The sequence below is a fragment of the Parageobacillus sp. NEAU-HV-2 genome, assembly GCF_059115485.1.
This window is the reverse complement of the sequence record NZ_JBXUJJ010000002.1, coordinates 230,687-288,357: the sequence shown is the minus strand read 5'-3', so window position 1 is coordinate 288,357 and position 57,671 is coordinate 230,687. Positions and strand designations below refer to the sequence as shown.

At 44.5% G+C, this 57,671-nt stretch carries 55 protein-coding genes, 1 pseudogene and 2 other annotated features (2 of these 58 running past the window's edge); of the genes and pseudogenes, 6 read left to right on the top strand and 50 right to left on the bottom strand.

The window, feature by feature from the left end:
* The 16 genes and pseudogenes from pheA to AC1WMD_RS04830 all read right to left on the bottom strand — a co-directional run.
* Positions 1-259, bottom strand: the 5' portion of a protein-coding gene (pheA, locus tag AC1WMD_RS04905) for a prephenate dehydratase (protein WP_494256164.1). The gene continues 614 nt to the left of window position 1, outside the view; the window shows 259 of its 873 coding nt (coding positions 1-259); it begins with the start codon at positions 257-259; the stop codon falls past the left edge of the window.
* 20 nt (positions 260-279) lie between these two features.
* Complete coding sequence (gene thrR, locus AC1WMD_RS04900) at positions 280-723, bottom strand: transcriptional regulator ThrR (RefSeq protein ID WP_043905623.1); 444 nt, start codon at positions 721-723, stop codon at positions 280-282.
* A 25-nt stretch (positions 724-748) separates the two neighbouring features.
* Positions 749-2,035 (bottom strand): GTPase ObgE, encoded by a 1,287-nt coding sequence (gene obgE / locus AC1WMD_RS04895; protein ID WP_494256163.1) that lies wholly within the window; start codon positions 2,033-2,035, stop codon positions 749-751.
* A gap of 201 nt (positions 2,036-2,236) precedes the next feature.
* Positions 2,237-2,779 carry a sporulation initiation phosphotransferase B gene (locus AC1WMD_RS04890; RefSeq protein WP_043905625.1) on the bottom strand — a complete coding sequence of 181 codons (543 nt, stop codon included), beginning with the start codon at positions 2,777-2,779 and terminating at the stop codon, positions 2,237-2,239.
* 142 nt (positions 2,780-2,921) lie between these two features.
* Positions 2,922-3,212 carry a 50S ribosomal protein L27 gene (gene rpmA / locus AC1WMD_RS04885; protein WP_043905626.1) on the bottom strand — a complete coding sequence of 97 codons (291 nt, stop codon included), beginning with the start codon at positions 3,210-3,212 and terminating at the stop codon, positions 2,922-2,924.
* Between the two features lie 15 nt (positions 3,213-3,227).
* A complete protein-coding gene (locus AC1WMD_RS04880; RefSeq protein ID WP_043905627.1) occupies positions 3,228-3,560 on the bottom strand; it encodes a ribosomal-processing cysteine protease Prp in 333 nt (110 codons plus the stop codon).
* Between the two features lie 11 nt (positions 3,561-3,571).
* Positions 3,572-3,880: a 50S ribosomal protein L21 gene (gene rplU, locus AC1WMD_RS04875; protein ID WP_017435524.1), complete on the bottom strand. Its 309-nt coding sequence runs from the start codon at positions 3,878-3,880 to the stop codon at positions 3,572-3,574.
* A gap of 16 nt (positions 3,881-3,896) precedes the next feature.
* Positions 3,897-3,976: a sequence feature (ribosomal protein L21 leader region), on the bottom strand.
* Between the two features lie 115 nt (positions 3,977-4,091).
* On the bottom strand, positions 4,092-4,955 hold the full coding sequence (locus AC1WMD_RS04870) for a M50 family metallopeptidase (RefSeq protein ID WP_494256160.1): 864 nt from the start codon (positions 4,953-4,955) through the stop codon (positions 4,092-4,094).
* Entirely contained in the window at positions 4,948-5,712 is a 765-nt protein-coding gene (locus AC1WMD_RS04865; protein WP_494256159.1) for a peptidoglycan DD-metalloendopeptidase family protein, read from the bottom strand. The genes AC1WMD_RS04870 and AC1WMD_RS04865 overlap by 8 nt, the downstream gene beginning before the upstream one ends.
* Before the next feature lie 115 nt (positions 5,713-5,827).
* Complete coding sequence (locus AC1WMD_RS04860) at positions 5,828-7,327, bottom strand: glycoside hydrolase family 32 protein (protein ID WP_494256297.1); 1,500 nt, start codon at positions 7,325-7,327, stop codon at positions 5,828-5,830.
* A 148-nt stretch (positions 7,328-7,475) separates the two neighbouring features.
* Positions 7,476-9,662 (bottom strand): alpha-galactosidase, encoded by a 2,187-nt coding sequence (locus AC1WMD_RS04855; protein WP_494256157.1) that lies wholly within the window; start codon positions 9,660-9,662, stop codon positions 7,476-7,478.
* A 66-nt stretch (positions 9,663-9,728) separates the two neighbouring features.
* Positions 9,729-10,167, bottom strand: a pseudogene (locus tag AC1WMD_RS04850) (IS982 family transposase); the annotation flags it as partial.
* Between the two features lie 8 nt (positions 10,168-10,175).
* The gene (locus AC1WMD_RS04845; RefSeq protein WP_494256156.1) at positions 10,176-11,522 is read right to left on the bottom strand and encodes a GH1 family beta-glucosidase; all 1,347 of its coding nucleotides are present in this window, start codon (positions 11,520-11,522) and stop codon (positions 10,176-10,178) included.
* Between the two features lie 397 nt (positions 11,523-11,919).
* The gene (locus AC1WMD_RS04840; protein ID WP_494256154.1) at positions 11,920-12,747 is read right to left on the bottom strand and encodes a carbohydrate ABC transporter permease; all 828 of its coding nucleotides are present in this window, start codon (positions 12,745-12,747) and stop codon (positions 11,920-11,922) included.
* Complete coding sequence (locus tag AC1WMD_RS04835) at positions 12,747-13,628, bottom strand: carbohydrate ABC transporter permease (protein ID WP_494256153.1); 882 nt, start codon at positions 13,626-13,628, stop codon at positions 12,747-12,749. Before AC1WMD_RS04835 ends, AC1WMD_RS04840 begins: the two co-directional genes overlap by 1 nt.
* A 78-nt stretch (positions 13,629-13,706) precedes the next feature.
* Entirely contained in the window at positions 13,707-15,026 is a 1,320-nt protein-coding gene (locus AC1WMD_RS04830; protein WP_494256151.1) for an ABC transporter substrate-binding protein, read from the bottom strand.
* 642 nt (positions 15,027-15,668) lie between these two features.
* On the opposite strand from AC1WMD_RS04830, the gene AC1WMD_RS04825 reads away from it, so the two are divergent.
* Complete coding sequence (locus AC1WMD_RS04825) at positions 15,669-16,823, top strand: ISL3 family transposase (protein WP_494256150.1); 1,155 nt, start codon at positions 15,669-15,671, stop codon at positions 16,821-16,823.
* A gap of 39 nt (positions 16,824-16,862) precedes the next feature.
* On the opposite strand, the gene AC1WMD_RS04820 is transcribed toward AC1WMD_RS04825, so the two are convergent.
* The 21 genes from AC1WMD_RS04820 to AC1WMD_RS04720 all read right to left on the bottom strand — a co-directional run bounded on the left by AC1WMD_RS04820 (position 16,863) and on the right by AC1WMD_RS04720 (position 36,521).
* Entirely contained in the window at positions 16,863-17,840 is a 978-nt protein-coding gene (locus AC1WMD_RS04820) for a LacI family DNA-binding transcriptional regulator (protein WP_494256148.1), read from the bottom strand.
* A 396-nt stretch (positions 17,841-18,236) separates the two neighbouring features.
* Entirely contained in the window at positions 18,237-19,040 is an 804-nt protein-coding gene (gene minD / locus AC1WMD_RS04815) for a septum site-determining protein MinD (RefSeq protein ID WP_494256147.1), read from the bottom strand.
* 2 nt (positions 19,041-19,042) lie between these two features.
* A complete protein-coding gene (minC, locus tag AC1WMD_RS04810) occupies positions 19,043-19,738 on the bottom strand; it encodes a septum site-determining protein MinC (RefSeq protein ID WP_043905631.1) in 696 nt (231 codons plus the stop codon).
* Between the two features lie 40 nt (positions 19,739-19,778).
* Positions 19,779-20,297 (bottom strand): rod shape-determining protein MreD, encoded by a 519-nt coding sequence (mreD, locus tag AC1WMD_RS04805; protein ID WP_494256146.1) that lies wholly within the window; start codon positions 20,295-20,297, stop codon positions 19,779-19,781.
* Positions 20,294-21,160, bottom strand: coding sequence for a rod shape-determining protein MreC (gene mreC, locus AC1WMD_RS04800; RefSeq protein WP_494256145.1), 867 nt, complete (start codon positions 21,158-21,160; stop codon positions 20,294-20,296). Before mreC ends, mreD begins: the two co-directional genes overlap by 4 nt.
* 21 nt (positions 21,161-21,181) lie before the next feature.
* On the bottom strand, positions 21,182-22,204 hold the full coding sequence (locus AC1WMD_RS04795) for a rod shape-determining protein (protein WP_043905634.1): 1,023 nt from the start codon (positions 22,202-22,204) through the stop codon (positions 21,182-21,184).
* Between the two features lie 164 nt (positions 22,205-22,368).
* On the bottom strand, positions 22,369-23,049 hold the full coding sequence (gene radC / locus AC1WMD_RS04790; RefSeq protein ID WP_494256143.1) for a RadC family protein: 681 nt from the start codon (positions 23,047-23,049) through the stop codon (positions 22,369-22,371).
* 46 nt (positions 23,050-23,095) lie between these two features.
* Positions 23,096-23,656 carry a Maf family protein gene (locus tag AC1WMD_RS04785; RefSeq protein ID WP_494256142.1) on the bottom strand — a complete coding sequence of 187 codons (561 nt, stop codon included), beginning with the start codon at positions 23,654-23,656 and terminating at the stop codon, positions 23,096-23,098.
* Positions 23,657-23,769: 113 nt separating this feature from the next.
* Positions 23,770-24,723 (bottom strand): stage II sporulation protein B, encoded by a 954-nt coding sequence (locus AC1WMD_RS04780; protein ID WP_494256141.1) that lies wholly within the window; start codon positions 24,721-24,723, stop codon positions 23,770-23,772.
* A 110-nt stretch (positions 24,724-24,833) separates the two neighbouring features.
* The gene (locus tag AC1WMD_RS04775; protein WP_043905638.1) at positions 24,834-25,295 is read right to left on the bottom strand and encodes a type II secretion system protein; all 462 of its coding nucleotides are present in this window, start codon (positions 25,293-25,295) and stop codon (positions 24,834-24,836) included.
* Positions 25,296-25,299: 4 nt separating this feature from the next.
* Complete coding sequence (locus AC1WMD_RS04770; RefSeq protein ID WP_494256295.1) at positions 25,300-26,067, bottom strand: pilus assembly protein PilO; 768 nt, start codon at positions 26,065-26,067, stop codon at positions 25,300-25,302.
* A complete protein-coding gene (locus tag AC1WMD_RS04765) occupies positions 26,067-26,660 on the bottom strand; it encodes a PilN domain-containing protein (RefSeq protein ID WP_494256139.1) in 594 nt (197 codons plus the stop codon). Before AC1WMD_RS04765 ends, AC1WMD_RS04770 begins: the two co-directional genes overlap by 1 nt.
* Positions 26,650-27,597 carry a type IV pilus biogenesis protein PilM gene (gene pilM / locus AC1WMD_RS04760; RefSeq protein ID WP_043905641.1) on the bottom strand — a complete coding sequence of 316 codons (948 nt, stop codon included), beginning with the start codon at positions 27,595-27,597 and terminating at the stop codon, positions 26,650-26,652. Before pilM ends, AC1WMD_RS04765 begins: the two co-directional genes overlap by 11 nt.
* A gap of 14 nt (positions 27,598-27,611) precedes the next feature.
* Positions 27,612-28,379 carry a prepilin peptidase gene (locus tag AC1WMD_RS04755; RefSeq protein ID WP_494256137.1) on the bottom strand — a complete coding sequence of 256 codons (768 nt, stop codon included), beginning with the start codon at positions 28,377-28,379 and terminating at the stop codon, positions 27,612-27,614.
* Positions 28,380-28,404: 25 nt separating this feature from the next.
* Positions 28,405-28,935, bottom strand: coding sequence for a prepilin-type N-terminal cleavage/methylation domain-containing protein (locus AC1WMD_RS04750; RefSeq protein ID WP_494256136.1), 531 nt, complete (start codon positions 28,933-28,935; stop codon positions 28,405-28,407).
* 97 nt (positions 28,936-29,032) lie between these two features.
* Positions 29,033-30,244, bottom strand: a complete 1,212-nt coding sequence (locus AC1WMD_RS04745; protein WP_494256135.1) for a type II secretion system F family protein — start codon at positions 30,242-30,244, stop codon at positions 29,033-29,035.
* Positions 30,231-31,289, bottom strand: a complete 1,059-nt coding sequence (locus AC1WMD_RS04740; protein ID WP_494256134.1) for a type IV pilus twitching motility protein PilT — start codon at positions 31,287-31,289, stop codon at positions 30,231-30,233. Before AC1WMD_RS04740 ends, AC1WMD_RS04745 begins: the two co-directional genes overlap by 14 nt.
* A 12-nt stretch (positions 31,290-31,301) precedes the next feature.
* Complete coding sequence (locus AC1WMD_RS04735) at positions 31,302-32,969, bottom strand: GspE/PulE family protein (protein WP_494256133.1); 1,668 nt, start codon at positions 32,967-32,969, stop codon at positions 31,302-31,304.
* An 8-nt stretch (positions 32,970-32,977) separates the two neighbouring features.
* Complete coding sequence (locus AC1WMD_RS04730) at positions 32,978-34,324, bottom strand: VanW family protein (protein ID WP_043905646.1); 1,347 nt, start codon at positions 34,322-34,324, stop codon at positions 32,978-32,980.
* A 21-nt stretch (positions 34,325-34,345) separates the two neighbouring features.
* The gene (locus AC1WMD_RS04725; protein ID WP_494256131.1) at positions 34,346-35,146 is read right to left on the bottom strand and encodes a PRC-barrel domain-containing protein; all 801 of its coding nucleotides are present in this window, start codon (positions 35,144-35,146) and stop codon (positions 34,346-34,348) included.
* Complete coding sequence (locus AC1WMD_RS04720; protein WP_494256130.1) at positions 35,136-36,521, bottom strand: hypothetical protein; 1,386 nt, start codon at positions 36,519-36,521, stop codon at positions 35,136-35,138. Before AC1WMD_RS04720 ends, AC1WMD_RS04725 begins: the two co-directional genes overlap by 11 nt.
* 115 nt (positions 36,522-36,636) lie before the next feature.
* Here AC1WMD_RS04720 and AC1WMD_RS04715 point away from each other — a divergent pair, with 115 nt between their 5' ends.
* The 3 genes from AC1WMD_RS04715 to AC1WMD_RS04705 are packed head-to-tail and all read left to right on the top strand — an operon-like array spanning position 36,637 to position 39,410.
* Positions 36,637-37,242, top strand: coding sequence for a PulJ/GspJ family protein (locus AC1WMD_RS04715; RefSeq protein WP_494256128.1), 606 nt, complete (start codon positions 36,637-36,639; stop codon positions 37,240-37,242).
* Positions 37,226-37,792, top strand: a complete 567-nt coding sequence (locus AC1WMD_RS04710; RefSeq protein WP_494256127.1) for a PilW family protein — start codon at positions 37,226-37,228, stop codon at positions 37,790-37,792. The genes AC1WMD_RS04715 and AC1WMD_RS04710 overlap by 17 nt, the downstream gene beginning before the upstream one ends.
* A gap of 13 nt (positions 37,793-37,805) precedes the next feature.
* Complete coding sequence (locus AC1WMD_RS04705) at positions 37,806-39,410, top strand: hypothetical protein (protein ID WP_494256126.1); 1,605 nt, start codon at positions 37,806-37,808, stop codon at positions 39,408-39,410.
* Between the two features lie 73 nt (positions 39,411-39,483).
* Here AC1WMD_RS04705 and AC1WMD_RS04700 read toward each other — a convergent pair whose 3' ends face one another.
* From AC1WMD_RS04700 to AC1WMD_RS04690, 3 genes are all read right to left on the bottom strand, one after another.
* On the bottom strand, positions 39,484-42,639 hold the full coding sequence (locus tag AC1WMD_RS04700) for a VWA domain-containing protein (RefSeq protein WP_494256125.1): 3,156 nt from the start codon (positions 42,637-42,639) through the stop codon (positions 39,484-39,486).
* Positions 42,640-42,707: 68 nt separating this feature from the next.
* The gene (locus tag AC1WMD_RS04695; RefSeq protein WP_494256123.1) at positions 42,708-44,003 is read right to left on the bottom strand and encodes a bifunctional folylpolyglutamate synthase/dihydrofolate synthase; all 1,296 of its coding nucleotides are present in this window, start codon (positions 44,001-44,003) and stop codon (positions 42,708-42,710) included.
* 90 nt (positions 44,004-44,093) lie between these two features.
* Positions 44,094-46,736, bottom strand: coding sequence for a valine--tRNA ligase (locus AC1WMD_RS04690; protein WP_494256121.1), 2,643 nt, complete (start codon positions 46,734-46,736; stop codon positions 44,094-44,096).
* A 44-nt stretch (positions 46,737-46,780) separates the two neighbouring features.
* Positions 46,781-47,019, bottom strand: a binding site (T-box leader).
* A gap of 155 nt (positions 47,020-47,174) precedes the next feature.
* On the opposite strand from AC1WMD_RS04690, the gene AC1WMD_RS04685 reads away from it, so the two are divergent.
* Positions 47,175-47,363, top strand: coding sequence for a YszA family small membrane protein (locus tag AC1WMD_RS04685; RefSeq protein WP_043905652.1), 189 nt, complete (start codon positions 47,175-47,177; stop codon positions 47,361-47,363).
* Here AC1WMD_RS04685 and ysxE read toward each other — a convergent pair.
* The 8 genes from ysxE to hemA form a co-directional block, all read right to left on the bottom strand.
* Positions 47,329-48,339 carry a spore coat protein YsxE gene (gene ysxE, locus AC1WMD_RS04680; protein ID WP_494256294.1) on the bottom strand — a complete coding sequence of 337 codons (1,011 nt, stop codon included), beginning with the start codon at positions 48,337-48,339 and terminating at the stop codon, positions 47,329-47,331. The genes AC1WMD_RS04685 and ysxE overlap by 35 nt on opposite strands.
* Before the next feature lie 72 nt (positions 48,340-48,411).
* Positions 48,412-49,518: a stage VI sporulation protein D gene (gene spoVID, locus AC1WMD_RS04675; RefSeq protein WP_494256118.1), complete on the bottom strand. Its 1,107-nt coding sequence runs from the start codon at positions 49,516-49,518 to the stop codon at positions 48,412-48,414.
* A gap of 124 nt (positions 49,519-49,642) precedes the next feature.
* On the bottom strand, positions 49,643-50,938 hold the full coding sequence (gene hemL / locus AC1WMD_RS04670) for a glutamate-1-semialdehyde 2,1-aminomutase (protein ID WP_043905654.1): 1,296 nt from the start codon (positions 50,936-50,938) through the stop codon (positions 49,643-49,645).
* An 18-nt stretch (positions 50,939-50,956) separates the two neighbouring features.
* A complete protein-coding gene (hemB, locus tag AC1WMD_RS04665) occupies positions 50,957-51,934 on the bottom strand; it encodes a porphobilinogen synthase (RefSeq protein WP_043905655.1) in 978 nt (325 codons plus the stop codon).
* Positions 51,935-51,952: 18 nt separating this feature from the next.
* Positions 51,953-52,717 (bottom strand): uroporphyrinogen-III synthase, encoded by a 765-nt coding sequence (locus AC1WMD_RS04660; protein ID WP_494256116.1) that lies wholly within the window; start codon positions 52,715-52,717, stop codon positions 51,953-51,955.
* Positions 52,717-53,649, bottom strand: a complete 933-nt coding sequence (hemC, locus tag AC1WMD_RS04655) for a hydroxymethylbilane synthase (RefSeq protein ID WP_043905657.1) — start codon at positions 53,647-53,649, stop codon at positions 52,717-52,719. Before hemC ends, AC1WMD_RS04660 begins: the two co-directional genes overlap by 1 nt.
* Positions 53,650-53,663: 14 nt before the next feature.
* Positions 53,664-54,494: a cytochrome c biogenesis protein gene (ccsA, locus tag AC1WMD_RS04650; protein WP_043905658.1), complete on the bottom strand. Its 831-nt coding sequence runs from the start codon at positions 54,492-54,494 to the stop codon at positions 53,664-53,666.
* A gap of 16 nt (positions 54,495-54,510) precedes the next feature.
* Entirely contained in the window at positions 54,511-55,842 is a 1,332-nt protein-coding gene (hemA, locus tag AC1WMD_RS04645; RefSeq protein ID WP_043905659.1) for a glutamyl-tRNA reductase, read from the bottom strand.
* Positions 55,843-56,012: 170 nt separating this feature from the next.
* On the opposite strand from hemA, the gene AC1WMD_RS04640 reads away from it, so the two are divergent.
* Positions 56,013-56,498, top strand: coding sequence for a LiaI-LiaF-like domain-containing protein (locus AC1WMD_RS04640; protein ID WP_043905660.1), 486 nt, complete (start codon positions 56,013-56,015; stop codon positions 56,496-56,498).
* 44 nt (positions 56,499-56,542) lie between these two features.
* Here AC1WMD_RS04640 and yihA read toward each other — a convergent pair whose 3' ends face one another.
* The gene (gene yihA / locus AC1WMD_RS04635) at positions 56,543-57,124 is read right to left on the bottom strand and encodes a ribosome biogenesis GTP-binding protein YihA/YsxC (protein WP_043905661.1); all 582 of its coding nucleotides are present in this window, start codon (positions 57,122-57,124) and stop codon (positions 56,543-56,545) included.
* Positions 57,121-57,671: the final stretch of an endopeptidase La gene (lon, locus tag AC1WMD_RS04630; protein WP_043905662.1), read on the bottom strand. It continues 1,786 nt past the right edge of the window; the window shows 551 of its 2,337 coding nt (coding positions 1,787-2,337); its start codon lies beyond the right edge, outside the window — the gene reads right to left on this strand; it ends in the stop codon at positions 57,121-57,123. The genes yihA and lon overlap by 4 nt, the downstream gene beginning before the upstream one ends.

Here is a 57,671-nt window from a genome sequence, read left to right as displayed (position 1 = left end):
TTAAATGCTGCTGAATCGGGGCGATGATTTCCCCGACGATCGGCAGCAATTGTTCATGAATTAAATAGTCCAACGTTAAATTCACAGATCCTTCTAACGCATTTTCGAGCGGCACGACGCCGACATCGACCTCTTCCTCGCTGACGGCGTCGATGCATTCCGGAATCGTATCGTATGGAATTTTTTCGCTATCCGGAAATATCGTCGTTACCGCTAAGTCCGTAAATGTCGCTTTTGGTCCTAAATAGCCTATTTTCATTGCCTTGCCTCTCCCTTGCGTTAATACACTCCTGAACCGACAATCTCTACCTTTTCGACAAACTCGAGCCGCCGCAATTTCGAAAGCAGCTCATTGATATCTTCTTTCATGTCATTGGTGTTAATGGATAACGTAACATTGGCGCGGCCTTGAAGCGGAATCGTCTGATGAATCGTCAGCACGTTGCAACCGGCGGCGGCGACAACGCTAAGCAGCTGGGAAAGCGTGCCGGAACGGTCTTCCAAATGGAAAAATAACGTAACAATGTTTTCCTTGGTAACGGCCTGGAACGGAAATACCGCATCGCGGTATTTATAAAATACGCTTCTGCTGATATCGACGAGCTGCGCCGCCTCGGCAACCGAATCGACTTTTTTGCGCTCTAACAATTCTTTGGCCAGCAGCACCTTTTTCATCGCTTCCGGCAATACGTCTTCGCGAACTAAATAAAATTTTTTATCCAATGAAACCTCCCCTGCCCCCTTCACATTAATCGACAAATTCAAATTCATAATCGAGCAGCCTTACAATATCGCCATCTTTTGCGCCGCGTTCGCGTAGCGCGTCATCCACTCCCATCGCCCGCAGTTGCCGTGCAAAGCGGCGGATAGATTCTTCCCTTGAAAAGTCGGTCATTTTAAATAGTTTTTCTACTTTTTCCCCAGATAAAATGAACGAACCATCGCTGCCTCTTGTAATCGTAAACGGCGGCTCCTCTTTTTCATACTTGTAGACGACGCGCTGCACCGCTGGCTCTTCCACTTCGTGAAGCGGGAATTCCGGCGTCGTTTCTAAAAGGTCGGCGATGGCAAATAGCAGTTCGCGCACCCCTTGTCTTGTCACCGCAGAAATTGGAAAAATCGGCACGTTGTCCCCGATTTTTTCTTTAAACTTTTGCAAGTTTTCCTCGGCATTCGGCATATCCATTTTATTGGCGGCAATAATTTGCGGGCGTTCCGTCAGACGCAAATTGTATTGTTTTAACTCCTCGTTGATCACTAAATAATCTTCATACGGATCCCGCCCTTCCGTCGCCGCCATATCAATAACATGAACGATGACGCGCGTCCGTTCGATATGGCGCAAAAACTGATGGCCTAACCCGACGCCTTGATGGGCGCCTTCAATCAATCCAGGCAGATCGGCCATGACAAAGCTTCTGCCGTCATCTGTTTCGACTACGCCTAAATTAGGAACGAGCGTAGTAAAATGATATTCGGCAATTTTTGGCTTCGCCGCGGAAACAACGGAAAGAAGCGTTGATTTTCCGACACTTGGAAAGCCGACTAAACCGACATCGGCAAGCAGCTTCAATTCAAGAATGACGTTGCGTTCTTCTCCCGGCTCCCCATTTTCGGCGATTTCCGGCGCCGGGTTTGCCGGCGTGGCAAAACGTGTATTGCCTCGTCCGCCTCGTCCGCCTTTTGCGACGACAAAGCGTTGACCGCTTTCTGTTAAATCGGCTAGCACTTGATTCGTATCGGCATCAATGACAACCGTCCCCGGTGGTACTTTAACGATCAAATCTTCGCCGTTTTTTCCGTGTTGATTTTTCGACATGCCGTTTTCCCCTCGCGCCGCCTTAAAATGGCGCTGATAGCGGAAATCCATCAGCGTCCTTAATCCTTCATCGACGACAAAGACAACATCTCCGCCTTTTCCGCCATCACCTCCGGCCGGTCCGCCTTTTGGCACGTATTTTTCGCGGCGGAACGCAACCATTCCGTTGCCGCCGTCGCCGCCTTTTACGTAAATTTTCACTTGGTCGACAAACATCTTCGTTCCTCCGATCTGTTGTTGAAATGCTATCACTGTTTATTATTGTATACAAAAGCAAAGAAAAGGCTGTCAATAATATGTTGCTTCATTGCGAAAAAACAGCAAAGGCGAAACGAAAAAACATGGTATAAAAAACGCTGGGCAATGGCCAGGCCGCTGCACACGAAAAACAAACGGCTTTCCCCATTCCGTCCGCACTCAGCTAAATACAATTTTGATCAGTACGGTCATTTCGTTCGTATGTACGTCAAAAGAATCAAGATAAATGGATGGCGGCAGCTGGTGGTTATGAAGCCAGCGCCTAACCTCATTTTTATCTTGCATCGTCCCGCAATAATCAAAAAAGATGTTTGCTCCTTGCGGCATCACTTCAATGGAAATACTCATATGATTTTCCTGCTGCCCATCCGCCTGCCTCTCCATAAACGCTAAAAAGCTGCTGCTCCATTGCGTCAAATCTTCATCATAAAGCGACAAGTCACGTTCCTCGCCAAGCACTTCATACTCCAAGGAAATAAGCCGCGGCTGCCAGTTATAAGTCATAAGCAGCTCGGCAAACTGCACCGCTTTTAAATTGGTCAGCTTTGTTTCGTGCTGCATCTCACGAATGATGTCATTGATAATTTCATAAACCCGATCTATTTTATTTAGCGCCAAATTTCCTTTAATGAGCTGAATTTTATTTAGCCAGTCGTGGCGGGAATGGCGCAATACATCGACAATTCTCCATTGTTTCTTCATCCATAGCGCTCCTATTCCTAAATTACACGACTTTTCGTTTATCTCTACTATAGCATTTTTTTACAAAAAACGTGAATGGTTTTTCGCCTTTTTCGGAAAACAAAAAACTCTAACCAAAAGGTTAGAGTTTTTTCATGTTTGCTTATGCTTCTTTGCTGACAGGATAGACGCTTACTTTTTTGCGGTCGCGGCCAAGACGTTCAAAACGAACGATGCCGTCGATTTTTGCGTAAAGCGTATCATCGCTACCGCGTCCAACGTTCAATCCCGGATGAACTTTTGTGCCGCGTTGACGATAAAGGATCGAACCGCCAGTAACGAATTGGCCGTCAGCGCGTTTTGCCCCAAGGCGTTTCGCAATGGAGTCACGGCCGTTCTTCGTCGAACCTACCCCTTTTTTCGAAGCAAAAAATTGGAGATCTAGTCTTAACATCCGTGTCACCTCCTGCTATCGCTGAATAATGCGAATATATTCTCCGTAATCACGCTCTATCGTCTGCAGGGAAACGAGCATCGCTTCAAGAAGAAGCTGAACTTTCTCTGCCGTCGCTGCATCTTCAATTTCAGGAAGCTCACAGCGAAGATAGCCGCCGTTTTCCCCTTGCGTAACATGCAGCCGAATCTTTGTCAGCACTTCAATCGCGTTGACGGTGCCGAATGATACGGCCGATGCGCCGGCACAGACAATATCTTGTCCACGTTTGGCAAAATGCGCATGCCCTTTCATCGTAAACGCGCGAATTTTGCCTTCCTTCGTGCGTTCAATGTCTACTTTGATCATCGGCAACGCCTTTATGCGTTAATTTTTTCGATGACTACTTTTGTATAAGGTTGACGGTGGCCTTGTTTGCGGCGATAGTTCTTTTTCGCCTTATATTTGAACACGATAATTTTCTTTTGGCGGCCGTGTTTTTGCACTTTCGCAGTTACCGTTGCCCCTTCGACTGTAGGATTGCCGATTTTTACCGTTTCGCCGCCGACCAATAACACTTTGTCAAAGGTTACCGTTTCACCTTCTTGGGCATCAATTTTCTCAATGTAGATTTCTTGCCCTTCTTCTACTTTAATTTGTTTACCACCAGTTTCAATAATTGCGTACATCAAGCTGCACCTCCTTATATAAACTCAGACTCGCCAGCGACAAGGCGGTTCTTGACGGAACGCTTTGCAACCCGCGCTGAGCGGTTGTAGTACGGGTGCTGTAAAGTATAGTAGCCGCACCATTTTTGCCCGCCAGAATGCCGGCGGCACAAAAATTCTACAACGTAAAATATAGTATCATACTAAAATGAAAAATGTCAATATCGTTTTCTTACGCATAAATGAGCTGGCTTAGCGGAGCATCGGTTTGTTTTTCGGCAAAAAAGGCGTGCAAAAGCTCGTTTTCATCCAACGTCACCCGTTCATGATTCGCTCTCGTGATAATGACGGAATGTTTTTGCCCACGGTAAAATTTTCGCAAAACATCGGAAATCTTCTCTTCTTCTGAAGCGGCAATCGTCCGCAACTTTGTATAATCGATCCGTTTCCCGTAATAGCGTTCGAGCAGAAACCGCATGACGATATAGCGATGATGCTTCCATTCCTGATGCAACGATATCATTAAAAACGCGGCAATGATCCATAAATCGAGCTGTTTCGGCTCGATCAACAAAATGCCGATGACGAAAAAAACAAGCGCCGCAGCGGAAAACAAGACCGTTTTTTGATGTGCTTCGCTAAACGGAAAATAATAAGTGAAAAGAAGAAACGCTAGTTTGCCGCCATCCAACGGCCAAATAGGCAATAAATTAATAAGAAGAATGGCGATGTTGTAATAGGCGAACATTCCTAATCCTTCGCTTGTGATAAAGCCGATCTTCCATAAAAAAAATGCAGCAGCCATCAGCCAAAGATGCTGTACCGGACCGGCGATCGTTACAATCAGTTCTTCACGGAACGGCCGGTTCCCGTATTCCTCGACTTCCGCCATACCGCCAAACGGCAAAAGCAAAATTTGTCTGATCCGCCAAGAAAAAAAAGCAGCAGCAACAGCGTGTCCCAGCTCATGGATAAACACGATCATAAATAACAGAAATAATTGCTTGAAATGGGCGGTGATGACAGCAATGCCGGAAAACAGCCATAAGAGCGGATGCACATGAATTTTTGTTAATAACGCAATATACTTATTCAAAGGAAATCACCTGAATCGGATCAATGAAATGGTCTCCTTGTTTAATCGCAAAATAAAATACCCCTTTTGTTTGATCGTCAGCGCTCGCCATTGCTGTCCCGACTTGTTTGCCCGTTTCAACAAAATCATACAATTTGACAGAAATCGTGCTTAAATTGCCATACCATGATTCACTTCCATCTGCGTGCTGAATGATCACCGTTTTCCCCAGCTTCTCTTTCGTGCCGGCAAATGTCACAATCCCTTCATTCATCGCTTCCACTTTCGCATTGCTCGTCGTTTCAATCATCACGCCTTGACCGTTTTTCTGAAAGCTTTCTAATACGCGGCCGGAAGCAGGAACAGCGTATGATTTTCCTGTTGTTTTTGTTTCTTGTTTTGGCTCCAGAAAGGCAAGCGGCTCGCCGAACTGCTTTTCATACCATTTGGAAACAGCGGCAAATTGAAATTCTTGCTCCATTGTATTTTTGACAAACTGACGGGCAGGTTCTAACGAATCAGATGGATTTTTAAATAAAATGGCGGTCACCAAAACAAGGCAAGCGGAAAGAAGCGTTTTAAAAACAAACATTTCTTTTGGAAAAAGAGGATGCGACGATTCTTCTAATGAATAACGGTCATATGTCACGACAGGCTGGCCGTACCGCTCTTCGTCGGTCAAGTCCCATATTGCCTGCCGCTGCGCCTCGTAGCGGTTCTGCCGCGCCTTTCTTCGTTTTTCAATCTGCTTACGAATTTCGTGGGCACGTCGATTCATTATTCTCACCATCCCTTCTAATATTGTTTGTACTAGTTTATTAGACAACCTTGGAAGATATGATTAAAAATAAAGGGGCTGACCCCAAAGCGTAAATCGCCTTTGAGCCAGACCCCTATCGCCAAATGTCTTTTAATTTCCACGCGTAAAATGACAGAACCGTGACCTCTCCACCTTCTGCAAACACATCAACAAACTGGCTTGTTTCTTCCGGATAAATTCTTCCCGTCATGACAAGTTCACCATCATTAACAAACAATTCGACGGACGAACGGTCAATGAACACATGGAACGTAATCGTTTCTTTATCTTTGATATCTAGTGCCGCCCGACGAATGCCACCTTCTCCCTTACCAGAACGGTTTCGGTCAAAAATGACAGTGGATTCTCTTGCATCATATCGGAGAATTGTTTCTTCATGAAAATCATCGGAACAACGGACTTTAATGCCAAACGAAGAACCATGAAACGTTGCTAAAGAAAATTGGGCAATGATTTCTAAACGGTCACCCTTTACAGAAGGCACATAACCTGTTTTGTTTGGAGCTACTAAAAACGATCCTAGATGAATGGATTCCTCTCTCAGCAACTGCAATTCTGGAACAGGCTTCATGAGCAATCGTTCTTGGTCATCCAGTTCCAATATGCGCGGAAGCGTTAATGCACCTGCCCAGCCATGTTTTTGTGTCGGCATATACGATTCCCACATATCCATCCAGCCAAATAAAATACGTCTTCCTTTTTCATCCAAAAACGTTTGTGCTGCATAAAAATCAAATCCTTTATCTAACTCTTCAAATGCCCCATGTGTCAATATTCCTGTTTCGTAATCGAAAGATCCAACAAGATAACCAGTTTGATAAAGGTTATTGAAACGGTCGCCAACCGGTTCGATTCCTTGTGGAGAAAAAATCAACACATCTTTTCCGTTCAAATGGAATAAATCTGGGCATTCCCACATATAACCTAATCTTCCATTACTTTCTGCAACTACATTGACAAACGTCCATTGACGGAGATTCTTAGATTTATAAAGAACAACTTTTCCATTGTCTCCCTCTCTCGTTCCTAAAATCATATACCAATGATCCTCGTGTTTCCAAACCTTTGGATCACGAATATGACCTTGACAATCGAATGGAGGTTCAGAAAGTACAGGATTCGCAGCATCCTTTTCAAAATGAATCCCATCTTTGCTGGTAGCAAGACATTGATATTGTTTTAACTCTGTTTGCTCCTTGTTGAGCCAAACATTTCCTGTATAAATAAGAGTTAAAACACCATTGTCATTCACAGCACTTCCGGAGAAACAACCATCTCGGTCATATTCCTCACTTGGTGCCAGAGCAATTGGAGCATGCTCCCAATGAACTAAGTCCTTGCTTTTGACATGTCCCCAATGCATAGGTCCCCATTTTGGACTATCAGGATGAAATTGATAAAACACATGATACTCACCGTTAAATTGAATTAACCCATTTGGATCGTTCATCCAGTTAACAGGAGCCATAATATGATAAGCTAACCGATGAGTACGGTCTCGAAGGCTTTTTTCAGCAATCTTCACACGTTTCTCTGCTTCTCTCACAAGCTCAAGATGCTTAGACAAAACCATCAACCTTTCTTTTTTAATCTTAATCAAAAATGACTTTTTTATATTCATAGACATATACATTGATGTGTGATTCGTTGAAGTATTTTTTCCTGCATATCAGCAATGTACTCTAAAAAATATAGATATTATCCACAATCTACAGAGACGATTATTTTCGGATTTTTTTAAATCTCCAGAATAGACTTTTGAAATCTCCTATCATTATAGGTATCGTGAGTCCTACGTTCATAAGCTCGTCTCCACCATATACTTTACCTGTATCTAAATGCTGATAAAGAAAATCAGGATTCAACCCCTTCAATTTGAGGATTCGAATAGCTGCACCTGGCTGAGCTAATACCCTAAAATAACCAACAACGGCTTCTGATTGATCCTCGGATACAAAAATCCAAGCCGCTTCATTTCCTTCAAACGGACTCAGTATACGATAGAAGGTGCCAAATTGAATCAATGGTCTTATTTCTTTATAGAGAGCAACTTGCTCGATTTCCTTTTCTTCATCCGATAATTTAGTTAAATCCATTTCATAACCGAAATTTCCAGACATGGCCACGTGTCCTCGGATATCAAGCGAAGTCACCCGACCAACCTGATGATTCGGAACCGACGACACATGTGCACCGATTGAACTAATTGGGTAAACAAGGCTTGTTCCATATTGGATTTTCAAACGGCATACAGCATCCGTATTATCACTTGCCCATGTTTGGGGCATATAATAAAGCATACCAGGATCAAAGCGTCCTCCCCCACCAGAACAACTTTCAAATAAGATGTTTGGAAACCTTGAAGTGATTTCTTCCATAACTCGATAAAGCCCAAGTATATAGCGATGTGCTGTTTCCCGTTGTCTTTCTGGTGGCAAGGCAGCCGATCCAATCTCTGTCATATGACGGTTCATATCCCATTTTACGTAACTAATCGGGGCACTCGATAGAATGTTTGATACAGCTTCAATGATATAATCACAAACTTCTTTTCGGGACAAATCTAGAACCAATTGGTTTCTTCCTACTGTCCGAGGACGGTTTGGCACATGCAAACACCAATCTGGATGTTTTCTATATAAATCACTATCTTCCGAAACCATTTCCGGTTCGAACCATATGCCAAATTCCATCCCCATGTTACGGACTCGGGTAACAAGATCTTCCAATCCATTTGGAAGCTTTCGTTTGTCTACCACCCAATCCCCCAATGAACTTTTGTCGTCATCTCTATGACCAAACCAACCGTCGTCTAATACGAACAGTTCAATCCCTAGTTCTTTTCCTTCCTTTGCAATTTGTTCGAGTTTTTCTGCATTAAAGTTAAAATACGTAGCTTCCCAGTTATTAATTAAAATTGGACGTACACGATCCCGGAATGCTCCTCGACATAAGCGAGTACGGTAGAGTCGGTGATATGTTTGTGACATTTCTCCCAATCCTTGGGAAGAGTATACCATGACTACTTCTGGCGTTTGAAAGCTTTCTCCTGGTTCTAACAACCAAGAGAAATCAAATGGATTAATTCCAATCGAAGCTCGAGTATTCTTATATTGATCTACTTCCACCTGGGCCAAAAAGTTTCCACTATAAACAAGGCTAAACGCATATACTTCTCCTTTGTCTTCATCAGTTCCCTTTCGAAGTAATGCAAAAAATGGATTTTGTTGAGGACTGCTAGCACCGCGGCGACTTTCAATCATTTGGACTCCTGGTACAATAGGCCGTCTACAAATATTCCGTTCATTAGTATGGGAGCCATATAGAGTGAGTAACTCGAACTCATCATCACGAAAATCTACATTTGCACTTAATGCTCGAAGAATTTTTAAATTTTCCCTTCCTTCATTATGGAAACGTACCGATCGAGTTATTACATTAAAATCTCTGTATACGGTATAGATTAGAGTAACAACTAGCCCTATTACTTGGTCCTCCATTACAATTTCCAAAGTTTCTGCCTCTCGCTCGTCCTCAACATAAGTAGCAGGCAGTCCTTTTAATTTAGGCTTCCCCTTGTAGATACGATGAGTCCGATAGCGAAGGTCCGTAACGGTAGCTCCATTCTCTAACTGTATTTGGTATGCAGGGGTTCTAAAGTCTCCATTCCCATACGCTGGATACTCATGCGGTATCGTATCTAATGAAAATGTACGGTCTGATGGATCAGGATTGGGTGAAAAACCTCTATCAATAAATAAGATAGGGTTACTCCCACGATATGCATGAATTTTTTTTCCCCAATATAGATGTGTTAAATAATTTTCGCGTATGACCTGCATTACATAACTTGTCTCTTTTCCTTGCAAATGGAATGTCTGGTGTTCTGAGTCGAAATAAATAGCCATGACAATCACCTAACTCGAAATAAGGATTCTTTATACTATTTCAAAACCCATGGTGCTAGTTGAACTCTATTGTTCAACTAGCCCAAGGACAACAAGCGTGTAAGCCAATAAAATACCATCTAGTGCCGTTTCAAACCCATCCACGCTATTAGCACGGATGGCGGTGATACGAAATTGATCGACAAGAACAGAAAAAGCGGTTTCCACGATTTTACGTTTTCGACGCATCCACTGTGCCCACTTTTTCGATGAAACCGTGCGTTGATTTTTACGAGATGGAGTCCAGAACGCAATCCCATATTCACGATACAGTTCCTCTTGTAGAGCTTGACTGACATATCCTTTATCCCCGAGTGTGTACGGATGGGGGGAGTTGAACCATCACATCTTCAACAGCCGTTCGATCATGATAGGAAGCCTCCGTTACTACATATCCCATCGGAAGTAACTGATCGGTGATCTGGATGTGTAACTTAAGCCCATAGTAGTGCATCTTTTTAGATGCATTTTCTATTAAAATTCGAACCATTTATTTGCAATCGTCTTCTTATACCAGTAAAAGCTGTCCTTTTTGATGCGCTCAAGCGTGCGATAATTTACATAAACGATACCAAAGCGTTTACTGTAACCTTCCGCCCACTCAAAGTTATCAAGGAGTGACCATGTTAAATACCCTTTTATGTTTACACCGGACTGAATCGCCCTTGACAAAGTTGTTAAATGCTGTTTTAAATACTTGATGCGGCGGTCGTCCTTCACACGCCCTGTCGCATCAGGCTCATCATTGTAGCAGGCGCCATTTTCAGTAATATAAATAGGAACATTTCCGTACCGCTCCGTAATGTACGTTAACACTTTGTAAAAGCCTTCTGGGAACACTGGCCAGCCAAAATCTGTCCGCTCATACTCCATTTCTACAAATTCAAGATCAAATAATCCTTCATTTTCTTTATAGCGAGCAATATGCCCAGTATAGTAGTTAATGCCAAGGAAATCGATCGGCTGATGAATAGTTTCCATATCCCCATCTTCTATTGGTAATTCCACGCCTTTTTTCTTAAACCAATTTACTAAAAACTCCGGATACTCGCCTTTAAACACCGGATCCATGAACCACTCAATGTGATGGCCGACTTCCCGACGGCAAGCGTCAATGTCTTCCTTGCGATTACTGAACGGTTCAAGCCAAATCGTACTCGGTGCATAACCAATTTCTCCTTCGATGTTAAGTTCTCTAAATTTTTGCACCGCTTTGCCGTGAGCAACCAATAAATGGTGTGCAACATTTGTCGCTAACTGCAAATCTTTATATCCTGGGGCATGAGCGCCGATATAATGAGATAAATAAGAAATGCACCATGGCTCATTAAGCGTGATCCAATATTTAATTTTGCCATTAAATTCTTTAAACATCACCTCGGCATAGTTGACGAACGCATCGATCGTATCTCGGTTGTTCCAACCGCTCTTATCTTGCAGAGCTTGAGGAAGATCCCAATGATAAAGGGTACACATTGGTTCAATCCCGTTTTCTAGAAGCTTGTCGACGAATTTATGATAAAACTCAAGTCCTTTTTGGTTGACTTCCCCAGTTCCTTTCGGGAAAATACGTGGCCACGCAACGGAAAAGCGATAAACATCAATCCCCAAGTCTTTCATAATCTCAATGTCTTCTTCGTAACGATGATAACTGTCACATGCGATATCGCCGTTGTCCCCATCTTTTACTTTTCCAGGTGTATGAGAAAATGTATCCCAAATGGATGGCCCACGACCATCTTCGTTGACACCTCCTTCAATTTGATAAGAAGCGGTTGCCACTCCCCATTTCATCTCTTTCGGAAATTGAATAATCGCCATTGAAGTTCCTCCTCTATTTTCCTTATATTTATTATTTATGAAGCAGGCGCATAGTGTTCCGTTACACTACGGATCCATTTTTTTGAAAATGTCCTTTTAATGCCGACAACAGCCCCTACTATATCATGGCTGTTGGCAAGCGCAAACACGATATAAACTGGCAGACGGAACCAAAAAGCACCGAGCATTGCTAACGGAAATCCAATACACCAAAACACCAATCATATCAAGATACATGACAAATTTTGTATCTCCTCCCGCACGCAACACCCCGTATTCAAACTTTCAACATACGATTATATACGTGAAGATTGATTTTCCAACATACATAGAAAGTTTTTATCGTCTTATTACCTAGCTTAAAAGCACCGGTTATATCGATTTTTATCCTAAGAAGTTATTTAATAGAACCATTCATAACCCCTTGAATAATATATCTTTGTGTAAAGAAGTACACAATGATTACCGGAATGATTGTAACAACTAAACTAGCCAGTAATAAATGATAATCTACAGAATATGTCCCAAAGAAATAAAAGGTAGATAACGGTAAAGTCCGTTCTTCAGGATTAATTAAAACAAGAGATGGTAATAAAAAGTCATTCCAAATCCAAAGCACGTTTAGAATAACAATTGTCATTGTTGTTGGCTTCAACAATGGAAACACCACTTGGAAAAAGATTTGTAAACGTGATGCACCATCGATCATGGCAGCCTCTTCTAATTCTAATGGGATACTTTTAATTAATCCGTGATAAATGAAAACAGCTAATGATGCACCAAAGCCGATGTACATATAGATCAATACCCATTTACTATTTAAAAAACCAATAGACCCATAAATCTGTACTAATGGGATCATAATTGCTTGGAACGGAATAATCATGGAAGCAACCATTAAGAAAAATAAAAACTTATTTAATTTATTTTGGACACGAACAAAAATGTAAGCCGTCATCGCAGAAAAAATCGTGATTAATGCTACACTAAACACCGTAATGATTAATGAATTCATAAAGCTATGAGCAAAATTCATTTTTTCCATTGCACTTAAATAGTTTGAAAAGTTTATGGATTTAGGTAGCGACAAAGGACTTGAAATGATATCTGCCCGCTCTTTTAAAGAATTCAACAGAACTAATATAAATGGAAAGATATATAGACAGAAAAAAATGATTAAGACAATATATCGTATAGCTTTCGTTAAGATTTTTGATACGTTCATTACGCTTCAACCTCCCGCTTCTTGCTTACATACACTTGAATAAGTGTAATGAAAGCAACAATGAGGAATAAAATAAATGCTTCAGCTTGTCCTGATCCGTATTTTTGTGATAAAAACGCTTTTTGATAAACATACATGGAAACAAGCTGTGTACTCTTATACGGTCCACCATTTGTTAACGCAATATTTAAATCATAAACCATAAAGCCTCTTTGGATAGATAAAAATACGCAAACAATAAACGATGGAACCATAAGTGGCAGTATAATCTTTCTTAAACGCACAAACGCATTTGCACCGTCAATGCTTGCTGCCTCTAATAACTCCTTAGGAATATTCATTAATCCAGCTATATAAATTACCATCATGTAGCCGGAGTATTGCCACGTTGTAACAATAACAAGAGTCCAAAATGCTTTGTCTGGGTCTGCCAACCATGAAGATGAAAATATGCCAATTTTAAAATTCTCTCCGATGTATACGAGTACATTTGAGAAAATAAATTGCCAAATAAACCCTAATATAATTCCTCCAATTAAGTTCGGGGTAAAGAATCCTGCACGAAATATATTTTTTCCACGAATTTCACTTGTGAGGATATAAGCCAAAAAGAATCCAATAACATTAATTAATATCACAGTTAATACTACATACTTTATCGTTTTATATAATGAACTCCAAAACATAGTATCATCTAATACCGCTAAATAGTTTCGAAAACCGACAAATGAATGACTGGTTGAAACGCCATCCCAGTTAGTAAATGTCAAATAAATACCATATAAAAACGGTAAGATAACAACGGTAAAAAAAGCGAATAATGTGGGACCTGAAAATAGCAGTTGAATTTTCAATTTATCTAAAAATTTTTTACTAGCCATTCATGGTCATCCTCCTTACTAAAAATTGTGGAATAACGGTTGAAAATCCGTTATTCCACGTAAACTAAGATTTTATCATTATTGCTGTGCCTTCCAGTAGGTTTCAATTTCCTTAAATAATTGTTTTCTATTAATCTTATTGTCTAAATATTGTTGCATGAAAGCACCATTTTGAGACCAATGATCTGGAGGGAGGGTAACCATAAATTGAAGTGTTTTGTTATTATTCATATATTGCTTAATAGATTTTGCTAATGGATCTTGCGGTTCTAATGTAATGTTCTTAAATGCCGGAATAACGCTTGCTTTATTGACTAAAGCTTCTTGCCCCTTTTGGTTGTATACTAACCATTCTAAAAATTTCTTAGCAGCTTCTTGTTGTTCTGGAGAGCTTTGTTCTTTATCAACGATTAGGTATTTTGTAACGCCTACAGGAATTTGTGAGTTACCATAATCATCTGGGTTATCGCTAATCGGAACTGGCAAGAAACCGTAGCTACCATTTGTAGTATCAAATTCCTTAATTTGCGGCCATGCCCAGTTCCCCATAAACCAAAGACCTACTTTACCTTTACCTAATAATTCAGGTCCTTGCTCATACGTACCAGACATTGGATCTTTCTTGTTTACATTGTTTTCTTTTAAAAGATCAAACGTATCTAATAAACCATTTAATTTTTCATTCTTTGCTAAATCTTCTTTACCTTTTTTAAGTCGTGTTAAGAATGCTTCCACATCTTCAGATTTGTTAGATTGAACACTGTATCCGATTGGTAAAAAATGACCAGCTAAAGACCAATCCATTGGAGACAGAAGGTTTGATGCTACTCCCGTTTTTTGGATTTTCTTGATTAATTCAGCTAAATCGCTTCTTGTTTTAATAGAAGCAGGATCAAAGTTTCCACCAACAGCCTTATCAAGAACTGCTTTGTTGTAAATTAAGCCATATCCTTCAACTGCAAACGGGAAAGCAAGAATTTTTCCATCTTCTGTCTTCGCCACATCTAAACTTCGTTCAACAGCATCGCTAACCCATTTTTCTTTAGACAAATCAAGCGCCTTATCTGCAAATTTCTTTACATCACCTGGATCCAACATTGAAATCGTTGGCGCGTTTCCAGATGCATACATCGATGTTACTTTTTCAAACGGGGATTGTCCTGCACCATTTGGAATTACTTCCAATGTAATTCCTGGATTTTCTTTGCTAAATTCTTTTGCTGCTTCTTCAAGCTGTGTTTGAATTTCTCCTTTAGAGTTTAGCAGTGTAATTTTCACTTCTGAACCAGCGTCTTTCTTTTGTTCAGATTGATTACTTTCTTTTGAAGAAGTTCCACAACCTGACAACAACAGTGACAAAGATAATACTGCAGCTGATAGGATTTTTAGCTTACTCAAATTAGCTCCCCCTCTTTTTACAAAAAATATTTTCAAATCTACCGCAATTATATTAAAGCGTTTTCAATATGTCAATCGTTTGACATAAAAAATGTTAAACGATTGACATATGTTATAAATTTCGTAAAATCTTTTACACAATTTATTCAAAAACTTGTATCTTGGGATAAAAAGGCTATTAAGATACTAATATAAATTCGGATTCATTTCACGAGAGAAAAGGGATTACGATTGGTTCGTCCATCGACGAGATAAAGTAAAGTTTCGTGGAAAATAAAGAAAGTTTCGTGGAAAATAAAGAACTCCACGGTTTTTTCTCCACCCGATACCGTAGAGTCCAATAAGTACAGATTCAGGTTGGAATGACAGACATGATCCAAAACATTAAACAGTAAGCAAAAATTGCGTTCACTTCAACAACTCAGCCTATATCTAATTTACTAAATGCAAAAAAATTCACTTTCTTTATAGATTTTCCTATTTTTTGATAATTATGAAATAAAAGTTAAATTTATATAACTTAGGCTCTTCACCACAAAATGTACTTGACAATCAGGTTGTTTTCTGATCAAGGGTACAAAAAATGCGAAATTTCCTGTATGGTAAAGGTGACCAAACCATCAACCACGGAGGAAATTTCGCATGCAATCTCAGTTTATCAAAGATTTGATCGCTTTACCAGGCTTTCTTATTCAAGGAGAACGATGGATTTTTGAACTTTCTCTCCCTCCTCATTGTCCGATCTGCCCGACTTGCTTCGGACGGACAACCAAAATGTCATCGAAACGAAAACAATGGATTCATGGCTATACAAATACGGTCGGTTTATTTTGGATTGAACTTCCCATAGAAAGACGGCGTTGCCAAGCCTGTTTTCTGACGTTCACCGTTTCTTATCCGGGACTTCCGTCTCACAGTATCGCGACGGAATCGTTTCAACATTGGGTCGCCCAGTTATGCATCGGAAAAACGATTCAAGAAGTCGCTCGCTTGTTACAACTCGCCTACACAACAGTAGAACGCTGGTTTTATCAATATGCCCCGGCTCTTTTACCAACATCGAATCCTACAGTAGTATGTGTGGATGAATTCGCTTTCCGAAAGGGACATGATTACGGAGTAGCGGTGATGGACACACAGACTCGGAATGTCCTTTCCATTGCTTCTGGAAAAAATGAAGAAGCCATTGTGGAGGCGCTTCAACCCGTCGCCTCCAAAGTGAAGTATGTTGTCAGCGACTTGGCTCCTGCCATGAGAAAAGCCATTGAAAAGGTATGTCCAAAAGCCATCTATGTTCTTGACCACTTCCATGTGATTCAGTTATTCACCGATGCACTGAAACGTTGTCGCAAATACCTTGCCAAAGGCGGAACCAAACATGGAAGCGTTCGCCGCGTGTGCCGATGGTTAAGCCAACGTCCAGAAAAATTAACAGAAGAAGAGAGACAGGAAGTTCGACAATGGTGCCAAGAAAGTGCTTATTTACGCGATGTCTATCAAGCACTTCAACATTTCCGTTACGTATCCAAAAGCCAAACAAGAAAGCAAGCCGAAACTCGTTTGACCCAATGGTTTGCCCGGTACCTTTTTAGCGACTGTGCCGCCGTACGCAGTATTGCCAAGGCACTCATCACCCGAAGAGACGCAGTGCTTTCTTGCATCGTTTTTTCTTACTCGAATGGTCCAATGGAAGGAATCAACAACAAAATAAAATTGATCAAAAGGCGAGGATATGGGTATCGAAATATCCAGCGTTTTACTTTGCGTGTCCGTCTAGAGACCTCTATCACATTTTAACGTAAAAATCAAGTACATCTTTTGGTGATGAACCATAACTTACGTTGTTGATCGTTCAATAAGTTTGACAGGAAAAACATTCTCTAATTCAAATTCCTTTCCCTCGATTTGTTTCATAATTAATTCCACTGCACATTTCGCCATGTCTTCTAGTGGTTGATGTATGGTAGTAATTGGCGGCACAAATAAAGAAGCTAGCTTAATGTCATCGTAACCAACAATTTTAATATCTTCAGGTATACGTTTATTCATTAAGTAACATGCTTGAATAAGATAGGCTGCTATTACATCGCTACTTGCAAAAACTCCATCAATGTCTGGATGCTCTGTTAATAACCTACGAACAATTGACTCGTATTGAGTGGTGTTAAAAACATTAATTTCTGTTTCGATGATCGCTGACTCGATTCCATGTTCTTTTGTCAATTCGATAAACGCCTCAGAACGTTTATTAGCAAGCAAATTAAGCTGCAAATTTCCACATATATGAGCAATTTTTTTGCACCCCTTTTGAATTAACAGGTTAGTTGCTAGCTTTCCGCCATGATAGTTATCCGATGAAACGTAAGGAAAATTTTCACTAATACATCTATCAAAAGTAACAATTGGATAGTTTAAATTCATATACTCTTCAACCTCAAGCGTGTGACTTCCCATAATGATGCCATCTACTTGATTACTTTTTAACATATCGATGTACTCTTTTTCCTTAACCCGGTCTAAAAGGGAATTACAAATTAATACTTTATAACCTTTTAAATAAGCATAATATTCAATAAAGCCCGCCAATTCTGCAAAAAAAGGATGAGATACAATCGGAATAATTAAGCCTATTAACTTTGATTTTCTTCGATGCAGTGATCTTGCAATCTCGTTTGGTCGATAATTTAATTCTTCCATTGCTTTATAAACCTTCTTGCGCGTTTCATCACTAATGTATCCACGATTATTTAATACACGTGATACGGTGGTTACTGTTACACCGGCTAGTTTCGCTACATCTTTAATTGTTGGCATATTTCTTCACCTCACCTTACTATCATGTTAATATATATCGAAAACTGTTCCTATTTTCAATTCCACATTATAATAAAGCCTTTTCATTTTTGTGTATAAAGTTTTCTATAATTACTCCAAATACCATTCCCAATATGTATTATTATAATAACTTTTTCTCCCGTTTCGGAGCATAATATCAGTACTAATTAAAGTAATTGTTTCGATTTTAGTTTACTTATGGAATAGATATATACAATAAAGGGAGGTTTCTCCAATTTGTTACCCATTAAAATATATAATCAAAACATGTCCTTTGCTGAACCACAGGCTAAAAACAAGCATAGATAAGGCATAAATACAAACAAAAAAGAGAGGCAATTTCCCCAAAAAGCTGAAACTGCCTCTAGTTATTATTTAACGCATGCTAAAAATCTTTTTAATTTTGGAAAAAATCCCCTTTTGTTCCTCCTCCAACGGCTGCAGCGGAACAGATTCGCCGAGAATTCTTTTGGCGATGTTTCGGTAGGCGATCGATGCTTTGCTGTTCGGATCTAAAACGATCGGTTCCCCTTTATTAGAAGCTTTGATGACGTTTTCATCATCGGCAATAATTCCTAACAAATCAATCGATAAGTGCATGACGATTTCGTCCACATCGAGCATATCGCCGTTTTTGACCATATGGCTGCGAATGCGGTTAATGATGAGGCGCGGCGGCTTAATATGTTCCTCGCTTTCAAGCAGACCGATGATGCGGTCGGCGTCACGCACCGCAGATACTTCCGGAGTCGTTACGACAATCGCTTCATCCGCTCCCGCCACCGCATTGCGGTAGCCTTGTTCAATACCTGCCGGGCAGTCGATTAACACATAATCGTAATCTTGTTTTAATTCGTCTATCAACTGTTTCATCTGCTCTGGGGTAACGGCGGACTTATCGCTCGTCTGCGCGGCCGGCAATAAATAAAGATGATTGTCAAACCGCTTATCTTTTACTAGCGCTTTTTGCACGGTGCAGCGCCCTTCGACAACGTCCACCAAGTCATAAATAATGCGGTTCTCGAGCCCCATGACGACGTCGAGATTGCGCAGCCCGATATCCGTATCGACAAGGCAAACCCGCTTCCCAAGTATAGCGAGCGCCGTCCCAACATTGGCGGTTGTCGTCGTCTTTCCGACGCCGCCTTTTCCGGATGTAATGACGATAGCTTCTCCCACTGTCACCTTCTCCTTTCTAACCGCGTCAAATTCGGTCGCAAATGCATCAGCAGCTGCAAGCGATCAACAACGATTTGGTTATGTTCATCGATATAGGCGCACTCCATTTCGTTCCCTTCATCCGTTTTATAATCGGGAGCCCGATTCATTACATCACTGATTCGCAGCTGTGTTGGTTTCATCACCGATGCAGCAATAACCGCTTCTTTATTTCCATAATACCCAGCATGGGCAATGCCGCGCAATGCTCCAAGTATAAAAATATTTCCGCCGGCAATCACCGTTCCCCCTGGATTGACATCGCCGATCAATAAAAGGTCTCCTTGTACATGCAAGACTTGGCCGGAGCGAACGATTCTCGCAACAGACACGATCTCCGTCTTCCGTTTCCACTCGAGCGCCTCTTCCTTTGTCATGACATTGCTTTCAATAGAGGAGACGACCAAATTTTTTGTGTGGCGGATCAACGTGCGCAATTCTTCCTCCTGCTTCGGTGTCAGATAACGGTTTCCGACTTTGAGATGAACAGAAACGAGCGGACTGTCCGGCTCTATTTTTTCGCCAGCAGTTAACTTTTCTTCGAGTTCTTTCAACAAATCATCATAGGAGCAATTGTCATCGAGATGCAACGTTAGCCCATCTTTCGTTCCTTTAATCGTTACGTATGATTGTTGTTTTTTTTTCGTCACAACGTTCACCTCAACGAATAATTCTACAAAAAACGTTCATTTTCCTTTTTTAATCTTCCTGTTCGAGGCGCTTGATTTTTACGAGCCGTTGTTTTAACGGATAGGAAAAGACAAGCAAAAATACGCTGTTAAGCAGCAACGTTGGCCATAACCGATGTGAACAAAACGTTTGCAAAGGCATATCCGTTCGCCCGATGAGCAACTGGATGCCGTACACATAAAATTCAAGAACGGTGGTAAAAAAGAGTGCGAGCAAGCAGGCGATGAGCCAATGCTGATAAAGCACTTTCATCGCTTTTGCAGCGATATAAGCGATTAATGTAAACGCAAACGCATAAACGCCAAGCAATTCGGTATAGACGCAATCATACAAAAGACCAAAAATAAACCCGTAAATCATCGCGCGCGTTCTGCCAATATAGACTGCCGTAAACACAAGAAAAACAAGAAAAAAACGCGGCACAAAAAAATAATCGATATATAAATCATTCTTTGGCCATACATCGACAAAAATGCTTTCACTGACAAAACACAAAATCGCAAGGAAAGGAAGCAGCCATTTTTTCACTTTGCTTCCTCCTTTTCTTGCAGTGTTTCATCAATTTTCCTTTTGACGATAATGACGTCATCAATGTCATATAAATTGGCGGACGGCTTTACGTAAACGACTTTTGTAAGGCCATATTGATCAGATTCTACTTTCGTCACTTCCCCGATAGGGAGTTCTTTCGGGAAAATGCCGCCAAGACCGGACGTCAGCACTTTTTGCTTTTTCTCCACTTTTGCATCAAATGGAATTTCCTTTAGCAATAGCTCTCTCCGTTTTTCATCGTATCCTTCGATGAGGCCGAAGACGTTTTCTTCCCCTTGCACGTACGCTGAGATGCGATTATTTTGGTCGAGCGCGCTTAATAGTTGAACGGTCGACGTGAATTGGGAAGCGTGCTGCACTTTGCCCACCAGTCCTTCCGGGGTAATCACTGCCATATCCTTTTTGACTCCGTGCTGCTCCCCTTTATTCACGATGATCATTTCCCGCCAACGGTCCGGATTTCTTCCGATCACAGTAGCTTGGATTGGAATAAAATCGCGCAGGCTCTCTTTTTTATCCAACAAAGCGCGCAGTTGTTCATTTTCCTTTTTCAATGTTTGCACTTGCGCTTCTAACGTGACATATTCCTCGAGCCGTTCTTTCAGCAGCTTGTTTTCTTTATATGTATTTCTAATGTCATTGATATTCTCAAAGAAGCCCGCAACGAGCTGTGCGGGCTTATGGAAAATCAATTGTACAAAACCGGTTGTATCTTTCAAAAACTGCTCGGACCATGTCAGTTCCTTGCGATCTTTTAAGGAAAAACCAATCAATGCCACGAGGATAATCATGCTGACGAGCAGTAAAATGAGCCGTTTATTTAAAAAGAACTGTGGCATGATGTTGACACCCTCTTACTGTCAGCGATGGTCTCTCGCTTTATTTTTAAATAAATGAATATGATCAAGCGCTTTTCCCGTTCCAATTGCGACACAATCAAGCGGATTTTCGGCAACGATCACCGGCATATCCGTTTCCTTGCTGATCACTTTGTCGAGATTGCGCAGCAATGCGCCGCCGCCCGTTAGGACAATGCCGCGGTCCATAATATCCGCCGCCAACTCCGGCGGGGTTTTTTCCAACGTATTTTTAACAGAATCGACAATCGCATAAACGGTATCGCGCAGCGCTTCTGCAACTTCTTCGGCGCTGATTTCAATCGTTTTCGGAAGTCCTGTCAATAAATCGCGGCCGCGGATTTCCATTTTGCCGATTCCTTCCGGATGTCCTGCCGAGCCTATTTCAACTTTAATCGCCTCGGCCGTCCGCTCGCCAATCATTAAATTGTATGTTTTGCGAATGTATTGAATAATAGCTTCATCCATTTCATCACCGGCGATGCGGATCGATTGGCTCGTGACGATGCCGCCAAGCGAAATGACGGCTACTTCCGTCGTGCCACCGCCGATGTCAACGACCATGCTTCCAGTCGGCTCCCATACAGGAAGATTCGCCCCGATGGCTGCGGCAAACGGCTCTTCGATCGTATAAGCGTCGCGCGCTCCTGCCTGACGCGTCGCGTCGATGACAGCGCGCTCCTCCACCGCGGTGATCCCGTATGGCACACATACCATTACGTACGGTTTCCCAGCAAAAAATCCTTTATTTTTAATCGCCTGTTTAATGTAATATTTCATCATGGTAGCTGTCGTTTCATAATCGGCGATCACTCCATCTTTCATCGGCCTTAATGCAACGACATTTCCAGGCGTACGGCCGATCATGTTTTTCGCCTCATTGCCGACCGCAACAATCTGCTTCGTATCCTTTTGAATCGCGACAACCGACGGTTCTCTTACCACAATTCCTTTTCCTTTTACGTATACAAGCGTATTCGCTGTTCCTAAGTCAATACCGAGATCCTTTGTCCCAAATCCAAACATATTTGATATCTTCCTTTCTGAAACGAAATGCTTTTATAAAATTATTCGCTAAATTTGTCGATTTTGCACATCAGTTTGTTTCCCTGTTTCGTACAACACCGCCCAAACCATTCATAAAAACTCATAATTGATATTATAACTGATTCGACAAAAAATGAGAACCGCTACACATACCCTTTTTCTTTCAAACTAACGAATTTTTGATCGCCAATAATTAGATGGTCTAGGAGTTCAATACCAATAATCCGGCCGCATTCGGCAAGCCGCTTCGTTACATCAATATCTTCTCGACTCGGGGTTGGGTCGCCGGAGGGATGGTTATGCACACAAATAATCGAGGCAGCCGAGCGCTTAATCGCTTCTTTAAACACTTCACGCGGATGAACAATGGAGGCATTTAAACTGCCGATAAATATCGTTTTGCGGTGAATCACTTGATTTTTCGTATTTAAATAAATCGCGACAAAATGTTCCTGCGACAAAAAACGCATGTCTTCCATCACATATTTTGCCCCATCTTCGGGAGAACGAATCACATAGCGATCATGGTATCCGAGACGGTGAATACGCCGTCCAAGCTCGATCGCTGCTAAAATTTGGATCGCTTTTGTCGTTCCGATTCCTTTAATGCTTGATATTTCTTCGACCGTCGCATCTTTCAACAGCCGGAGTCCCTCAAAGCGCTGGAGCAGGCGGTGGGCAAGCTGCAATACCGATTCCTCTTTCGTTCCCGTCCGCAACAAAATCGCAAGCAGTTCATGGTCCGCCAAACTTTCCGGTCCAGAGGAAAGAAGACGTTCACGCGGACGAACATCTTTTGGCACATCGCGAATCATCCATGTCATTGAATTGCCTCTCCCCCCCTTTTTATCTTTTCCAGTCCAAAGCAAATTACCAACCAAGCTGCTTTAGCTCGCGCACGGTTCGCGATAACGGCAGCCCGACAACGGTAAAATAATCGCCTTCAATTCGTTTCACAAACAAAGCAGCTCGCCCTTGAATGCCGTATGCCCCTGCTTTATCCATCGGTTCTCCCGACTCAATGTAAGCGGCAATTTCTTCTTCGGTTAAATCCCAAAAAAACACTTTTGTTTTTTCGACAAACAATGCTTGTCCATTCGGAGAAAGAATCGCCACACCTGTCAATACTTCATGCTCCTGCCCCGACAGCATGCGCAGCATCTGTGCTGCTTCTTCTTTCGTTTTCGGCTTTCCTAGTATGTTGTTTTGATAGACGACGACCGTATCTGCCCCGATGACATACGCATCAGGATGTTGGCAGGCAATCGCTTTCGCCTTTCGGTATGCAAGCGACTGCACCGTTTGCTCTGGAGTTTCTCCTTCATGAACGTGTTCTTCAATACGGCTGACGAGGATTTGAAACGGGAGGTTCGCTAATTCAAGAAGCTGTTTCCGGCGCGGGGAACTGGACGCTAAAATCAACTGTTTCATGATCATCACCCTTTGCACTCGCTTCAGATTGGAAGATACAACTGTATCGTACCAAATTTTGCAGACAGACACAATTTTTCAAAGTCGAAATAGCACGAAAAAAAAGAAGCTGTCTAGCTTCGCAATGGAAAAATGGACATATATGATTGCAGCGCTTCGAGCAGCTCTTGTTGTGTTTTCCGCAGCAGTTCTTCTTGCTGGTTCGTTTTATATGCCATTAAGGCGAGATAAGCATTTTTGATCGCGGAAACGTATTGTTTTACATGCTTATCGTTCGGAATCGATTTGGCGGCAAACTGCTTATAACTGCTTTCTAATTCCTCCCACACATCGGCTTTGACGTCGCCTTTCCCTAATAAAACAGCAGACACAGCCGCCATGTCCATATATAACGTTTCCCCTGCCTGAATGACGGAAGTGCGTTTGCTGCTATCGGCATCGGTGAAGGACAATGATTTAATATATGTGCTTTGCGCCCCGCCTTTATACAGCTGACTGACTTTCCGCAATGTTTCCTTGTCCTGCCCGACGCCGATCAACAAGGCGACCGGCTGCTCTCCTACCGTCACAACAGGAATGGATGAGGACTTCAGCTCCTTGGCATAGCTAGCTGCCGCTTTGGCATCCGAAAATACTCCTGCTTGAATAACGCTGATGGTAAATGGAGAAGAAACAGCCTCTTCATGATGAACCTGTTTGGTGTCTGACTGTGGCAAAGTTTCTGTTTCCTTAGGAATCGTTGTCACCGCTTCCTCTGTCTGGAGCGAATGGGATTTTTGCTTTGGAATCATATTTAATACAATAAAACCGAAGCTTGTCCCAACGATAACAGCGATGATGATGGAAATGATCGCTGATTTAGCGCGGGCATTCCATCGATTGCTCTTGTCGCGTTTCTTTTTGATGGATGGCAAAGAGGTGTTTAATGATGATTCTACACGATTTACATGTTCATCGATCCTGTTTTCCGGGATTTCCGCATTATCTAGTTGTTGCGGTTTATCCATTGTAAACGGACGCTCTTTTCCGTTAATTCTCACCGTAATTTCCTGCCGATGCTTGTCCATTGTGCCACCATCCTTATTTCTCTATTTTTCGCCTATCTTATCATAAACAAAGAAAAAAAGAACAAGACATTTGTCGTCTTGTTCGCGAATCATTTCGGCAAATTTTGCGCTTATCGGTCACGGATTTGCTCGACCGACAACGCTTCGACAGGAACTTCCGGAGACGTGTCGGAATAAGTGCAAAGCTGTTTCGTTTCTCCTTTTAGGCAAATAGAATAGTTGAGCGATCCGTCTTCCCCTTTGGTGATGAGCACATAAGACGGATTCGTTTCCGCTGGCAGCACATTGCCGGTAAACGGATCTTGGAGCGGATGAAGCATTCCTTCTTCGACAAGCTGGCGGTATGTCAACGTTGCCGAAGAGCGCGCTGGCAAAAACTCCACTTTTTCCGCCCCGACATACAGCCTTGCCGCCTCATAAAGCGCATAGGCGTCCGACACAAACGCCCTCTCTTTTGATTTTTCGATCAGCTGCAGCACCGCAACCACCGCGATGGAGGATACGATTCCGAAAATAACGATGACAGCCAGCAGCTCCACTAGCGTCATTCCCCGATTGCACCGCAGCAGCATATGATCACTCCGCCTTCCGTTGCTGCTGCGTTGGCGGTTGTCCCCCAGGAATCACTTCTGTCAGCGGGTTATCCTTTTCACTTGGAGGAGGAACGTCCAGCTGCGGCAGCAGCTTTTGTAACTCTGCTAGTTTTGGATAATAAAAAGCGCTAACAGTCAACGAATATGTCAGCGGATTCACTTCTGTGTCCACGGACGTCAGCTCTGGATTGCCGGCAAACGAAAGCTTTTCGACGGACACGATGCGGTCCAAATCTTCAAGCGTCTGTAAAAAACGTTCCAGCTGATAATAGGTCGGCGATTGCACCGTTAGCTGCACCGTTACTTTTTTTAGTCCGTCCGGCAAGGCGGTCGCGGGAGATCGCTCCTTCGCTGGCGCTGCGTTTGTTTCTGCTTTTCCTGTTGTTGCGTTTGTGTCTTCTCCCTCTGCCTCAGCATTTTCTCCTTCAGAAAAGCTGATGCTGGAAATCAGGCTGTTGGAAACGACCTCCGCTTTTTCCAAATCAAGAAGAAGCTGCTCGGTCAACGGCCTCACAGGGATTTTCTTTTGCAGCGCTACGACGCTTTCCGGCAGGCCTTCTTGTTGTTTGGCCGCGTCTGCTTTGATGGCTGCCAATATTTTTTTCTCGTTCTTAACGGTGTTGGTTAACTGTTCTATTTCCTGATACCGCGGATACAGCAAATAAAAATACAATCCTGCAAATATGGCGCCAAATACGACGAACAATAGCAGCAAAATAACGGCTTGTCGTTTTGAGAAACGTACGGTCATCATTGTTTCTCCTTTTCCGCTAACGCTTGTTTGCGAACATGAATTTCATATTGGGCGAGATAACGGGGCACCACTTGCTTTTCTTCCGTATCCTGTCCATTGTTTTTGTCCGTGGCATTCACTGCCGAAACATTTTTCAACTGTACAGCTTCGACAAATTTGGCGTCCTCGAGCCGCTTTAAATAATAGGCCGCTTGCTCGCTTGTATCAAACTGCACGGCAACAGTTACCGTTCCGTTGCCCGCATAGGAAAAATTCATCACAAATCCGCGCTCCGGCAGCAGCTTCGTCATATTGCGCAACAGCGGCACCATTTTCAGCGGGTAATTTTTCGACCATTGCACCGCTTCATGAAGCTCTTTTATTTCCTGCGCCGATTGGGCATCTTTTTGTTTTTGCTGCTCGATCGCCTGCATAGCTCTTATCTGTTTGAGCTCGCCCGTGAGCACGTTAATTTGTTCATTCACCCGCGCACTCAAAACGTAAAAAACAACGGCAGCTGTGATGAGAAGCGCGGCGAAAACGGCAATGCTCACAATAACGGCCGCGTTTTTCGGCTCTTTTTTCGGCAATAAGTTAATCTCAACGATCATCGTCTGTTCCCTCTTTTAGCGCAAGTCCCCATGCGAGATAATAGCGCGCGTCCACCGCGCCCGCCACGGAAGCGGAAAGCTGCTCGACAGGCGCCTCAAACCGTTCCTGCAATGCTTCATAAACGTGAGGCAGCCGCGGGTGATCCCCGATGAGAAAGACGCGCGTAATTTGCTGTTTTCCTTGCTGGAGCGAAAACGAATAGAAATTCATCATCCGTTCGATTTCTTTATATATATCTTCAAACGGATCGATAAACGGCGATGCTTTGGCTGCATCCATTTCCTCATACGGCTCGAGCGGAAAATGGCGCATAAAAGCGGGTTTATGTTCATGAAACGCGCTCACATTCATGGAAGTTTGATCAAACTGAATAAGCAAAATATGATCATCTTGTTTCATCTGGCGAGCGATATAAAAAAGCCGGTACGCACAAAGAGGAGAAACGTCGGCGGCGATCGGGCGCAGCTTTACCGTTTCGAATAACTCGGTATAATGAGAGACCGCCTCTTCCGGAGCGGCAAACAGCAAAATGACGGTTTCCTCTTTCTTCCTTTCTACTACAACATAATCAAAGACCGGATTGGAAAACGGCACCGGAATCGTCGCCCCCAGCTCCATAAATAAATAGCCGCGGATTTCATCATCTTCAAGATCAGCGGGAAGCGGAATGCGTCGAATCATCACGAAAGAATCCGGAACGATAAAGCGGACGCGGCGCCCTTTTAATTTCCATTCTTCCACACATTCTTCCAAAATCATTTCTAGCGTCTCGCTGTCGATCATTTTGCCGTCTTGAATGATTCCTTTCGGAAGGCAGCGCTCGCCCCATTTCTGCACCGATAACGGGTCGCCCGGCTTTGTCTCGACATAGCGGATGACATGATCTTTAATCACTAAATTAGCAACTTTATGCTTTCGTTTCCACAGCGCAACCATGCTTATGTTTCCCCTTATATTGAAAAGAAAATGAATTCCTTATACCATTGAATGATATCGTGGCCGAAGAAATACGCAGTTAATGTACCAAGCGCAATCGCCGGCGCGAACGGCATCGGCTCGCGGCGCCGCACTTTGCCGAGCGCCATGCCGGCTAGTCCAATAATCGTCCCGTAAAAGGTAGAGAAAAAGAAAGCAAGCAACACCATTTTCCACCCTAACACAAATCCAAGCAGGGCAAACAGTTTAATATCGCCGCCGCCCATGCCGCCTTTAGAGATGACGGCGATGAGAAAAAGCAGCGAAAAGCCGACGGCCGCGCCAATCAGCGCGTCCCGCCACGGGATGAACGGAATAAACAGCCGCTCAAGCGCAAAAAGAAAGGCAAAGGCAAGCAATACTTTATCAGGAATGATCATATAGCGGATATCCGAGACAACGATAATTATCAACAGCGAAATGAGCGTCCAACTGACGAACAATTCTTTTGACCATCCCGCCAACAGCGGCGAAATCGTAAAAAGAATCGCCGTCGACAGCTCGATAAACGGATATAACGGCGATATTTTCTCCCCGCATCCCCGGCATTTCCCAGCTTGCAGCACGTATGATACAACAGGAATTAATTCCCGCGCCGCAAGCTGCCGCTTGCAGCGCGGGCAATGCGAACGAGGGAACATAATCGACTCTCCAACCGGCACGCGCAAGCCGACGACGTTAAAAAACGAGCCGAGGAGAATAGCTAATAGAAAAACTAATATAAATAAAGCGGTGACAGACATACTAGTCCTTCCTTAAAAATGCTTATTAGTTCTGTAATTTCACTACTTTATCACGTTTTAGGTCGCTTTCTGCAACAGCTGTGCCACCATTTCCTTGGATACCGCGTTCACCAGTGATTAATTTCACCGCATAACTTAACTTGTTTCCGGAATTTGAAATTAACACATACGAGAAGGAAGATGCTGGGTCGGCTGTAAGATCCGTTCGCAAATCATTATTACTGTCACTGTTATTATCAGAGGAGTCATTTTTTTTGTAACCTGAACCGTCCGGGCTTTTTACGGTTTCCAGATATCCTTTACTTTCTAGATAATGTAAAGATATAGCTGTTTTTTTTCCATCCGCCGGAATCAAATCTTTATCCGCCGTTACCGCGATTTTCGTCGCGTTAATCATTTGCTGTGCGTTAGACACATGCGCATCTTTTTTCGAGTTGTCGATTAGTCCACCAATCGCCGGAATCGCAATCGCCGCGATGATTCCTAAAATGACGATGACGGCGAGCAATTCGATAAGCGTTAGCCCCCGTTCGTTTTTCAACAATCGTTTCAGCATTGTAATACCCCTCTCCCTATTTTTTTATGTTTATCGCACTTTTTTCCTAATTATTTTACCACGATTTATGAATCTATGAGAATATATTCCTTGTAATTTATTGTTGAATATGGTTGAAAATATCGTACATCGGCACGATAATCGAAGTGACGATCGTCCCGACAATTCCTGCTAAAAGCACGATCATGAGCGGCTCGATGAGCGATTTGAGCCGGTCGGTGCCGGCGTCGACTTCCGCTTCGTAAAAGTCGGCGACTTTTGCCAGCATCGCGTCTAATGCCCCCGTTTCTTCGCCAATCGCGATCATTTGCGTCACCAGCGGCGGAAACGCCCAATGCTGCCTCATCGGCTCCGTGAGCGACTGGCCGCGCTCGAGCGCGTCGCGCGCCTGCTTCATCACTTTCGCAATCACTTCGTTTTCGACAACATTTTCGACGATCGCCAGTGCCTGCAAAATCGGAACCGAACTGGAAAACAAAGAGCTTAGCGTCCGTGTCATTCGCGCCAATGCCGCTTTTTGCACGAGCTTTCCGAAAATAGGGATGCGCATTGCGGCGTAGTCAAGGTAATATTTTGTTTTCTTTTGTCTTTTCATCAATGAAAACAAGACATATACCGCTATGAACGCAATGATGACGAGCCACCAGTATGTTTGCATCACTTCGCTTGCTTTTAAAACAAACTTGGTGATTGCCGGCAATTCGGCATGGAAGTCGGCAAACATTTCGACAAAGGTTGGAACGACGGCGACTAATAAAAAGATGACGACAGCAACAGCAATGATCGCGACCGCTGTCGGATAAGCCAAGGCCGATACGATTTTTTGCCGCGTGCGATGCATTTTTTCGAAATGATCGGCGAGCCGCTCTAACGTTTCGTCCATACTGCCGCTTGCTTCACCGGCCTTTACCATATTGACAAACAAGGGAGGAAATATGCGCGGATGCTTCGCAGCAGCAGCCGAGAGCGGATTTCCGGAGCGGAGCGATTCTTCGATATCGATGAGCGCTTTTTTAAGCGCTTTGCTTTCCGTCTGGCTTGCCAAAATGCGTGTCGAATCGACAATCGATACGCCCGCGCGGATCAGCGTCGCAAACTGGCGCAAATAAATGACGAAATCTTGCAGCTTCACCGCTTTGCCAAACGTAATTTCTTTGTTTAATAACGTTTGCGGTGCTTCCGCAATTTCGATGACCTTAATCCCTTTTTGCCGCAATTTTAATACCGCATCCCGCTTGGACTCGCTTGCAATCGTGCCGCGTTGCCGCCGCCCTTTCATATCGCGGCCTTCATATTTAAATTGAGGCATGTTCGTCGCCACGCTCCTGTGCAAGATAAACTTCCGCCACTTCGCGATCGATCGATCCCGCCTGCATCAACTCTTTTATGCTCATTGCCAGCGTATGCATGCCAAGCGAGCGGCTCGTCTGCATGACGTTGGCGATTTGATGCACTTTCTCGTTGCGGATTAAGTTCGCCACCGCAGCGTTATTGATTAAAATTTCCGTCGCCGCTACCCGCCCAGTTTTTTGTGGGGTCGGAAAAAGGCGCTGCGCAATAATCGCGACAAGCACAGACGCAAGCTGGATGCGGATTTGCGCCTGCTGAGCGGGCGGAAACACGTCAATGATGCGGTCAATCGTGGCCGGGGCGCTTGCTGTATGCAACGTGCCAAGCACAAGATGCCCCGTTTCCGCGGCGGTAATCGCGGTATGAATCGTCTCTAAATCGCGCATTTCCCCGACTAAAATGACATCGGGATCCTGCCTTAACGCCGCGCGCAACCCGTTGGCAAAGTTGTTCGTATCAAAGCCGACTTCGCGCTGATCGATGATGCAGCCGCCGTGTTTATGCAAATATTCAATCGGGTCTTCCAGCGTAATAATATGCTTCCGCATCGTTTTGTTCATATAATCAATCATCGCCGCCAGCGTTGTCGATTTTCCGCTTCCGGTCGGACCGGTCACCAGCACGAGCCCCTGCGGCTTTTCGGCGATGCGTTTGATCACTTGTGGAAGCCTTAATTCATCGATCGTCGGAATTTTTGTCGGTATAATGCGGATGGCAAGTGAAATGCATGACCGCTGCTTAAACACATTGATACGGAAGCGGGAAACGCCTGGTATCCCGTAGGAAAAATCCAATTCGCCTTTTTGCTGAAACTGAAGCCACAGCTGCGGCGGAATAATCGCCTTCGCCATTTCTTCCGTATCTTCCGGGCGCAGCACATCCTGGCCGTATTTTTTTAATTCGCCATGAATGCGGAAAATCGGCGGAACGCCGACCGTTAAATGGACGTCGGAAGCTTTTGTTTCAAAGGCGGCACGCAGCAAAGCGTTGAGCTTCTCTTTCATGTTTCTCACCTTTTAGCTCAAAATCGCGACTTTCAACACTTCTTCGAGCGTCGTCAACCCTTGCTTGACTTTTAGCAATCCGTCATCAATTAAAAAAATCATCCGATTTTTAATGGCGAGCTCGCGCAGCTTGGAAAACGGCTCTTTGTTTAAAATGACGCGCCGCATTTCCTCGGTCATGACAAGAAGCTCGTGAATCGCCATCCGTCCGCGATAGCCCGTCATATTGCACGTCGGACAGCCGCGGCCGCGAATGAGCTTATCGATTTTCATGCCGCGGCGAGCGAAAATTTCGATTTCCCGCTTTGTCGGTTCCTGCTCTTCCTGACAGTCGCGGCAGACGCGGCGGACGAGCCGCTGGGAAACAACCCCAGCGAGCGATGTCGCCACTAAAAACGGTTCAATGCCCATATCGATGAGGCGGGTGATCGTGCTTAACGCATCGTTCGTATGCAAGGTGCTTAGCACTAAATGGCCGGTCAGGGACGCGCGAATCGCCACCTCCGCTGTTTCGCGGTCGCGGATCTCCCCGACCATAATAATGTTCGGGTCTTGGCGCAAAATCGAACGAAGACCTTGGGCAAACGTCAAACCGACGTTCGGGTTGACTTGGATTTGATTGACCCCTTCTATCTGGTATTCGACAGGATCTTCGATCGTAATAATATTGACTTCTTCACTGTTTAAATGGTTGAGCGCCGCATAGAGCGTCGATGATTTTCCCGACCCGGTCGGTCCGGTAATCAAGACGATGCCAGTCGGCCGCTCAATCAACTCGATAAACCGCTGCAAGTTTAATTGATTAAAGCCAAGTTTATGTATATCGTTCAGCGCCGCTCCCAAATCGAGCACGCGCATCACGATTTTTTCGCCATAGACCGTCGGCAGCGTGGAAACGCGCAAATCGACCGGATGAAAATCGATGTCCATTTTAATCCGGCCGTCTTGCGGAATGCGATGTTCGGTAATATCCATGTTCGCTAAAATTTTAATTCTAGCGGTAAGCATGCTTTGCATATGTTTTGGCAGCGCGCGGTCGGTCCGCAATATGCCATCAATGCGATAGCGGATGAGCACTTTCGTTTCCTGCGGGTCAATATGAATATCGCTCGCCCGCTGTTCGACGGCCAGCTGCAAAATTTGGTTTACAAGGCGAACGATTGGAGAATCATCTTCGATGGCTCGCTCTTCTTCCCGCGTTTCCGGCGCCGGTGCCATTTGCAAAAAATCTTCCACCGACTCATCAATGTCATAATATTTATTAATCGTGCGCAAAATATCATCTTTCGAAGCGATCGCCGTTTCAATTTGAAACCCTGTCGAAAGGCGCAAATCATCAATGACAAAAAAGTCCATCGGGTCCGCCATTGCGACAAGCAGACGCTCTCCCTCAATTTTTAACGGCATCACCATATGGCGCTTGGCAAATTCTTTGGAGATGAGGTTGGTCACCTTTGGATCGATCGGATAGCGATATAAGCTGACATGAGGAATGCCTAATTGAAACTCAAGCACTTCAATTAATTGCTGCTCCGTAATATATCCCCGCTGCAACAGCGCGTCGCCCAGCTTTTGCCCAGGCGCTTTTTCCTTTAACGCTTCCTGCAGCTGCGCTTCGGTAATTAAACCAGCTTCCACTAATAAATCGCCTAATCGTTTCCGTTCTTGTTTTTTCTTCATCCTCATCCCTACTTTTCGTGGTCATGGTTCTTTTGGCCGCCAGAAACGTTCGTGGAAGGCGTTAGTCCGTTTTCCGACTGCCCGTCTGTAGATGGAGATTGCTGGTCATTCTGCTTTTCGTCCGCCTGTTCGCTGTTTTGATTATTATCTGCTTGCTCTTCATGATTTGCCGGCTGTTCTGTGGAAGATGAATTTTCGTTCGTATCGGATGGCACGTCTCCTACCTCTAAACCACGGAGCTCGATATTATAGGACGGCGGATAAAAATCTTCCGCAATCGTCTCGACGCGCACACGATGATGCTGCCCATCGTACGTTTCTCGTGTTACTTTGACGAGCATTCCCCGTTTGCCGCTTTGTTTCAATTGACGTTCCCCAGGGCGGAGGAGCGGGCTATATTGCACGACCGTCCTCGGTTCGAAATATTCGGCATTTCCTACTCTCGCAACATATTGATAAGCGAACGGCAGCCCAACAAGCGTTACGCGCAAGCCGGCTTCGCCTTTTTGAAACGACAGCGTGTAAGCGGTCGTGTTTGGATTATAAAATTGCAAGTCGCGGCGGTCGTCGACCTTTGCTTCATAACCGATTTTAATCCCATCAGGCAGTTCGCGGCTCGTATGCCGTTCGACAATCGTAAAATTGGTCGGCAAAATCGTTTCATAGATCGCCGAAGCCATGATGCTCATCGCTTCGGAAGAAAGAGATTTTCCCGCTTCCTTCATATAGGAGGCAAGGGAAAAAATTTGTTTTCCTTTTATTTCGATCATTGGATTGGCAGCAACCCATTCGAGCAGCTCTTTATTGCTAGTTTTGATGACGGCGGAGCTCACCGCCTGCTGCGCATCACCGTCAACCGGAATGTATGCGGCAAGATCGAGCTTCGATTGCGTTTGCAGCCGTGCGGCAATATCTATTAGGTCGTTTTCTAATTTTTTGAGATTAATAGCTGAATCAAGCGGGGAAGGAAGCAGCTTTTGGATGATGGCCGAACACGCTTGCATATCCACGAGCACGAGAAGCGGCGCTGATCGTCCAGAAACCATTTGCGCTACGCTTTGTTCCGGTTGAAACGTAAATAGCGACGCCGGAATGACATCTTTCTTTTCCTGATACACCACGGCGATAGAAGCATTCGCTTTCCATTCGTTGACTTTTTCCTCCACCACTTGCAGCGCTTCCTGCTTTGATTTTCCTGCCAGCGAAATCGGGCCAACCATCGTTCCTGCGGGCAGACGGTCGGTGTCAGCGAAAAACGTTTCATAAGCCAGCGCTCCTATTTGCGAAAAACTAATGAAATAAATCGTGCAAATGGCTATGATAACAAATAATTTTACCGCAGCAGCGCTTCTCACCGCCTACCTCTCCCCTTTTTCTTATGCTTCCACGTTCATCGACAAATCGACAATCACGCTCGGCCCTTCATCCTGCGCTTTTTGAATATGCACTTCCGTCAGTACGGTGCCAGCCGCAATCAGCACGTTTCCATTTTTATCGAAAATATCTTTCGTAACCCGCTTTCCTTTTAAAAGAGCGATTTGCTTTTCCCGCAATGCTTGCAGCGCTTCGATGTTTTCCGCTTCCTCTACCATCGCTTCAATATTCGAATGCCACACAGATACCTCTTCAAGGGCGGTTTGTTCATCGGAAAGATCCTCCGTCGCTTTTTCCTGCTGTGAAATAAGCAAACGGGCTTCGTCAAGCAAAGATTGCGGCGCATCTTCGCTGACCACTAAAATATCTTTTCCGTACGTTAATATCGCTGCCGCTGGCAGCACCGCCTGGCGGTCGCCAACGCGCAATTCGACGCCAATGATTTCCCCTGTTTCTTCATTGACAAAAAACTCAGTTACCTCGCCTAGCAACTGTCCTTTTCTCGTCATCGCCTTCGTATTTTTAATGCGAATTTGTTTGTTGACAAGCTGGTTGGCAATCGGAATTTCCGACAAATCAATGACATCGTGAACATTCTCTACTGTTACGGCGAACTCACCGATACCGATCACTTTTTTAAACGGGATCGCTTTTAAGCTTAGCTGCACATCTTCTTGTTCCACCGTCAAAAAATCGAGCGAACCTTTTTCCGGATTAATGACGAGCGTTTTGACTTTCCCGATTTGTGTGCCGTCAGAAATACTGATAATCGGAAGGCCAATGATTTGTGCACTATTTTTCATGCTTTTCACCACACCCATTTTGTAATTTCTTTACCATTTCTTGAAGAAATTGAATTTCCGCTTGTATGATTGGGTAGGAGCGGAATTTTTCTTGCAGTTGGACAAGCCATGCGGCAAGTCGATCATATTGTTTCTCTAATACGTAATGTTCCATTAATAACCGAGCAAATACATAATAATCATGATCAGGCAACGGGGCTTGCAAACATTGCATCAGATGTTGTTCATATTGGAACGGATCCATATGTTTACGGTTGAAGCGAAGCTCATCGACCACGGTTTGAATCACTTCCGACCGCACTTGCAAAATAAGCTCACCTTTTTTCGGCACCTTTTTGCCGCTTTCCTGTTCAACCACTGATTGCTCTTCTTCGCCTGCATCGCGCTCCTGCTCCGCCAGCTGATATCCGTCTCCTTCTTCTATTGTTTCACGCCATATCGCGTCGCTGCGATCTGCTTTTTGCACTTCTATTTCTGCCGGAATGATTTCCTCCCATTCCATCTCATTCGCTTCTTCTGCCTCTAAACCGTTTTCGTTAAGCGGCAAATGATCGGTGAGCACGTCCCAAGTATGTAAATTCGGCCGTTTTTCTTCACCGTCCGCTTCTGTTTCCTGCGTCGCTGCAGGAATGACAGCCATCTTTTCTTCCAGTTCCGGCGTCACCGCAACGGGCAATTCATCAAGCAGCTCCGTGTGTGGAGCGGCCGCCGACAGTAGCGGCTCAACGCTTTCGTTTTCATGCTGATCGGCCATTTCAATCGTTTTCCAAAAAACTTCGTCTTCGCTTGCATGTTCCGGCTGTGTTTCCTCCACGGCCGTTTCTGGCGGCAACTCGTCCAATGCCGACGTTTCCTTTAGTTTGTCATCGTCATTGTCTGACGCTGCTTCGATTCGTTCGGCATCCGCAGCCGCTTCAAAAGGCAATTCATCGACGATGATGATTTCCTCTTCTTCATCTGCCGTTGAATTTTTTAGGGAAACGCTGCCCGCCGCTTCGATTGGCATTGGTGTTTCCTCTGCGGTTGCCTCTTTTCCGCGCAAAACGTCTATATTTTTGCTCACAGCACCGAAAGTTTCGCCAGCCTGTCCATTTGGTGCTTCCAGTTCTTCATCATCATCCGCTTGTTCTTCCAGGTAAAAAACGTGGGCAAATTGGCGATGAAGCAAATAGGTCAGAGCGATCATCAATAATCCTACTAATATAGCAAGCTGCCACATTGGAAAAAAGGGTTTGGCGACAAGAGAAAGAAAAGAGAACAGCAAGGCAATCAGTAGCACTGCCATTTTCCCAGCCCTGCTTAATCCGACCGGGAGAACAAACAAAAGCGGGATCGCCAAGACAAAGGCAATGACCATAAAAATAGCGTGCTTCAATATGTCACCCCGTTTCCCGATAGCATGACAAGACCATTTTCCTATAAAAAACACAATATTGGACTCTAACATATTGTATAATAAAGTTACATATTTTGAAAGAAGGGTATGGCAAATGGCACAAAAGAAATTTTCTATCATCGGCCGTGCGAACGGATTTACGCTGCTCGAAGTACTATTGTCCATTACGATTTTATCTACCGTTGCGATCGGCATGTTCTACTTTTTTACCAATGCCATGAAATATACGACATATAACCAAGGAAAAACGGTGGCGATCAACATCGCGCGCGGGGTATTGGCCTATATGGAACGCCTCGATTTTACAGCATTAAAACAGTATGTCGATAAGGAACTGCACGATTCCAGCATGCCGTTTGTTAAACTAAACGCTTCTAGCTGCAATCTTGCGCTGTTTGAAGAAAAGCAGGTGTGCGAGGCGCTGCTTCGCCCCACGATCAACAACGTTACATATGATGAAACCCGCATTCATGTATTTCTCATTCCATATGACAAAAAAGCGTGGGACGAGCTGAAAACAGCCCCACCAGAGGAATTCCCTGCATCATTAAAACAGAAGATTCTTAGCGAAAATATCGAAAATCCTGACGCGGATTTGCAAAACTATCTGCTCAAAATTTATGTGATCGTGCGCTGGGGCGACCGAGCCGATGAGTCGGAATGGGTAGAAGGTGTGATTGCCAATGAGACGATACGTTAATAATGCGAACGGACTATCTCTTGTCGAACTGCTAGCCGCCATTACCATTTCTTCCTTTATCCTTGTTTCTATTTATGGCGTGTTTTTCAGCGGGTTGAATGCGTATAAGCGAATTTTTATCGAAAACCAGTTGCGCAGTGAAGCGGATTATGTCGTGGCGACCGTGATGAATGAACTGTACCAGTTTTCTCCCGACGGCCTCAACATGGAGGAAACAACAGATCAGCAGCTGCAGTTTGTAACCGATCGCCAAAAAGTGATTAATTCTTCCGTCGGCATTGTCGAAGAGCAAAAAATGGACCGTAAAACGCTCACCGTTTCTTTGCAGCAGAATGCCGTATTGCTCAATGGGGAGCAACTTCATTCCTCGCATTTAAAAATCGTTTCCAGCCAGTCCAATCTTTCTTATCGCTGTGCGAAACAAGAAGAAAATATTTGCCGAAGCGGCATCATTACGATCAAACTTTCTGTTCAAGACCGCGATCATGACGATCCGGATGGCCTGTTATATATAAAGCCGTTTACATTAAAGACCGAATTCGGATTTTAAAGGAAGTGAGGCTATGAATGAAAAAGGACATAGTTTAGTCGTCACCCTTCTGATCATTACCATCTTTTTTTTGCTCGGTTTAACGATTTTATCTGTCTCTATTTATCAAGCAAAATTTACGGAAATGCGCGTGCAAGACATTGAATCGCTTCATGAAGCGACAAAAGCGATCGAGGAAACGATTGCGGAAATGAAAGTAGTGATAGATGATTTTGAGTTGTCTACGCCAGAAAAATTAGATATGCAGTTAAATACACTAATCCCTACCTTGCAACAGCGCTACGGCGTGCAAATTAAAGATGTGACAGGCGATTATAATATCAATCGCGCAAAATTATTTACTCGCGTTTATCTTATTTCGAAACCCCACGGCAGCAAGACTGTGGAAAGACGGGTGATTTTGACGAATACGCCAAGCTTTTTGAAATATGCGATCGGATCGAAAGAAGATGTTATTTTAAACGGTGGGGCGTATATTGATGGAAATATTTATGCCGGAAAAAACGCCTACGTTACAAATGTAGCCAATTACATCGATAACTCCGATAAACATATGGAACAAACGTCGTTTCCAACAACGAGCAAGACGAGTGTATTGTTTGTCAATGGAAGTTATTATTCTTGTAACGATAAGGAAAGATCCTGTTACAATGCGGATAACGTTTTTCGACGTATTGAGGAAAGTTATTCTAATGACGTGCGCTTTCAATCCCAAGGTCCTTCCATTCAAAAAGAACATGAAGAATTTATTGATGTCGATTTTGACTGGACCGTAAAAGATAAATTGTTAAACGCAGCGGGAATGGAAACATTTAGCCAAGAGTATGAGACTTATATTGATAAAAGCATAGACCAACTTTTAAATGAACTGCAAGACCAAGGCTGCTTTGCTGTCTTTGACAGTGTTTCATCATTACGAGAAAATATCGATTCAACTAGTCAATCGATTATTCTTAAATCGGAAACACCCCCTTTGTTAGATAGCGGCGAACTTGACTTACAAAATAAATGGCTAATTGTCAATGGTGATTTATTTCTGGGAAACAGTGTCAACACGCCAACAAAAGTACGGGGAAATATTATTGTGCGCGGCAATTTGATAATCAGCGGCGATATCCAGCTTGATTCGACGATTTACGTCCTTGGGCGCACGTTCATTTACACCGCCAATATTGCCGGCTGGAATGATAAAGAAGTCGTGCTTCTTTCCAAAGGGCCGCTAGAAATCGCGCGCATCAACGAGTTTGAAAATGAGTTTAAAAACAATCCTGAAAAATTTGAAGAGCCGAATTTAAAAGGCTACTTTTATACCGATAGCAACGCCGTTCTCTACGCGGTCGGATCGTATATCAATATTAAAGGAGGTTTGTTCGCGCGCGGCAACGAGCTTGAACTCGCGCCCGATTCGGATGTTTCCGGGCTTGTCATCAACGCCTATCGCGGCGCGGCGGAAAAACAAGGTGGCTCCATCTCTTTTACACCGCCTCCGTCGCTTGATCAAAAAGAGGAGTCCCGCTTTGTCATCCGCCATGATAAATCGGTATTTATCAATCGCGGGGAAGGATTGCCGTTTGTGAAAAAGCTGTCACTTGTCGTTGACAAGCTAATGGTAAAATAAAACGACGCAGGGATAATCTGATGTCATCCTTTTGGAGTAAAAAAGAAAGGGGGCCTTAGGCTCCCTTTTTGTTTTACCATCTATTCTTTCCGCTTTCTCCATCGTCGCCTGAAGACGATTTCTCGCGGACAATCACCGTGATCGAATCTTTGATTTCTTTACCATCCTTCGTTTTCGCTTTGGCTATCGCAGTAATCGTTGAATATCCAACGTCTTTGGCAACGATATACCATTTGCCTTGCCGCAGGCGCGCTTCGACGTATTCCGAAGCGGACGATTGTACAGAGTCAAGGCTTTTATCTGTCGCATCGCTTGGAGTAAAGGTTAATTGCGATTCGACGTCGAGCTCTTCGCCTACCGTCATATATAAAACTTCCTGTTGGAAATCGATCGCTTCGAGCGGCACGAACGGGTCAATAACCGTAATGGTAGCCTTTGCCGTTACATTGCTGCCGTCTGTCGCTTTCACCGTAATCTCTACCGTCCCCGGCTGAACGGCCTTGACTGTTCCGTCCACCACCGTCGCGACGTCCGGATCGCTCGAAGTCCATCGCAGCGTTTGATTCGTCGCATCGCTTGGCTCGATTGTTACCGGAATCGTCTGCGTTTCGCCGATTTCCATCGTTTGTTTATAGTCTCCTAATGTTAATTGGCGAATGAGCTTAGTATACGTAAGCGATACCGTGGTAATGCCGTCTCCTTTTGTTAATCCGCCTTTCGCCTTAATGGATATCGTCGACGTTCCATCCCAAGTGATCGGAATTTCATATGGTGAATTGAGCGGCTTCCAAGCGCTATCTTGCTTTGGATTTTCGACTTTATATTCGTACGTGACACCTTCCCCTGCGACACGCCCTGTTACTTTAACGGTTACCGGTTCTGTAACAGTCGCGCCACTTGGGACTTGCTGATCATCTCCGGTTATAATTGCTACGTGCGGTTTTAAATATAGCTTCACCGTCTCACCGTTATTGTACGTGACGAGAAGAATGGAATCGTCGTCTTCCTTAAATTGCAATGCCTTTACCGGAAGCATCAGCAATCCGTAATCGTTCGGATGTTTCGTCGTTCCAAGCAAATTGGCTGCTGAATCAAGCTCTTGCCATTTCGTAATAAGGCCGCGGCTGTCTCCTTCGTAATATATATCGGGAAATTCACGTAAGCGGACCTTCATTGCAATCCGTTGCGAAGGGGGAGTTAAAGATGCCGTCCGCGCGCCGTATTTGCTATCTTGAAAAGAAACGAAAGCCGGTGGCAATTGCACCCCTTCCATTGCCCAATTCGCCTGAAACGTTAATTCGGCGGTAATCTCTTTATTATTTAGCTCCTTATAGTTGATAACCGTATTTGGAAACATAATCTCGGCGTACTGGACACCATTTTCCGTATATACGGTCACGTTTTGCGACGGAATTGCCGTAACTCCTTCCGGAAGCTGCTGAACCAATTTGATGTTGCTTATGTTCCCGGATGCGCTCCCAACATAGCCAATGGCTGTTAGCGAATAACGTGCTTTAAATCGGTTCGAATCATCATCTGTATTACCGAATTTCACTAAGTCGTCTACGCCTCTCGTAATTCCTTCTAGCGTCACCGTTCCGTCAAACGACGGCGGCACTTCGTCTTTCACGACGACCTTGACTGATTTCGAGATCGGTGTTTGTTCTACTCCGTATATATCGCGATATGTCAATTCCGCGGTAAACGTATACTCCCCTTTTGCTTTAAACCGCATCGGAATCGGAATGGTAACCGGCGGCGGTGCTGGCTGCCCTACTTTATACGGAATCGAAAACGTGATGTAGGCGTTTTCTTTCTTTTCATCGAGCCAAACTTGATCCGTCTCGACAATTTCCACGTTTCCGCCAAACGAGGTTAGCGGAATTTTTATCGTTCCACTTAACACCGGATCGGTCGCCAGCTTCGAAAACTCCTGGAAAATTTCCGTTAGGTTTTGCTCCGTGCCTCGCTTCGCCTGTCCACCTGTCATCGCGGATAGCTTTTCTAAATAATCCATGTCGACATCTTGATGATTACCGAAGCCGATGGAATATAGTGTAATATTGTTCATACCGAGGGTTTTAGCGATATTAATTCCGTGATCGCGAATTTTTGCTTCTGCCTCGTGGTATTGTAAATATTGTGTCTCTGTTTCTTTTTCCGAATAGTAAACCGTTCGCATTGGTGTTATTACCGGAAAACCAAATAATATTGAATATAACCTATATTCAACATCTAAATTCTCTATTTTCCCTTTGTATCGAATCGGCTCTTTCGCTTTAGAAACTGTTGGAATTCCATCGGTTAAAAAGATAATATACTTTTTTCGCGATGGATCATTAAAAAATGATTGCGCTCTTTGTAATGCTGCTGAATAGTTTGTCAGTCCGTGTGCGTTAAGACTGTTGGCTGTACTAGCAATAACATCTAACTGTGCTTTTGCATCTTCATACTTCGAAAATGGAACAACTTTTATTTCATCTATTTCATCAGAAAAAGGAATAAGAGCAAAACGGTCATTCGGATTAACGTTTGCTTTAAAATAGTCAATAGCGGACTTAAGAGCGCTTTTGGCAAGTTGAAGCTTCATCCATGTCATCGACAATGACACGTCAAACACAAACACGACATCAATCGGAGGGCGAACGATGTTGTCCACTCTGCCTTTTGGAATTAACGTTACATCTAATCTTCCTTGCGCATCTGCGTTGGGCGGCTTGGCATATTCATTTTGCGAGGATGTAAAAGCAAAGTCTAAATATGCGCTGCTTTGGGAATTTCCTTTCTCATATTCGTAAGGGACAGATGGAAATGAAAAATATAAATCTTCTTTTCCACCCCCCAACGTCCGATAGGCATCGACAGTGATTTCGTATGTCACCGTTTCTCCTTGCGCTGCCGGCCATTTGCCGGTCATATCGAGCGAAAACGTATATTTTTTCTCGCCGTTTCGGTCGGCCGGCACTTCGACCGCGTCTGTGCGATAGCTTACCGCTCTGTTTTCCTGTCCCTTTACGTTAATGCGGACATCAAAATGGGTGATCGTGTTTCCGTTTCCTTCCCCATTGCCGGGCGATGTCGCCCATCCTTCGATTTTCTCATCCGTTACTAAAGTAATATCCCCTTCTTTTTTACTATCTGCCCACACAAATTGTGCATCGATATGTAAAAATCCTAATATAATCACGAAAATTCCAATGAATGCTATTCGCTTTCGCCACAGTGCCACACGCCTCCCCTCCCCCTTCCAAAGTACTATTTTTCTTTATTATATCAACATTTTTTTCTATATGGATATTACTTTTTTATCAACTTTCTTACTTCCGCAATAAAGTACAACGACCCGGTAATCAAGAAAAGATCGTCGCTTCGCTTTTGTTTTTTCTTTTCCTGAATCCAGCCTTTCCAGTCGTCCGTCGTCGCTTTGCGCGGATGGTCGCACAGCTCAGCAAGCTGTTTGGCGGATGCGGCGCGCGGAAAATCGAATGAAGTAAACGTCATCGTTTTGGCGATTTCGGCAAGCAACGGAATCATTTGAGCCAGCGGTTTATCCGCCAATGCGGCAAATAACACGTGAATATCTTTGTCGGGATAGTGCGAACGTACTGTATCAACAAGACTATGAATACCTGCCTCGTTATGAGCACCGTCAATAATGATCAGCGGCTTTTTGCTTACTTGTTCAAAGCGGCCGATCCATTTTGCCTTTTCCAGTCCTTCATAAATATGTTCTTTTTCAATCAAAAACGAATAGCACATCCGCAAATACTCCGCTGCCATCACCGCCAGCGCCGCATTTTGCGTTTGATGCGCTCCAAACATCGTAATTTTTACATCTGGATATTGCGAAAACGGCGTTTCCAGCGAAAAACGCTCTCCATCAGTGACCGACTCGTGCTGAACGATCAAAAAGTCCTCTCCGAGCCGATACGTTTTTGCTTTCAGTGATGCCGCTTTTTCCGAAATTACCGTCCAGGCTTCTGGCTGCTCGACGCCGGTAATCAACGGTACTCCTGATTTAATAATGCCAGCTTTTTCAAAAGCGATTTTATCTAATGTTTCTCCTAAAATATTCATATGGTCATAGCCGATGTTAGTAATGATGGAAAGAAGCGGATAAATCACGTTCGTCGAATCAAAGCGGCCGCCAAGTCCGGCTTCAATAAGCACCATATCTTGAATGTTCATTTTCCCGAAATAATAAAACATCATCGCCGTAATGACTTCAAATTCTGTCGGCGCGCCAAGCTCGGTTTGCTCAAGCTCTTCGGCAAGCGGCTCGATCACTTGGACGAGCTCGACAATTTCTTGATCGCGAATCGGCTTGCCGTTGACGCTGATGCGTTCGTTAAATTGCTCGACATACGGCGACGTAAACGTGCCGACAGAGTAACCTGCCGCTTGTAAAATATGGCGCAAATAGCTTACCGTTGACCCTTTTCCGTTTGTTCCCGCGATATGAATCGCCCTGATGCGGCGTTCCGGATGTCCAAGCTTGTCCATCAACCATTTCATTCGTTTTAATCCTGGTTTTATTCCTAAACGCAAACGCCCATGAATCCACTCTAGCGCTTCCTCATAGGTGCGAACCATTGGCATGTTCCTCCTTGTATGATGATAAGAAAAGACGAATCCAAAATTTCCGGATTCGTCTTCATGATAAGTGAAGGAGCGTTCCCTTGTCTATTTTTTTAATTCCGCCAGGCGGGCGCGAACCGCTTCGCGTTTTTCTAGATAATCTTTTTCTTTTCTTCGCTCTTCCTCAACTACATGCGCCGGAGCTTTCGCAAGGAACCCTTCGTTGCTTAGTTTCTTTTGCACGCGCTCGACCTCTTTATCGAGTTTTTCCAGTTCTTTTTCGAGCCGTTTAATTTCTTCTTCGATATTGATAAGCCCCTCAAGCGGCAAAATCAATTCCGCACCGGTGACAACCGCGGTCATCGCCTTTTCCGCCGCTGGAATATCGGTTGCAATGATCAGCTCGCTCGGATTGCAGAACCGTTCTAAATACGCGCGATTTTTCTCCAGCGTTGCCTGCACTTGTTCATCTTTTGCCTTAATGTGCAGTTTAATTGGTTTGCTTAACGGTGTATTCACTTCGGCGCGAATGTTGCGGACCGCGCGGATAATATCGACAAGAAGGCGCATTTCTTCCGCTGCCTCACGATTCGAAAGCTCAGGGCGCACTTCCGGCCATTTCGCTACCGTAATCGACTTGCCTTCATGTGGAAGGTGCTGCCAAATTTCCTCGGTAATGAACGGCATGAACGGATGAAGCAGGCGCATTGTATTGTCAAGCACATAGGCTAATACAGAACGTGTCGTTTTCTTCGCCGCTTCATCATCCCCATAAAGCGGAAGCTTCGCCATTTCAATATACCAGTCGCACAAGTCGTCCCAAATAAAGTTGTACAACACGCGGCCGACTTCACCGAATTCATATTTTTCGGCCAGTTTTGTCACCGTTTCGATCGTTTCGTTTAAGCGTGTTAAAATCCAATGGTCGGCAACCGTTTTTTCTCCGCTTAAATCGAGCTGGTCGTACGTCATTCCGCCCATGTTCATCAGCGCGAAGCGGGACGCATTCCAAATTTTATTGGCAAAGTTCCATGTTGCTTCGACTTTCTCGGTGCTAAAGCGCAAATCTTGCCCCGGCGAGCTTCCTGTCGCCAAGAAGAAGCGGAGCGAATCGGCACCGTACTGGTCGATGACATCCATCGGATCGACGCCGTTGCCGAGCGATTTGCTCATTTTTCTTCCTTGCGCGTCGCGGACAAGACCATGGATTAATACGTCTTTAAACGGTCTTTTTCCGGTAAATTCAAGGCCTTGGAAAATCATGCGCGATACCCAGAAGAAAATGATGTCATATCCGGTGACAAGCACATCGGTTGGATAATAGCGTTTGTAATCCGGTGCCTCTGTATCCGGCCAGCCCATCGTTGAAAACGGCCATAGGGCTGAGCTAAACCATGTATCTAGTACATCCGGGTCTTGCTCCCAGTTTTCAATATCGGCCGGCGGTTCATGATCGACATAAATTTCGCCTGTTTCTTTATGATACCAAGCCGGAATGCGATGCCCCCACCATAATTGACGGGAAATGCACCAGTCGCGAATATTTTCTAGCCAATGCAAATACGTTTTTTCGAAGCGTTCCGGAACGAAATGTACTTTTCCTTCCGTTTTTTGCAGCTCAATCGCAGCTTCAGCAAGCGGCTTCATTTTCACAAACCATTGCGTCGACAAATACGGCTCGACAACCGCGCCGCTTCGTTCGCTATGGCCAACGGAATGCACATGCTCTTCGATTTTAAATAGCACGCCTTGTTCTTGCAAATCTTTCACGATTTGCTTGCGGCATTCAAAGCGGTCCAATCCTTGGTATTGCAGCGCGTTTTCATTCATCGTGCCGTCTTCGTTCATGACGAGGATGCGCGGCAAGTTGTGGCGGTTGCCGATTTCAAAGTCGTTCGGGTCATGCGCCGGCGTAATTTTCACCGCGCCTGAGCCGAATTCCATATCGACATATTCATCGGCGATAATCGGAATTTCGCGGCCGGTAATCGGCAAAATAACCGTTTTGCCGATGAGATGTTGATAGCGTTCATCATCTGGGTGAACGGCGACCGCAGTATCGCCGAGCATCGTTTCCGGACGGGTCGTTGCCACTTCGATATAGCCCGATCCGTCGGCAAGCGGATAGCGCATATGATAAAGCGCGCCTTTTACTTCTTTATAAATCACTTCAATATCCGATAATGCCGTTTTCGTTACCGGATCCCAGTTAATAATGTATTCGCCGCGATAAATAAGCCCTTTTCGGTAAAGCGATACGAACACTTCGCGCACCGCTTTCGATAAGCCTTCATCGAGCGTAAAGCGCTCCCGCGTATAATCGAGGCCAAGCCCTAATTTTGCCCATTGCTGGCGGATGTGGTTCGCATACTCTTCTTTCCATTTCCACGTTTCTTCAAGAAACTTTTCCCGGCCTAAATCATAGCGGGACAGCCCTTGCTTGCGCAATTTTTCCTCTACTTTTGCCTGTGTGGCGATTCCGGCATGGTCCATTCCCGGCAGCCATAAGACGTCATAGCCTTGCATCCGTTTCATGCGTGTTATAATATCTTGCAGCGTCGTGTCCCACGCATGTCCTAAATGCAGCTTCCCTGTTACGTTTGGCGGCGGGATCACGATCGTAAACGGCTTTTTATCAGGATCGCCCGTCGCTTCAAAAAATTTTCCGTCAAGCCACCATTGATAGCGGTTTGTTTCCACCGCTTTATGGTCGTATTTCGTCGACATCGTTATCTCTTTTTGTTCCATTTTGCTTTCCCTCCTTCTTATCAATAAAAAACTCCTTTCATCCTAAAAAGGACGAAAGGAGACTCTTTCGCGGTACCACCTTTTTTCTTAAGCAAAAATAGCTTGCTTAAGCACTTCATTGCGATAACGGCATATCACCGGCTTCTTCTACTAGGCAGCCGCCGTTCAAAGAAGCAGCTCGAGGGCGACCTTCCAACGATAACCGTCCTAGGAAATCTCGCAGCTACTGATTTCCCTCTCTGAAGGCGTTATTCGTTGTACTCTTCCCTGTCTTCGCTTTTTGCTATTTTTCTGTTTATTATACTACCGAAAAACTTATTTTATCGTCAATCATCTTTGCCAATTTTTTATTTATTTATTCCATACCTTCATTTTTGGTGACAAAAATAATATCCAATCATATTTTAATAGTAACTTGCAAGAAGGAGGGAGTGCTCAATGAAACGATTTAACTATTATTCATGGCCGCCATGGCTTCGGCAAGTTCGCGCCGTCTGTGCGCAATTTATTATCCCGATTACGATTGTTCAAGCAGTCCGCACGATTTTTTTACCGACGACGTTTGATGTCATCTTATTGGCCATTTTTGTGCTTATTGCGGTGGCGTTTCATCTGGAGTGGATTTAGCTTCTTCTGCCTCTTTTCGCTGGATAAGGCGCATGACAACATACTCCATATTTTTCATTGCAAAGTAACGGCGCTGCAGTTCGGAAACGTACTCCCGTTCACTTTTGCCGTTTTGGCGCTTTGTCTCGTACTCATAAATGCAGCGATACAAAAAATGCGGCTGTGCGAGATGGCTGAAAAAAAAGGACCGTTCCTCTTCTAACAGGGATAACGCTTTTTCGTATTCTTCCACTCCTTCCACCCATTCATCACCGATCGGCGGAAATGTATGCATATGATAACGAAGCGCTATGATTACATCGAAAAGCGGCGAATTCCAGCCGGCCCGTTCCCAGCTAAAAAAATAGCACTGTTCCTTTCCCGTTTCGAGATAATGAGAAAGCCGTGCTTTTCCGTGAATCCAGGCGATTCTCCATTTTTTTGTTTCCTTTATTTTTTCATGCCATTTCTCTAACTCCGTCTCCGCAAACCAATAGGCTTGCATAGTTTCATGAAAATAGGCGCAGCATTGCAGCTGAAACGGCGACATATACCATGTATTTTCGCACTTTTCTATATAAGCTTGCAAAAACGAACGCTGCTGTTCCCATTCCTTCTTTTTCTGCTCATAATAGGCGCTGACCTCTTCTTCGCGAACATCGATCTGCTTTAACGATGTTTTGTGCAAATAAGCAAGAGCGCGGAAAAAAGCACGAATTTGTTCGTGTTTTTCTGTTCTTGTTTCTACCGCAATCCACGGCATTAAATAATAATGCCGGCCATGCGAGACAAACGGCAAACCTTGCCTCGATAAATAAAGGGGAACCAATTGTTTTCCATACAGCATGTACGATTGTTGCACGGCCGCCATTTCCCTGGCATTTGTTATTTCTTTTAAAGCAAACAGGCCGGCGTTCGTATAGACTTTTTTTACTTTCCCGTAATCATCGACGCGAAACGGCTTTAGCCCGTATTGCTGCAAAATGGGTACATACATTTCGATCCGTTCTCTGTTCAATGAAACGCCCCCTTTCATAAAAAGAAGTGAGGAATCATGTTTCCCTCACTATCAAGGGCGGCTTCCCACCAGCGCCGGGATATATAATAGTTGCCCTTCATGAATCTCTTCCGGGCTTTCCAGTTGATTGGCACGCAGCAGCTGCTGGACGGTTAAATCGTACCGTTCGGCGATCTTGTCCAACGAATCTCCTTGCTGAACGATGCAAATTTTTACTTTCGTAAATTCCTCCGCCTGATTTTTGGCAAATAGTTTTGTTAAATATAACGCATTTTCGCTTTTTACTTTTGTTTTTTCGTTTTCATCCTCTACTTCTTCCGCTATGTCTTCATCGTTTTCTTTAATGGCGCCGATCGACACTTTTGCCTCCTGCTGCGGAGCAACTTCTTCTACTTTGTTTTCTTCTACTACCTTATTTTCTTCTTCTGCCTGCACCGGCTCGTTTTCCATAAACGGCATCACTGCTTCTTTCTTTTCCGCCGTTTGTTCCGCCAAATTTAATGGCACCACATTTTCTTTTTTGTGTTTCTTTTCTTTTCGATCAGTTGCTGCTTCCTCTTGTTCTTCATTCTGCTCTGTTAGCATGTCATCGGCAACAGAAACTGGCCCTTCTTCCAACTGCTCGTTCCGCTGTTCTTCTTCATATACCTCTTTGCGCGCCACTACCTCAAATGGTTCAAACAACGGCTCGTCGTTTTCTTCCTCTACTAACGAAGGTTCATCAAGTGGCACTTCGCTAATTCCGCTGATCGAAATATCCGCCGTCACTAGCAATCTCCCATCTTCACTTAAATCGTAGTCAAACGATTCCACCGTCACGTATACATCCTCTAAATGATGAATGCGATTTTTCGGAATCGTAATATCGATTGGAAAACGGTGTGACAATTCGCTGATACCGTCTTCACGCGTGGAAACGCGCTGAATAAAGCGATGGCTGACAAAATCAAATGAATCTGTATCTGTATCGCTTTCTTCGCCTTCCGCTAGGAGAAATTCCCCGCTTAATTGCAAAGCCCCGCGAATTGTAATATATTGCTCGTATTCATCGACCGTGACGACTGGGTCAAGCGAAATAGAAAGAAATTCAGCGACTTCCTGTCCTTTTTTAAACCAGACCGATTCCTCGAGGGAAAAACGCAAATACGATTGCTCCAACCGTAACTCCTCCTTCCGTCCCTTCCAACAAAATTGTCTATGCCATTACCCATTGTATGAAGGAAAAAGAAATAGTATGAATAAAAAATCGGGCTGCCCATCAAAAGATGGACAAACCCGTTTTTTATTTCCCTTCGCGAATCTTCGCAAACGCGCGCTCCGCCGCGGCGATTGTTTTTTCAATATCTTCATCCGTATGCTCCGTGGACAAAAATAACCCTTCAAACTGCGACGGAGGAAGGAAAATTCCTTGTTCCGCCATTTCGCGATAATACGTCGCAAACATCTCTAAATTCGATGTTTTCGCTTTTTCATAGTTGATCACTTTTTCGTTTGTAAAGAAGAAACCGATCATCGAACCCGCGCGATTAATCGTATGCGGAATTTCGTATTTTTCCGCTGCTTCGCGCAATCCTTCTTCCAATCGATCTGCTTTTTTGCGGAACTCCACATATGTTTCCGGCGTCAGCTGAATCAATGTTTCATATCCGGCCGTCATGGCGAGCGGATTTCCCGATAAGGTGCCGGCTTGATAAATCGGACCGCTCGGCGCCACTTTTTCCATAATTTCCGCTTTTCCACCGTACGCTCCGACCGGCAGCCCGCCGCCAATGACTTTTCCAAGGCACGTCAAATCCGGTTCAATGCCAAAATAGCCTTGCGCGCAATGGTAGTCAACGCGGAAGCCGGTCATGACTTCATCAAAAATAAGGAGCGCACCGTATTGTTTCGTAATATCTCTTAATCCTTGCAAAAAGCCCGGAACCGGCGGAACGACGCCCATGTTTCCGGCAACCGGCTCGACGATGACCGCGGCAATATCTTCGCCAAACCGTTCAAATGCGTAACGGACGCTTTCTAAGTCATTATAAGGAACGGTGATCGTATTTTGCGCTACCGCTTCTGGAACCCCAGGGCTATCCGGCAAGCCAAGTGTCGCCACTCCCGAACCAGCTTTTATCAATAACGAGTCGCCGTGGCCGTGATAACATCCTTCAAATTTCAAAATTTTATTGCGACCCGTATAGCCACGTGCTAACCGAAGCGCACTCATCGTCGCTTCTGTTCCGGAGTTTACCATACGAACAATTTCGATGGATGGTACCCGTTCAATCACTAATTTCGCTAACTCGTTTTCAATCAATGTCGGTGCGCCAAAGCTTGTACCGTTTTCTGTCACTTTTTTTAACGCCTCGACAACGCGAGGGTTCGCATGGCCTAAAATAAGCGGTCCCCATGATAACACATAATCGATATATTCATTGCCGTCGATATCGTAAATTTTCGAGCCATTGCCTCGCGCCATAAAGATCGGTGTCATGTGGACGGATTTAAATGCGCGAACGGGACTGTTGACACCACCTGGCAGCAGCCGGACCGCTTCTTCATACGCCGCTTTCGAACGTTCATAGCTTCGCATATCCGATAGATCTCCTTTCTACTCGTTTAACCAGCGAGCCACATCTTTCGCAAAATAAGTCATAATTAAATCCGCACCTGCCCGCTTCATGCTAGTAAGCATTTCCAGCACAATGTCTTTTTCGTTAATCCAGCCGTTTTGCGCCGCTGCTTTCACCATCGAATATTCGCCGCTGACATTATAGGCGACAAGCGGAAGGTGGAAATGGTTTTTAATGTCACGGATAATATCCAAATAGGCGAGCGCTGGTTTTACCATTAAAAAGTCAGCGCCTTCGCGCACATCGGATTCCGCTTCCCGGAACGCTTCAAGACGGTTGGCAGGATCCATTTGATATGTTTTCCGGTCGCCAAATTGCGGTGCGCTGTCAGCCGCATCGCGGAAAGGACCGTAAAATGCGGACGCATATTTAATCGCATACGACATAATCGGCACATGCGCAAATCCGGCTTCATCGAGTCCTTGGCGAATCGCGGCAACGAAACCGTCCATCATATTCGAAGGCGCGATAATATCAGCACCTGCCTGCGCCTGGCTGACCGCAGTTTTCACCAGCAATTCAAGCGATGGATCGTTTAATACTTGTTCGTTTTCGACCACACCGCAATGTCCATGGCTGGTGTATTCGCACAAACACGTATCAGCAATGACCACGATTTCTGGATAGTTCGCTTTAATGTAGCGAATGGCCTGCTGGACGATGCCATGCTCACAGTATGCTTGCGAACCGACTTCATCTTTTTCTGCCGGCACGCCGAAAACGATTACCGATTTAATGCCTAGTTGGACGACTTCGTCCATTTCTTCATTTAAACGGTCAAGCGAAAATTGGTATATTCCTGGCATGGATGGTACTTCCCGTTTTACCCCTTTTTCTTCGACAACAAAAATCGGATAAATAAGATCCTCGACATGAAGATGCGTTTCTCTCACCATCGCCCGCAAATTGGCGTTCTGCCGCAAACGGCGGTGGCGGTCAAACTGTAACGTTGCCATCGCTTTTCCCTCCATCTTTCATTTTGCAAAATATTGTTCCATCGCTTTTATCATACCATCAATCGTATACTCGTCTGGACAAATATGCACGGGAAGTCCTGCTTTTTCTGCTGTCTCCTTCGTAATTGGTCCAATGCAGGCGATGACGCAACCATTTAGCAGGGAACGAACGTCTTTTTCTTCTACCATCGAACTAAAGCTTCGCACCGTCGAGGAACTGGTGAATGTCATGACATCAAGTTTTTTTTCACGCAGCAATGCGAGAAGCTGTTCTTTTCCTGCTTCGTTCAGCGTCGTTTCATATACGACCAGCTCTGTCACCTCGGCCCCCATCTCTGTCAGCGCATCGCGCAACACCGGCCTTGCCAAATTCCCCTTGACGAAAAGAACGCGATCGCGCGGCTTAACAAGCGGTTTTAGCGCCTCGATCACCCCTTCGGCAACAAATTCACTAGGGACGACGGCAGGAGAAACGCCATACGCTTTTAAAGCCGCCGCCGTTTTCTTTCCGACTACTACCACTTTTGGAAGCGGTGTTTCCTTTTTGACAAACGGAAAGAAAAACCGGACACCGTTCGCGCTTGTAAAAATGAGCCAATCATAATCGGAAAGCTGCCGCACACACCGTTCCATTTTTTCACGATGGGAAGAAGGAGAGATCGAAATAAGCGGAATTTCAATCGGCGTTGCTCCTGCTTGGCGCAGCTTTTCCGAGAACGTTTTCGCCTGTTCCTTTTCTCTTGTCACAAGCACCGTTTTCCCCGCCAACGGACCGCCTTCCATTACTGATTCATCTCCTCTTTTACCCTCTCGATTAATGCTTTCGCCCCTTGTCCACTTAATAAGGCTGCCGCTTGGATTCCAACTTCCTCCGGATTCGTCCCGCATACCATTTCTTTATACATTTCTTTTCCATCAGGCGACGCGACAAGTGCAGTCAACACGATGTCATTTCGTTCATCGATATACGCATAGCCGGCGATCGGTACTTGACAGCCGCCTTCCATCTGCTGCAAAAAGGCGCGTTCCGCCCGCACCGCTCTCTCGGTATTGACATCGTTTAATTTTTGCAGCCATTCGCGCAGCTCATCATCATTTTCGCGGCATTCCACCGCAAGCGCTCCTTGTCCGACGGCAGGAAGACATACATCTGTTGATAAATATTCCGTAATGACATCTCTTGCCCAGCCCATGCGCGCCAATCCGGCCGCTGCCAAAATGATCGCGTCATACTCTTCGCTTTCCAGCTTTGCCAGCCTCGTATCAATATTGCCGCGAATCCATTTAATGTTTACATCCGGCCGCTTATTGAGTATTTGCGCAGACCGCCGCAAACTGCTTGTCCCAATGACTGCCCCGCTTGGTAGATCGGCGAACGTTTTGTTCTGTTTGCTAATGAGTACATCACGAGGATCTTCTCTTAGCGGCACGCAGCCAATAGTCAGCCCCTCTGGCAGCACAGCCGGCATATCTTTCATGCTATGTACAGCCATATCAATCTCGCTATCTAACATAGCTTGTTCAATCTCTTTGACAAACAGCCCTTTGCCGCCGACTTTCGAGAGCGTCACATTGATAATTTTATCTCCTTTCGTAACGATTTCTTTTACTTCAAACTCAAACGGCGCTCCTAATCGTTTCAACTGCTCAATCACCCAGTTGGTTTGCGTCAGGGCGAGTTTGCTGCGCCGCGATCCGACGATAATTTTCCGCATCTTGCACTCCTCCGTTATGAATACCAAAAATGAAATTTCGATAAACTTCCGAATAAGAGAAAGTTTACCAACAAAAATAAAAACGAACCGATATTCCAAAGCGCGATCGCCTTTCCTTGTACTTGCTGCACAGCGCGCTTGTAAAAGTAAATGCTGTACACCGCCAGCACCAGAAACGAGCCTAGCACTTTGGCATCATACCAATGAAAATGCTCGATTTTGATATAGGCCCAGATGACGCCAAGAATTAACCCTAATAACAACATAGGCAATCCAAGCAAATTTAAAACATACGACATAAAGTCTAATTTCGTTAAATCCGCCATCCGCCACAACCGTTCTCCCCATTTTTTTCGCTTTAATAAACTATATTGCAGCATGTATAAAATCGAAAAGATAAAGGAAAGCGAAAACGCCGCATACGCAAGCAACGCCATCGTAATATGGATAATAAGCAGCTCGGAAATGAGCTGTTCGGCAACGGCCGGTGACTGATGATTCGGCGCAAACGTATGAATCGCCAAAATTAAAAAAGCAAGCACATTTGTAAAAAAAACAATAAAATCCACGCGCATAAGCCGATTAATGATTAAAGACAGCGTAATAAGCAGCCAGGCGTAAAAATAAAGGCCTTCCGATATCGTCAAAACCGGGAAGCGCCCTGTCTGTATGATACGAAACAAGAAAAAGAACGTTTGAAGCAGCCAAACAATAGAAAGTAACCAGAAAGCGATTTGATTCGCCTTCCGGTTACGTTGGAGAAAGTCGACAAAATATAAAAGAATGGACACGACATAAACAAGAATAGAAAGCTCATATAAACGAATCATGGTCATCTCAAACATATGCCAAAATCCTCTCTTAGGACTGCAGAGATGGCATAGCAGCACGCTGACCATCTTCTTTTTCTTGCTTTTGCGCCTCAACGGCATCCTCGATATTGAAAATTTTCATAAACAATTGCAACGCTTCTTCGGCATTTGGCTCTGCCGCCAGCTCTTTTGCCCGCAAAATCGGATCGCGCAGCAACTGGTTAATGATGCTTTTCGTATGCTTATTTAATACTTTACGATCCCGTTCCGATAAATGCGGCAACTTCCGCTCGATGCTTTTCATCGTTTCCGCCTGAATCGCCAGCGCTTTTTCGCGAAGCGCGGCAATCACCGGCACGACACCGAGCGTCTGCAGCCATTGCTGGAACGCGACAAGCTCTGTCCCGATCATATTCTCGATTTGTCTCGCCGCTTTTTCGCGTTCTGCCAAATTCGCTTGCACAATTCCTTCTAAATCATCAATATCATATAAAAAGATGCTTTCCAATTCGGCAATCGCTGGGTCTAAATCGCGCGGGACGGCAATATCGACCATAAACAGCGGGCGGCCTTTTCTCATTCTCTCTAACGGAGCCATCATTTCCTTCGTAATGATATAGTCTTTTGCTCCTGTTGAACTGATGACAATGTCGGCCTCAAGCAACGCGCAAGACAGCTCGCAAAGCGATTTGGCCGTCCCGGCAAACTTTTTCGCCAGCTGCTCTGCTTTTTCGAGCGTGCGGTTGACAACGGTTACTTTTTTTACACCATTGCCATATAAATTTTGTGCCGCCAATTCTCCCATTTTGCCGGCGCCGATAATTAAAACATGTTTAGAAGATAAATCGCCAAAAATCTTTTTGGCAAGTTCAACCGCCGCATAGCTTACCGACACCGCGTTCGCGCCGATTTCGGTTTCCGAATGGGCGCGTTTGGCAAATGTCACCGCCTGTTTGAACAAATGATTAAAAATCGTGCCGACCGTTCCCGCCTCCTGGGCCAGAAGGTAGCTTGTTTTCACTTGTCCTAAAATTTGCGTTTCCCCTAAAATCATTGAATCGAGACCGGAAGCAACGCGGAATAAATGCTCCACCGCCGCTTCGTTTTCGAGCACATTTAAATACGGTGTAAGCGTGTCGAGGTCGATATGAAACCAATCCGCTAAAAAAGCTTTTATATAATAACGGCCAGTATGCAACTGGTCGACCACCGCATAAATTTCCGTACGATTGCATGTAGAAACGATTACATTTTCTAAAATACTTTTTTGCTGCTGCAACCGTTTCATCGCATCGGCCAATTCCGGCTCGCCAAACGTCAGTTTTTCACGGATTTCAACAGGGGCCGTTTTATAGTTTATGCCAATAACAACTACATGCACGTCCTTTATACCCCCTTATTCGTCAAGTACCTAAAATATCTCTCATTATTATAACACATGTGTCTTTCTTCTTTGTGAAAAAAGTGTGAACATGGTAGAACGCATATGATAAACTTGATACAGTAATCAGTGTATCATAAAAAAGTTTGACAAGAAACTGGGAGGAACCGATGAAAAAACAAGCGACGTTCTCTGGCATTATTCTTGTTGGACTGGGCGTTTACTTTTTGGTGAATCAGCTTCACTCCTCATTTGTACATCTTTTTCAAGATTGGCCGGCACTGTTAATGATTTTCGGAGCGGCGTTGATCGGCCAGGCGTATTCTGCCCGTGAATACCAACATCTATTTCCAGGCATCCTTTTGTTTGGATTCGGATTGCACATTTTACTTGCCCATTGGTTCAAACAATGGCCAAATCATATCGGCGTCTTGTTCTTTATCGTTGCGATAGCGTTTTTCATTAGCTCCCGAAAAGTAAAAAGCGGACTTGGCCAAAGCATCTTTTTTTTGGCATTAGCTTTGATTATGTTGTTTTCCGAACAATTTCAGCCGCTGTTTTATATCGTCGAAACAGGCATCGCATCGATTTGGAAGTTTTGGCCGCTTGGGCTCATCCTTGCTGGTATATACATATTATTGGTAAAGCGAAAATAATCAATGCAAAAAACACCAGCGTTCATCAAGCTGGTGTTTTTCTCTCAAAGGAATCGCTCCAATGCCGCCCATGCTTCCTCTTTTCCCTGGCCTGTTTCCGCCGAAAACAAGATCAATTCATCGCCGGCTGCCATCTTCAACGTTTCACGCACGACTTTTCCATGCTTCTGCCACTTCCCTTTTGGAACTTTATCCGCTTTTGTCGCAATAACGATCGTTGGGATATCATAATGCTTTAAAAACTCATACATCATGACATCATCTTTTGTCGGCGGATGGCGCAGGTCAATGATCAGCACTACCGCGCGCAGCTGCTCTCGTGTCGTAAAATACGTTTCCATCATTTTGCCCCATGCTTCCCGCTCTTTTTTCGACACTCGCGCAAAGCCGTATCCTGGGACATCGACAAAGTAGAGCGATTCATTAATCAAATAAAAGTTTAATGTTTGCGTTTTTCCCGGTTTCGATGACGTTCGTGCCAAATTTTTCCGGTTCACCATTTTATTAATAAATGAAGATTTGCCGACGTTCGAACGCCCGGCGAGCGCAAACTCCGGCAAGTTGCCGGCCGGATATTGCTCCGGCTTTACCGCGCTGATGACGATTTCTGCTTTTGTCACGTTCATGGTTGCTCCCCTGCCAATGCATGTTGTAGTACTTCATCTAAATGGGATACGAGCACAAATTGCAAATCTTTTTTTACCACATCTGGGATATCCTCTAAATCTTTTTCATTGTCCTTTGGCAAAATGACTTTTTTCAAGCCGGCGCGATGGGCGCTTAACGTTTTTTCTTTTAATCCGCCGATTGGCAAAACGCGGCCGCGCAGCGTGATTTCTCCCGTCATGCCAACAAAGCGGCTTACCGGCCGGCCTGTTAAGGCGGAAATCAGCGCGGTTGCAATCGTAATCCCCGCTGATGGCCCGTCTTTTGGCACCGCGCCTTCGGGAACGTGAATATGAATATCGTATTTTTCATGAAAATCTGGGTCAATGCCAAGCTGTTCGGCCCGCGAGCGTACATAGCTAAATGCCGCTTGGGCTGATTCTTTCATGACATCGCCTAATTTTCCGGTCAGCACTAACTTTCCTTTCCCTGGAGCCAGCGACACTTCAATCGATAGCGTATCACCGCCAAACGCTGTGTAGGCAAGCCCCGTCGCCACGCCAACTT

Excerpts from the sequence above, each read along its gene's own strand:
- mreC (WP_494256145.1), bottom strand. The coding sequence starts at position 21,160 with ATGCCACAGTTCTTTTTAAATAAACGGCTCATTTTACTGCTCGTCAGC.
- AC1WMD_RS04745 (WP_494256135.1), bottom strand. The coding sequence starts at position 30,244 with ATGCCTCAATTTAAATATGAAGGCCGCGATATGAAAGGGCGGCGGCAA.
- AC1WMD_RS04735 (WP_494256133.1), bottom strand. The coding sequence starts at position 32,969 with ATGAAGAAAAAACAAGAACGGAAACGATTAGGCGATTTATTAGTGGAA.
- AC1WMD_RS04750 (WP_494256136.1), bottom strand. The coding sequence starts at position 28,935 with ATGCTGAAACGATTGTTGAAAAACGAACGGGGGCTAACGCTTATCGAA.
- AC1WMD_RS04795 (WP_043905634.1), bottom strand. The coding sequence starts at position 22,204 with ATGTTTGGATTTGGGACAAAGGATCTCGGTATTGACTTAGGAACAGCG.
- AC1WMD_RS04840 (WP_494256154.1), bottom strand. The coding sequence starts at position 12,747 with ATGAACGTATCAAAAATCTTAACGAAAGCTATACGATATATTGTCTTA.
- AC1WMD_RS04755 (WP_494256137.1), bottom strand. The coding sequence starts at position 28,379 with ATGTCTGTCACCGCTTTATTTATATTAGTTTTTCTATTAGCTATTCTC.
- hemB (WP_043905655.1), bottom strand. The coding sequence starts at position 51,934 with ATGGCAACGTTACAGTTTGACCGCCACCGCCGTTTGCGGCAGAACGCC.
- pilM (WP_043905641.1), bottom strand. The coding sequence starts at position 27,597 with ATGGTTGCGCTGTGGAAACGAAAGCATAAAGTTGCTAATTTAGTGATT.
- radC (WP_494256143.1), bottom strand. The coding sequence starts at position 23,049 with ATGACATGGATGATTCGCGATGTGCCAAAAGATGTTCGTCCGCGTGAA.
- AC1WMD_RS04825 (WP_494256150.1), top strand. The coding sequence starts at position 15,669 with ATGCAATCTCAGTTTATCAAAGATTTGATCGCTTTACCAGGCTTTCTT.
- yihA (WP_043905661.1), bottom strand. The coding sequence starts at position 57,124 with ATGAACGTGACAAAAGCAGAAATCGTCATCAGCGCGGTAAAGCCGGAG.
- AC1WMD_RS04775 (WP_043905638.1), bottom strand. The coding sequence starts at position 25,295 with ATGCTGCTGCGGTGCAATCGGGGAATGACGCTAGTGGAGCTGCTGGCT.
- rpmA (WP_043905626.1), bottom strand. The coding sequence starts at position 3,212 with ATGTTAAGACTAGATCTCCAATTTTTTGCTTCGAAAAAAGGGGTAGGT.
- AC1WMD_RS04715 (WP_494256128.1), top strand. The coding sequence starts at position 36,637 with ATGGCACAAAAGAAATTTTCTATCATCGGCCGTGCGAACGGATTTACG.
- AC1WMD_RS04860 (WP_494256297.1), bottom strand. The coding sequence starts at position 7,327 with ATGGTTTTGTCTAAGCATCTTGAGCTTGTGAGAGAAGCAGAGAAACGT.
- AC1WMD_RS04710 (WP_494256127.1), top strand. The coding sequence starts at position 37,226 with ATGAGACGATACGTTAATAATGCGAACGGACTATCTCTTGTCGAACTG.
- AC1WMD_RS04845 (WP_494256156.1), bottom strand. The coding sequence starts at position 11,522 with ATGGCGATTATTCAATTTCCGAAAGAGATGAAATGGGGAGTGGCAACC.
- hemC (WP_043905657.1), bottom strand. The coding sequence starts at position 53,649 with ATGCGGAAAATTATCGTCGGATCGCGGCGCAGCAAACTCGCCCTGACG.
- AC1WMD_RS04780 (WP_494256141.1), bottom strand. The coding sequence starts at position 24,723 with ATGGACAAGCATCGGCAGGAAATTACGGTGAGAATTAACGGAAAAGAG.
- AC1WMD_RS04765 (WP_494256139.1), bottom strand. The coding sequence starts at position 26,660 with ATGATCGTTGAGATTAACTTATTGCCGAAAAAAGAGCCGAAAAACGCG.
- AC1WMD_RS04785 (WP_494256142.1), bottom strand. The coding sequence starts at position 23,656 with ATGAAACAGTTGATTTTAGCGTCCAGTTCCCCGCGCCGGAAACAGCTT.
- AC1WMD_RS04880 (WP_043905627.1), bottom strand. The coding sequence starts at position 3,560 with ATGATCAAAGTAGACATTGAACGCACGAAGGAAGGCAAAATTCGCGCG.
- AC1WMD_RS04705 (WP_494256126.1), top strand. The coding sequence starts at position 37,806 with ATGAATGAAAAAGGACATAGTTTAGTCGTCACCCTTCTGATCATTACC.
- AC1WMD_RS04690 (WP_494256121.1), bottom strand. The coding sequence starts at position 46,736 with ATGGAACAAAAAGAGATAACGATGTCGACGAAATACGACCATAAAGCG.
- AC1WMD_RS04820 (WP_494256148.1), bottom strand. The coding sequence starts at position 17,840 with ATGCCAACAATTAAAGATGTAGCGAAACTAGCCGGTGTAACAGTAACC.
- AC1WMD_RS04685 (WP_043905652.1), top strand. The coding sequence starts at position 47,175 with ATGAAACGATTTAACTATTATTCATGGCCGCCATGGCTTCGGCAAGTT.
- rplU (WP_017435524.1), bottom strand. The coding sequence starts at position 3,880 with ATGTACGCAATTATTGAAACTGGTGGTAAACAAATTAAAGTAGAAGAA.
- AC1WMD_RS04890 (WP_043905625.1), bottom strand. The coding sequence starts at position 2,779 with ATGAAGAAACAATGGAGAATTGTCGATGTATTGCGCCATTCCCGCCAC.
- ysxE (WP_494256294.1), bottom strand. The coding sequence starts at position 48,339 with ATGTATGTACCCATTTTGCAGCAATACGGGCTAAAGCCGTTTCGCGTC.
- AC1WMD_RS04695 (WP_494256123.1), bottom strand. The coding sequence starts at position 44,003 with ATGGTTCGCACCTATGAGGAAGCGCTAGAGTGGATTCATGGGCGTTTG.
- AC1WMD_RS04725 (WP_494256131.1), bottom strand. The coding sequence starts at position 35,146 with ATGAAAAATAGTGCACAAATCATTGGCCTTCCGATTATCAGTATTTCT.
- AC1WMD_RS04640 (WP_043905660.1), top strand. The coding sequence starts at position 56,013 with ATGAAAAAACAAGCGACGTTCTCTGGCATTATTCTTGTTGGACTGGGC.
- AC1WMD_RS04660 (WP_494256116.1), bottom strand. The coding sequence starts at position 52,717 with ATGGAAGGCGGTCCGTTGGCGGGGAAAACGGTGCTTGTGACAAGAGAA.
- AC1WMD_RS04740 (WP_494256134.1), bottom strand. The coding sequence starts at position 31,289 with ATGAAAGAGAAGCTCAACGCTTTGCTGCGTGCCGCCTTTGAAACAAAA.
- AC1WMD_RS04835 (WP_494256153.1), bottom strand. The coding sequence starts at position 13,628 with ATGGCTAGTAAAAAATTTTTAGATAAATTGAAAATTCAACTGCTATTT.
- AC1WMD_RS04865 (WP_494256159.1), bottom strand. The coding sequence starts at position 5,712 with ATGAATCGACGTGCCCACGAAATTCGTAAGCAGATTGAAAAACGAAGA.
- ccsA (WP_043905658.1), bottom strand. The coding sequence starts at position 54,494 with ATGTTTGAGATGACCATGATTCGTTTATATGAGCTTTCTATTCTTGTT.
- AC1WMD_RS04855 (WP_494256157.1), bottom strand. The coding sequence starts at position 9,662 with ATGGCTATTTATTTCGACTCAGAACACCAGACATTCCATTTGCAAGGA.
- obgE (WP_494256163.1), bottom strand. The coding sequence starts at position 2,035 with ATGTTTGTCGACCAAGTGAAAATTTACGTAAAAGGCGGCGACGGCGGC.
- AC1WMD_RS04770 (WP_494256295.1), bottom strand. The coding sequence starts at position 26,067 with ATGACCGTACGTTTCTCAAAACGACAAGCCGTTATTTTGCTGCTATTG.
- hemL (WP_043905654.1), bottom strand. The coding sequence starts at position 50,938 with ATGCGAAGCTATGAACGTTCGAAAGCGGCGTATGAAGAAGCGGTCCGG.